Raw genomic sequence first — 57,671 nt, 5'->3', positions numbered from 1 at the left:
GTACAAAATCGGTGTCGTCTCAAATCCCAAAGCTTTCAGAATCCCGAAAACATCTGTGTGAGTTTCAGCGACTTGCTCTGGAGTGGCCACTTTTCCCGTACCAATCGCCCAGACCGGTTCATAAGCAACGACAACAGGTTTAGACTTATCCGCCTTTGCCAATCCCAAGTGAAGTTGTGTTTCCAAAATGCGGAAGGTGTGAAGCCCTTCACGCTCTTCCAACGTTTCACCGATGCACAACATCGGAATCAAACCGAGGCTTTGCGCGAAAGCCACTTTTTCAGCGATCGCAGCATCTGTCTCGCCAAAGATCTTACGACGTTCACTGTGCCCAATCAGAACATAACTGCCGCCCAGTTCTTTCACCACTTGCGCCGAGTTTTCACCGGTGAAGGCCCCCTGAGCCTGAGAATAACAATTTTGCGCGCCCCATTTGATGGCGGTTCCCGCAAGTGACGTACTGGTCGCTTCCAATGAGATTGCTGAAGGAAAAAAAACCAATTCGCCCGTGGCCTTGTGACTCACTTCTTTAAACTGCGTGAAAAACTCGCGGGTCTCTTTCGGTGTTTTAAAGAGTTTCCAGTTCGCGGCGAAGATTTTTTTCATGGTTGCTCCAGAGTAAGTATCTTGAATTCAGAAGAGGCTGTCTTTACAGCTGCTCTCGGAGGGCTGTTTTTCTTTCCGTCCTGAGAGGCCTTCCTGATGGCCGTCGTGGCCATCAGGGAATGTGTCTTGGGGTTTCCCCCAATACGCGATCTATCGTTTCGATCTTAGAATCTCCAGGCCGGGAAGTTTGTCCCCTTGAAGATACTCCAAAGAAGCGCCTCCGCCCGTGGAAATATGAGTCATCTTGTCGGCATAACCAGACACTTCAGCGGCTGCGGCAGAGTCCCCACCGCCGACGATTTTTGTAGCATCACTTTCCGCAATGGCTTTAGCCACTCCGAAAGTCCCTTTGGAGAATGCTTCTGTTTCAAAGATTCCCATCGGACCATTCCAGAAGATCGTACCAGCTTCGTGCAAGGCCGTTGCATAAGCGCGCGTTGTTTGTGGACCGATATCCACGCCCAACTCGTCTTCGCCGATCACAACGTCTTTTGTTGTTCTGGCACCGGCTGTATCCGTGATAGATTTTGTCACGACATGATCCACCGGAAGCAAGATCGTCTTGTCACGAGCTTCAATACGCTCGATCATTTCTTTAGCGTATTTCAACTTGTCATTTTCCACCAAGGACTTCCCAACAGGATGCCCCATCGCTTTTAAGAAAGTGTACGCCATCGCGCCACCGATGATGAAACCATCCACGATGTCCATCAGTCTTTCGATAACGGCGATTTTGTCGGATACTTTTGCCCCGCCCATCACGGCCAAATAAGGACGCTTGGGGTTTTGCAAAAGGGAATCCAGCATATTGATTTCTTTTTCAATCAAGAAACCAATGCCTTTGTCCTTCATCACAGAAGGCAAAGCATGAATCGTCGCATGGGCACGGTGGGAAGCACCGAACGCATCGTTGATGTAAATATCGCTATAATTTGCGATCTTTTGCGCGAACTCGACGGAATCTTTCGTTTCCCCTTCTTCAAAACGCACGTTCTCAAGAAGGATCAACTGATTCTTTTTCAAAGATTGAAGCAAGTGTTTAGGCGCATCAGAGTCTGGTTCTTCGACTAAAATCACTTCGGCATTCAGAAGTTCCTGCAGACGTTTGGCCACCGGCTCTAAAGAAAACTCTTTATCGTCCTTGCTCTTGGGGCGACCCAAGTGGGAGGCCATCACGATCTTTGCACCCTTTTCCATGCAGTACTGAATGGTCGGCAAAGAAGCCTTGATGCGATTTTCGTCTGTGATTTTTCCGTTCTCCATGGGAACATTCAAATCCAAACGCAAGAAAACCACTTTTCCCTCAAGTTCAAAATCACGAACTGTTTTAATGCCTTTAAGTCCGGTAGCCATTACAGACCTTTCTTCGCCATGTGAAGAGCCACGTCGACCATGCGGTTTGAGAAACCTGTTTCATTGTCGTACCAAGCAAGAACTTTCACCATGCGAGGTCCCACCACCATTGTTGAAGCCAAATCCACGATGGAAGAGTACGGGCTGCCGTTGAAGTCCACGCTGACAAGCTCTTTGCGCTCAACAGCCAAGACTCCCTTGAGTGAGCCTTCAGAAGCTGCGATCAAGGCTTCGTTAACAGCTTCCTTCGTAAGATCTTTCTTCGCTGTGAAAGTGAAATCCACCAAAGATACATTCGGAGTTGGAACACGGATAGAGATACCGTCAATGCGTCCTTTCAACTCAGGCAAAACAAGACCCACGTTTTTCGCAGCACCTGTTGTTGTCGGAATCATGCTCACCGCCGCCGCACGAGCGCGACGCAAATCTTTGTGAGGAGCATCCAAAATTTTCTGATCGTTCGTGTAAGAGTGAACAGTCATCATCGTGCCATGCTCAATGCCGAAAGTCTCATTGAGAACTTTTGCCAAAGGCGCCAAACAGTTGGTCGTGCAAGACGCATTTGAAACTACTTGATGCTTTGCTGGATCGTATGCCTCGTGATTGATTCCATACACCATCGTGATGTCGGCACCTTTTTCAGCGGGGCCAGAAACTAACACACGCTTTGCTCCACCGTTGAGGTGTTGAACAAAGTCAGCCTTGTCTTTGAAAGCACCTGTGCACTCAAGAACGATGTCCACGCCCCATTCTTTCCAAGGCACTTCCGCCGGATTGCGCGTTTTAGAAACATGAACCTTCTTGCCGTTCACAATAAGATCGTGACCTTCTGTCGAAACATCGGCATTAAAAATGCCATGGGCCGAATCATATTTAAGCAAATGAGCATCACCTTCGATACTGTCCAAAGAATTGATTCCGACGATGTCGAGTTTCTCAAAACCCGCACGGAAAAGTACACGACCAATACGACCAAAACCGTTGATACCAACGCGCAATTTAGACATGAGTGAGCTCCTTGTTTTAAACCCACCCAATATCGGCTTTTAGAGACTAAAAAGCCAGTCTAGACACTGGTTGTCATAGACTGGCTTTGAATGAAAAAACCTTAAATTTCAGGCTTAGTAACGAGTCACACTCAAAGAAGGGTATGTCTCGTTGGAAATCGCTCTCACAAGGACGTCGGCCACCCCGCCCATAGACTCGGCACGGATGTCGATCACCTGGATACGTTCGCCCAGATTCAAGCTTTCAGAAACCGCTGTATCCCCGGCATAGAACGTCGGAGTTCCCGTCAATTCACGGATTTGCACACGACGATTGGATTGAGTGTACAAAGAAGCCTCATGAATCTTCACACCCGCCGCCAAAGCACGCACTTCAAGGCGCTCCAAAGAAATCGGCGTTCTCAGTGTAATACGGAACCACTCACCACCCGTGCGACGAGTGATCTGAGTCAACTGAGTTGTCCCCTCAAAACGCGACTGAACTGGGGCCGGAGGAGGAGGAGCTGGGCGAGACGGAGTCTCTGGATAACGAGGAGGTCGAGAGGGCTCCTGACGACCAAAACCACCGCCAAAACGAACTTCAGTTTCGCGAACTTCATACCAAGATCCATCGGGACGAGAGCACGCCACTCCCCGAGTCTCTTCTGTACGATCGCGAAGATAAATCACACTTTGGTATTCACGGCAGTATTCGCCCGTACGCTGGTTGTAACCCTCACGAGTTGTCGTAAAGCTTCCACGAGCGCCCGTGCGAGAACCATAACTGCGACCATCCCAATCACGGCGGTCCCCCAAACGGTCATTCAGGGCACGGCGTTGGGCCTCTTCCAAAGCACGGCGATCGGCTTCATCCAGATCTTTACCCACTTTTCCACCGATCATCGTTCCCGCGATAGCACCGATAATGATCGCAGCCTTATTCCCATTTCCTTTTCCGATATTAGAGCCTACAGCCGCACCGATGATGCCGCCGATGATATTTCCGACGGTCTCTTTGTTCGCGAAGGCCGGACTTGTATATTGTACAAGAGAGGTAACAATTAAGGTTCCAACGACAAGATTCTTTTTCATTTAAACTCCCTAAATTAGTTCCGTATTAAATTCGCAAACCCATATTCCAAGTTCTGTGCCAGCGAAACAGGGCCAAAAAGGCCCTACCTCACATTGGTAACGATGTCCTTCATTGTCGTGTAGTGTTTATAGACAACAGATCCGTATGAAAAGCTATTGCGTCTTTGTTCAAAGTATCTGGCCAACTCAAATCTCTCGTTCGCCCCCATTCTGAAGACAATTTGACGAAGATTGTTTTCCGACAAAAGCGCCGCCTTCGTCACCAAATCACCAAAACCATTATAGGGAATCGAATTATATGAATGTTTACCCTGTTTTGAGGCGAAGGATTCCATATCGACGTCAATCTCGCGGAAAGATTTTCCTCTCAATAACACCTCCTGCTCAAAGAACTGGGGAGCTTTTGTGAAAATCTTCGCCGCCAAACCTCGGAAGGAATTATAAGGCACAGAGTTGTATGAATGATTATTCATTTTGGATATATAGGACTCACCCAACAGCGTAAGCTGTTCTGACGCTTGAACATCACACACAAAACTGTCATCCAAAGCGCGATCCATGGCTCCAAACATAGCTTTACCAATCTCTGAGTAGGCGTTGTACTGAGTGGAGTTGTAAGTGAAATTATTCATCTTACGGAAGTACTGAGTTCCCAGCTCCTCCAATTTAGCCAAAGAAGTGTCTTGAGCCTCTCTGGATTTGCCAATTTCCACCATGCGAGCCGCGACCGCCTTCAGCTCTCGTTCCGCCATATTGTATTCAGGAGAATTATAGTTTGAATTGTTTTTGCGACGAGACCATTGCTCCATATCCGCGTCTAAACGATTGAGTTCATAACTCACATCTCCACGACGACTGCACTCTCCGCCATTACCGGCATTATCCAAAAGAAGTAGTGGACGAGATTGATTTGAAAATGCGGAAACTCTGATATCAGCAAAGGCACCATAAGACTCTGCCCGAATATCCAATGCCACAATCGCTTCACGCAGATTCAAGTTTTCAGAAACAGCACGCGAACCGGCGCCAAAAACCGACGTATTCTGGAATTCGCGAATTTGAATTCGCTGTCTGCTGGTCGTGATCACGCTGGCTTCATGAATTTTCAACTGCGCCGCCAAAGCCGCAACCTCTACTCGTTCCAAGGTGACGGGCGTTTGTAAATTGATGCGATACCATTCCCCACCACCACGGCGAGAAATACCATTGATCTGCAAAGTCCCCTCCTGCAAAGACTGCACAGGCGGAGGCGGAGGAGGAAGTTGCGGATTCTCGGGATAACGAGGTGGACGAGACTCTGGAACTGAGTTGCCTCCACCAAAGCGCACTTCGGTTTCCCGAACTTCATACCAAGAACCATCACGACGAGAACAAGCGACACCGCGAGTTTCTTCAGTGCGGTTATTGACCGAAATCACGCTGGTGTATTCACGACAATATTCTCCAGTACGACTATTATAGCCTTCACGAATGGAGGTGAAGCTTCCACGAGCTCCGGTTCTTGAACCATAAGAACGCCCGTCCCAATCCGTACGACGTCCCAACTGATCTCGCAGAGCACGATCCTGAGCTTCGGCAAGTGCGCGGCGATCCGCCTCATCCATATCCCGACCTACTTTACCGCCAATCATCGTTCCGGCAATGGTTCCAAGTATAATCGCCGCCGTATTGCCGTTGCCCTTACCTATCTGCGAACCAATCACACCACCGACGATGCCACCAATGATGTTGCCGACACTTTCTTTATCTGCATAGGCTGGAGAAGCCGCCTGCATCACCGTTGTCGCCACAAGAGTTCCCAAGATCAGTTGCTTTTTCATAATAACTCCTTGAAATTTCACAAATGAAACATATCTAAATAAGGTTACGGGAGTTTCTTCAAATCTGAAACATCCAGAAACCCGTCATAGTAGCCACTTCTCACCACCAGAACTTTTCCATTGGCAAAAACCTCTTTCACCAGCCCCGGACTGTTGTAATAAGAGACTTTATCGCCCGCACAAATTTTATGCTTCGGCAAGCATTGAACGGATTTCGCGACATCCTCTAACGCGACAAAAGAGTCATGGTAGCCATCCCGTCGCAACAGCACTTGTTTATTCGCAAAAAGTCCGACGACGGTTCCGATTGATTGGTAGTAAAAAACACGGTTTCCAACGCAAACATCTCCCAGGCAGTTCACGGCCTTGGCCACCTCCGTCGCCTCGACAACGGAATCGTAATAGCCAGATCGCTGAATCACAACTTTGTCATTAGAATACATTCGCAGAACCACACCCGCAGAACTATAATAGACGATCTTGTCACCTTCACAGATGCGTCCCTTCGAATCGCACTTGGTTCTCTTAAAGAGATCTCCCACATCGACAACAGAGTCATAATACCCTTCGCGACCGATAATGACCTGGCGATTATCAAACAGACTCTTGATGGTTCCAGCGGTGTTGTAATAAATAACCTGATCGCCGGAACAGAGCGATTTCAAACAGCGAACCGCTTTACCTAAAGACCGTTCCTCCACAAAACTGTCATAATAACCATCTCGAGAAATAAGAATCATTCCATTGGCAAAAGCCTCTTTCACTTTGCCCAAGGCGGTTGCATAGATCACCTGATCATTCACGCAAAGACGCCCCGAACGCTCACACCGCACTGACTTTGCAAGATAGGATTTTTCTACGGCGACATCATAGTATCCGTCTCGAGCCAGAAGAACCTTATCATAAGGTAAAAAGGACTTTACGGTTCCGACCCAATTCGCATAATAGACTCGATCTCCAATGCGAAGCTCTTTTGACTCAACTTCACGACTTTCCGGGGCCCGTGGGACTTCTTCGCTCTGAGCAGAGGGGGGTACGGTGGAGGGCGTGTTCCCCGCAGACACGGCGTCGTCACTTTCCCAAGGATTGGGAAGATCCGTGATAATATTCGCATAGGCCAGATTCTGCACCAAAGACAGGCCCACCAAGACACTCGCGAGAATGGAACGTTTCATACTGACTCCACAATTTATAGATCCGCGAGATGAGATCCAAATTTCATACCGCAAGACACAGGCCTCAAATACATCTATTCCTATTTAAGGCTCCTCCTACTGTCTCAAGTTTAGACAGGGGGCCTCTTTGGGCACCCTTTAGAGAGTCCCTAAAACGCAAAAAGCCCACAGGGAGGTTCCTGTAGGCTTTCTTGAATAAGAGGCAGAAATTATTAACGGGAGCCGCGTTCGCGCAAACTTTCGCACACGATCAAGGTGTCGGTTTTCCAACCAAACATACGTCTGACCTGACCGATGACTCGAACCGCCTTAAGCGTATCTCCAGACATAATCAAATCGGCCTGCCCCCGAGTCGAAAGACCTCCGTTACTTTGATTATCACAAGAAAGAGTCAACATGCCATCGGCGTCAGTCTCGACGCCCGCATTCGCACAAAAGCTCACGATGTCTCCCGAAGAGCGATCATTCAAAAGCCCGACAACGGCCTTTTGCCCTTGTTTTTCAATATCCAAAGTAATTCCGTTACGTCTTTGTTCGACAGTGACGGTACAGCCCTCTGCGTTTTTGAAAATACGGGTACTGTTCGTCTGAGCCTGAGTTTGAATACCCACCATGACCAGGGCGGCGAAAATCAGATGCTTCATTTAAACTCCTTGTTGATTTGATTCGGATCCACTCAAAGCAACGATGATACCAAGACGAAAAGGGCTTTAATCGCCGGGGAGTTGTAATTAGTACAAGGGACGACGTAAAAGGGCAGCCACTCTCTCGAGTTTATTCTGTGCGGCGGTTTTTAAACTAGAGGGGATTGCTGTTTTGGCGGGGTTCAAATGCAAAAGCCGATCGTGATGACCGGCTTTCTTGTGTACGAGCCTACGAACCTACTGCTCAGTGACTTCACACTGGAAGTTGCCAAGAAGAACTTTTTCTCCCAAGCCCCACCAGAAAAGCTGAGCCGAATAATCGACCACGCTGACAACCAACTCATACTCTGTCGAGGCCTCAACCCAAAAGACGTATTCCACTTTTGTTTTAGAGACAGAGCCTGATTTCATCCACAAAGCCGGTCCTTGGGGATCGCGAGTATTCAGGTAAAGATCTCCCACCTGCAAAGACCAGTGCTTTAGACCCTGTCTGAAAATCACTTGAGGATTCTGCTGAAGATTCGCCCCTTCTGGAACTTCCAAACTGCGAGTTAAAGACGTCGCTGCACAATCAAACACGCGTTCTTCGGCAAATGAAATAGCAGAGAAAAACGTCATAAACGCAAAGATCATTGTTTTCATGAAATCCATCCTTTTAAGAAGGACCTCTTCCTATCCCCTCCGGATTAAAAAGTCGTATTTTTTTTCTGTGGGGATCGGAATTAATGAATTTTTTGCGCACGTCGGCTCCAAAGAGGAACCGGAAGGATTACCACCGAATCTTCGGAAACATTTTAAGGGCATTTTGGCGAGTCTGATCACAGAGCTGCTCTAAGGAAATCCCTTTGAGTTCCGCCACCAGTTTCGCGGTATGGACCACATAGGCCGGAGTGTTCTTCTTCCCCCGCATGGGAATCGGAGCCAGGAATGGAGCATCTGTTTCCACATGAATCCGATCCAATGGAATCATCTTCACGATGTTACGCAGGCTGTCCGCATTTTTAAACGTCACGACACCACTGATGGAAATATTAAAACCGAGATCCAATGACTGACGAGCCAACCACTCGGTCCCTGTAAAACAATGAATGACTCCCGTCACGCGGCCCTGGAATTCCTTTAAGATTTCAACAGTGTCTTCTTCGGCATCACGGGTGTGAATCTCAACAGGCATTCGCGAACGTGCGGCGATCTCCATCTGGGCACGGAAAGCCTCGCGCTGTTCCTCCCGTGGAGATTGATCGTAATAATAGTCCAATCCGATTTCGCCGACAGCGACCACACAGGGTTCACTCAAATGATCTTCGATGAACTTTCCCGCCGCCTCTGTATACACTTTGCCATCATGAGGATGCACACCAAGAGTGCAATATACGTCAGGATAATATTTGCGCGCGATCTCCAGCACCAAAGGATGATCCCCGGGCTCTGTACCGATGGTGATGATTTTCTTCACCCCCACGGCCTGAGCGTTGGCAATAGACGCCTCAACGCCTTCCTCGAGCATATTTAAATGTGCGTGAATATCAATCCATTCCATATAGTCTTAATGACTTGTCGGTTTACGCACTGCTGGCTCATCTTTTTCAAATTGCCAAGACAGAGATATGAGCTTTTGAGTCTGTGAGTTCATATTGATCACGAGTGGACTTTCACTGGAAGAGTACGTCGCAATACGCTCTCCCCAAGGAGATTCTTCTTCAACAGGAATATTTTGAAATAGCGTATTAGGAAACTTCGACCGAGCTTGCTGCAAAGTCCACTCATCAGAAGATCTTGTCGCATACCATTGTACACCGACAATCTGATTCGTCTTAATATCATAAACAACAATCAACTGAGGTTGCTTTTTATCCGCAGACAAATAAACCAGCGCTTCCTTGTCAGTTTTATAAAGTGCCCCGGTAGAATCAGGCTTACCAAGAGCTTTTTCAACTTCAAAACGGTTCATTTTCTTCCAGTTTACATCCTTAAATTCAGAAAACTTATTCGACACCCCAGGGGTCGCACATCCTAAAGTCAGAGACATCAGAAAAAAAATAACAATCTTTACCACATCCATTATTGGGACCCCTTTCTTAATTTAAATTTATCACCGAAATGCGTCTGTATCCATCTATAAGCATTAGGAGTTACTTTTTTCAACTCGCCAGGCTCAAATAAATAATACTCAATGTTATTGGCAAAATCTTCCTCAGGGCTTTCTCGACCATCGTCCTGAACGTACCCATCCATTCTGGAAATGTATTTGTTCTGAAAGCTAAACCAATTCATCGTAAACCCGTAGTCTTTTCTTTTCTCCTGGCTCAGATCCTTGTAAATCTGATGTGACAATTCATGCCCAAGAACTCTCGACAAGTTGAACTCTTTTTTAAAAGCATTATCGTAAAGAACGATAGTACCGTCCGCCGAAGTCGCAGGGTTTGGATGCTCTCGCGATTTGAAACTCCTATATATGCCTTTTACATTTTTGCTCCAAATTTCTTCAGGCAGTTCTTCCAAGGACTCTAGCACCCGCTCTCGTTCTTCCTCTGTCCACTTCTTAAAAACTTCTTTCTTATGGGGCCAATCTTTTGCCGGCTCATTTCTAAATTTTGAATTCCATATCTCATAGACCTTTGTATACGCCTTGCAATGAGATCGAACGTTAGTTGGCGACACATAGGTGCCGTCAGACCGAATGTAACCACTGCGAAAGTGTCCTCGAACTAAATACTGTCCATCAGGACATTTCACCTGTGCAAATACAAAATTTGAGAATAGAAAAAATGCCCCTATAAAGAACCACTTATACATGAAATGAGTTTCCTAAAAAGGACTATCTCAGTCAAATTCAAATATTAACGTGTTTATATAAGTCTGACTTTTCCTTAAGGGCGGTGATTAATAAAGAACTCTTCCATAACCAACTGTGGATCACGATTGGCGGCGAGAGCCTGCTCTACTTGCAATGACTTCCGAATAAGATCCAACAAAAACTCACGCTTGTATTCGGCTAGAGTCTTAAGCAAAGAAGCTTGGTCCAAATTAATAATCTGATTTTTAACGTCTTCTTGGAGATAGACCGCATCCTTCATAAAACTGCCCCAGTAAGAAAGTAGACGCTGTCCCTGAGCTCGGTCCTTAAATTCAGATCGCCAGGTTTCATTCAAAAGAAAATCTTTGTCTTTCAAAAACAGATTTAAAATCTCGATGGATTTTTGACGAAGCTCCTGCTCTGGCCCCTCTTGCAACTGTGCCAGCTTTTCAAAACTGCCTTGCGCGGATTTCAGCGCCCAAGCAGGGGCCTTCACCTTCTTGGCAAGATCTTCCATGGTTAAAGGCTTAAACTGCACGATGCGGGAACGCGAACGAATGGTCTGCATCAACCCCGCCACACTCGGCGCGATCAAAAAGAAGAAGGTCCCCGCTGGAGGCTCTTCTAAAGTTTTTAAAAGAGAGTTCGCGGCCTGAGGGTTTAAGCTCTGCGCCTGATCAATGATGATCACACGATTTCCGGACAAACTTTTTAGGCTTAAGAACTCAATGACCTCTTTGGCCTGTTCCATCTTAATTTGCGCCCCTGAAGGCTCAACGATCTTCAAACCCTCATGCGCCCCTTGAGATATGCGGAAACAAGAAGGACACTTGCCACAACCGCGCGGGCTTTGCGGGCACAACAAAGCTTGTGCTAATCCCAGGGCCGTCAATTTTTTGCCGATCCCCGCGGGTCCCACAAAAAGATAGGTCTGCCCGGGCTTTCCCTGCTCAAAAGAAGTCACCAATTTGCTGATGATATCTTGATGTCCTAAAACAAAATCCAACATTCGGGCCATGAACCAAGACCTACTTTAAAATATTTTTCTCTGTCAGAGCTTTTAAAAGTTGTTGAAACAAAACTTCCGGTGTCTCTTGGGCGTTAAGAACCAACCATGCACCAGCATCTTCACGGGCTTGCTTAAGAAAAGACTGACGAACTTTCTCATGAAAAGAGTCCGCTTCAGATTCAATGCGGTCTTCACTTTCGCCGCTGGCAGCGCCTCGCCCTTGACGACGCTTGCGAGACTCTTCCACGGAAAGATCCAACAAAATCGTCAGATCCGCCTTCAGTCCCCCCGTCGCAAACTCATTGAGCATCACCACATCGTTTTCAGAAATCTCACGTCCACCACTTTGAAAGGCCACTGAGCTTGCCGCAAAACGATCGCACAAAACCCAAACACCCGATGCCAGCGTTGGACGAATCACTTGTTCCACATGCTGGGCACGACTGGCTTCATACAAAAGCAGCTCGGCTCGCGCCAAGGGAGATGGCCCCTCAGTCCGAAGGATCATATTGCGAATCTCATCCCCCAATGGCGTACCCCCAGGTTCCCGAGTTCTTTTCACAGAAATCCCGCGCGCCTGAAGCTCCCGCTCCAAAGCCGCCATCAAAGAACTCTTCCCAGAGCCATCCAGCCCCTCAAACACCAAAAAACTCATAAATCCCTATCCAAAAACTCAAAGCCCATCTAATCCAACTGGCCGCGTAAAGCCCTTTTGCGAAGCCCTCATCTGTGACGGCGAGTTCCGCAGCAGCCTCTCCCAAAGGGAGGGCGTCCGCGAGGACTGTCCGAGCCGCCACAGATGAGGGCTTCGCAAAAGGGCGTCCCGAGGGCTTTTAATTAAAAACGGGTCCGCATGAACGGCGGCCTGTTATAAGGACTTTGTCAGATATAGCACGGTAGACGTCAACAAATCGCATCGCAACAAGGCGCGCCGCGCCCTGGAGATTGCCGATTTCCAGCCTCACGAAGCCCTTAACCAGCGGAGACACCGTCACCCGAATCAAGGCATTGCGTTCAAACTGGTTCGTGAACGTCAGAAGATCCGCCAACGGAGGCGGTGGAAGTCCCAAGCTAGAGCTTAAACCTGCCGAAAAGAACTCTGCCGAAGACGTGCTATAGCCTGGCACCGCAGGCGGATAAAACGAGCTTCCTTTAAGAGTCGCAGCTCCCTCTCGACGCCCCAAGGTTAACCCCGCTTTACCAACCAACCCGATCACCGAAATGGCCGCCTTGGTATTGTCAAAATTTTCTGAGTTATGAAAAATCTCAAAAACAAAAGCGCGGGAGGTTTTATTAAAGGCCAAGCTGATACCCACTTCCTCAGCCCCTCCGCCCCCTTTGCGCAAAATGCCGGTTTCAGCCAACAGACCGGCAGAGACGCTGACGCCAAACTCATTCGAATCAATCACCAGCGGAGCTTGAGACCATAACTTATAATCAATACCTTTTAAAACCTCTTGCACCGCCTGATGGCTGCGCTGATTGAAAGTCCGTTGAGTCGCCGACGTCGCCTCAACTTTTTTACCAAACACTTGCAGAGTTTTGATTTTCACAAAACTCAACGCATCTCCCACAAGGCTCCCGGCACCAAAAACAAATTTAGTCGAATTCAAAATGCGCGCGGCATTGGTTAAAAACATCAAGCGCATCTCTTGAAATTTTTGTTTTCTCTCCGCAGGTAAACTTTCATACGGCGAAAGAGGATCGACTTCTTCAATCGAACCACCGCGTGCCAAAATCTGCTCTTTGACTTTTTCAGGAAGTTTGAGTCCCAGGGCCTCTTTCATCTGCTCCCGCTCTGGGATGCGATCCAATTCAAAAACTCGACCATCCGAAAGACGAATTTCGGTGCGTTCTTGCTGAGCGACCTGGGCTTTATCCAGAATGCGCTCTTCAACCTCTGTTTCAACAATAGAATCCTCGGCCCAGGACATACTCCCAGAGCCAAGCAAAAACAGACTTAGAATCAAAAGACGAACAGCATTTTTCATAAAGTCATTTTCTAACAAAAATTAGTATTCCATTTTGCAAGTCATCTCGATCGCACTTTGAGTTTTCATATCCTCAAGAGCCAACGCCCCACCACCGCTTTCAGCGATGCTATCCAGAGGAAGAGCTGCTCGAGTAAAATTGCCTTTATTAAGAATCATCATACTGATCAGACGACCATATATGACTTGAATGGTGGCCTCTAACTGGCCGGCAGATTGTTCAATGCGCATATTTTCTTGATCGATCTTGATTTCCTGGCGCACGCGTTGGCCCGCATGGCTTTTCACCAGAACACATTTTGAGGAAGCTTGAGCGCCCCAAGAAGCAAAAAGAACAGCGGTCGCAACCAAGACTTTAACCATAGACCCTCCAAGATCAATAAAATACCTTTCCCGGAGGAATACGAAAAATATGCCGTGGTCATCTTTGATTAATTGCCAAAAGGACATACTCAGGGTGTCTAAAAACTAGACACCCTGACTGAAATTGCGGGTCCCGAAGGGCTGATTACTGAGCTTGCAGAAAGCCTTTTACGAAGGCCTTGCCTTGCTCATTTGTGGAGTAGTTGTGAATCACGTATCCTTGAGCCAACAAAGATTTATAGATAGAAACGAACTGATCCTTCTTTAGGAAATCACGATAATATCGTACGTCGGTGTAGGCCAAAATTCTGAGATCTTTTCCATCTTGCTCAAAAACAAAGATAGAAAACTTGGCAGTCTTGGGATTATAGAGAGTCACCCAAGGAACTTCGCCCCAATAGTCCTCGCCGACGCCGTTTTTAAGAGCTTTATCATAGTCCTTGCCAAGGTCAGGCTGGGGCCCCTGCTTTTGAGCCACGCAAAGAGACTTGGTTTGCGGCACAACATCGCAATACATCTGAACGCTGGAAACATGGACCGTGTCACCGTGGCATCTCGCGCAAGGTTGATTGCGAAGACCTGCGACAAAACTGAAATAGTAAGTGCTTTCCGTTTTTTGTTTAAGGAATGCATCGTCGATCATACGGATATTGCTCTCGGTCTCTTCATCGCCTCGAACGAGGGCGTTTTCACCTTTACCGCAAAGATGAATATCTTCTCCAACGACCGACAAGGTGTATTGTTCCTTATCATAAGTCGTGCAACGAAGATTCAGAACACCCGCTTCCTTGGAAGAGGCAAAGGTAAGAGAGGCATATAGAAACAGAATCGATGATAAGATCGTTTTCTTCATAATAACTCCTATGCCCCACCTTATAACACACGCCCCCAAAAGTTATAAAGTATAACTTTTCTGTCGTGGAGGAATTACAAAAATAACGAAAACATGTAAACAAGAATGACGTGTCTTTTAGACGAATCCCTTAAGAATGCCCACACCTTATCGGGAGTGGGCACTGACTGCGATCATTTGTTAGAAAGAGCGGATTGATAGGTGCCGGCCAGAGCCGAATTCGACTTCTTTAAAGCTGTCTCAACGTCGACCTGATGGATGATAGGTCTGTCATGCGACTTATTTAAAATGTCATAAATCTCAAGCGTGCGTGGGTGCAGATCCGAGTTCTCGACTTGGGCCAAAAGATAAAAGACTGAAACCGGGGTTCGAGACAACTCGGGAACATGATTTAATTCATTGGTCGGAAATCCTAATTGCACCAGATTTCTTAGGAACTCCATCTTCCGAGAAAGCCTCTGGTCATCAGAGCGCAAGACATCTTGAATGACCCTCCACATGTAGGAGATGCCCTCTTCACTCAAATCACTATATTTGAACTCCAGATCAGACATATAGATAGCAACAGGGGCACAGCTCGCAGCCATGGCACTTTGATAAAGATGACGAATCTCTTTGAGCTTCGCATTGGACCTCATAACATAGGCAAAGGTGATATGTTGAAGTTCCTCTTTATCACAAACAACAATGCTTCTCTCCACAATCTCCATCATCGACAAATCCAAAAGTCCCTGGCGGCGCAAACTGAGGATGATAGGATTGGAGTACTGGTACTTATCGTCAATATATCCCACGATGGGCATCATCTCATGCAGCACCAGATTGTACTTTGCCGAAGTACTTAGAGACGTCCAACGGGACAAAGAAATTTCAATCAAAGGGATCGGGCGATAGGGATAATTGATCGCATCCACCTGGGACCCGTGAAGGAAAAGCCGCTCTTTGGCCGCCAACTCTGCGATCTTCCACTTCAGCTTGAACTTTTCAACAAAGTCCCGCGATGGAAAGCTGTTGGGATCAACATAGCTAAAGATCCTCTGCAGATCCGTCGCGATAAGACGGAATTCTGCCATCGCCCCATTCCCTCCATAGCTCTCTTGTCCCTCCGTCTGCGTCCCCTCGGCCCAGGCAAGGGATTGAAATAACAAACTGGTTAAGAAAAAAAAGATCCATCTTTTCATGATTACTCCACGGGAGTGAGGGGAAAGAAAGACAAGGCTAAACAATACACTTCATCAGAAGACTTGCTCTTTTTAGTTATAAACTTATTCATATCCCGGCGAAAGGCATGAATCTTTTCAACAAACTCAGGCAACTTGGATTTCTCAATCGAGATCACCAATGAAGAATGACTGCGCAATTCAAAGGGCACGTTGTCGAGGGCCTGCTGAGAACACTTCAGCAACTCTCGCTGCTGAGTCTTCATCGCCTCCGTTGTGTACTTAGGCCCCAAAGAAGACGTATTGATCTTTTCGGACTGCACGATCCCCGAAGAATCTACCTGCAAGATCCCCAAGCTGCTCAACCGCTCGACCGCTTCACTGATGACCACCGGGGCCATCCCCAACTTGCGAGCTAAAAACTCTTGAGTCCCATCAAAGTCCTTCAAAACTAAGGCTTCCAAAACAGCTTGGTGAACCCAGTTTGAAATCACCTCATACTGTTCCAAGGGAATGCTCACGAATTGTTGATTCTTGTCAGCCTGCAAAAGACGCAATCGTTTGAGATAGGCCTTGTTCTGATCCAAAAAGGTCTGCGCTTGCTCTGGCGAGTGCCCTAGGAACTGCGATACTTTGCGAATCATCTTGCCGCTGACGCTTCTTTTGCCTCGCAGTATTTTGCTTAACACAGAGGGGTCGACATCCAAGTCCCGAGAAAAGGCCCGCATCGAATAACGCGGATTGCGTAATGCTCGATCCTCGAAGGCCCTCTTAAGTTCAGTAACAAAAGGATTTTCCATGACTCGATCCTAAAATGGGAACAAAAAGAAATTCAACTATTTGAATTCAGTAATGATGCGAGAATGTGGGCAAGTCAACTTCCATATTGTTTGCCCACAACACATCTATCTTTATTTCATTCAACAAAGCGCTTTCCCAGTCCTGGAGCGGCAATGAGAGCAGAGGTATCCTGAAAACATCAGGAGGTCTCAATGAAACCGACAAGCGTTCAATCCCTGTCATTGCAAAAGCCCCTCATTCTCAAACAAAACAGCACCCTAAAACAAGCGGCTCTCGCCATGAAAAGCCGCCATGTCGGCAGTGTCCTCGTCTCAGATGGCCAGGGCTTCCTGCAGGGGCTCTTCACGGATCGCGATCTGGCTCTGGCTCTCGCCGTGGATGATCTCCCCGCCTCATCATCCTTGGGGACCGCCACGGCCCATCGACTTATTTATGTTCCTGAAGAAGCTACGGTTTCCGATGTGATTGAAACAATGAAGAAGTATGGAATCCGCAGAGTCCCCGTCATCAAAGAGCTCCATAACGGTCGACAAAGATGCCTGGGGGTCCTCTCTTTGGATGATCTCATTCGAAAAAATCTGATCTCAGCTTCCGAGGAGGCGGCCATTCTTCGCACTCAACTAAAAACACCCAAAACGCGACAGGAAAAATTTAAAATAAAAAATATCTTTCACTCTCAGGATCATCGCGAACAATCCTACTATGGATTCATTAAGAATATTGAGACCCGCACAGGCCTAAACTCAAGCCAAGCCAAGAGTCTGACTCAACAGGTCCTTGCAGCCCTCATGAGACGCGTTCCCGCCAAAGCCGGCAAAAATCTTTTATCGCAACTTCCCTATCAACTGCAAATGCCCTTGATAGGCGAGGTCTCCCCTGCTGATCGCAGCGTCACGGCAAAGTTTCTTTTGAGTCAAATCCAAAAGCACTACACTGTGAAAGAGGATAAAGCCCGAAAGCTTTTGCAAGGCTTCTGGAAGGGTCTCGGCGACAGCATCTCTCCCGGAGAAATGCAAAATCTGACCCGCCAACTTCCCCGAGATATGCAGCAAATGTTTGTGAAAACCAAAAGAGTGATGATGTAGTCAAAAGACGGGGCCGAAGCGTTAAAGCTCTCGGCCCACGATATGCATGGAGGTGACCTGGGGGCCCTTTTCGCCCATCTCTTCGGAAAAGCGCACGTGCGCCCCGACCTCTAGTTTTTCGAATCCTCCATTTAAAACCGCGTTACGATGGAAGTAGAGTTCGCGCCCGTCTTGATCTTCGATGAAACCATAATCATCATCGAGAAATAGCCGACTGACCACCGCATCCGGTTGTGAAGAGAGCGTCTTTACAACACGATGCTGAAGTCTTGTGTAATCTTCCAGTTTTCTTTCTAAAGCAGCAAAGGCATCTCCCACGACAATATGCATGTCTTGATGGGACTCGTCCTTTTCTGGATCGCGATCGACCACCAACGTTTTTCCCGGAACTTTAAGACGAAGATGAACATGAGGAATCCGTCCTCGAATGCGATGCTTATGAGGCAAAGAAACAACCACCTCACAGGAAATGATGTTGTTATTCAGGCGCTCCAGCCTTTCAATTCTCTCTTGAACTAGGCTCGACACCGATTCAGATGGGGACATATCTCGGAAGGAAATATTGAAATAGACCATGACTCCACGTCCTTTCTCCTGCACCTACTCAAATTTTGAGCTTAGAGAAAGAAGGGGTCAACGAAGAGGGGTCTTATAAGATTAAATACAAAGAGGCTTCTTGCTCTCTCGCAGAAAGCTATTGCGCGACCCAGCCCTCGGCTCCCTTGGAAAACTTATACACCGTCAAAGGCTGTTTGGAGGGTTTGTTTTTTTCCGGAGACTGCGCGGCCACGAGCCCCAAAGCCTCTCCAAAACTAAAACGACGGGTTTTACTCACATCAACTGCTCCCGCGACTTTTAAAAGGGTGCGACGAAAGCGATAAGGATAAGTCACAACCACGACTGAGACGACAGCGAGGTTGTCCCCCTGAAACTTGATCTCTTCGACTTCCACTTCCGAATTTTTATCGATCAACTCGACATAGGACTGACGCAACCATTCAGAGTCCGGTAAAAACTCCGCCGCTTCCTGACGAATCACCTCGCTGAACTTTTTTTGTCCCATCTCCAATGCCATTTTTTTAAGCTTTCCCTCTTCCGAGGAGCAGGCAGAAAAACATAACGACAAGCAAGCCAAGGCAATCAATAGAGTTTTTTTCATATATCCCTAGTTATAAACTTCTTGCTTTTAGGATACCACTACTCAACAAAGCGCGTCAAATGGAGGGATTTAGGGCACTTTGGGGTGGACGAAGCCCCTGGTTTATCCCTATATTCAGGGGTCTTTGGGAGATACTAGAAAATGACTACTTTCATCGGAATTTTGCATATCGTCGTTGCTTTGGTTTTGATCGTGCTTGTGTTGATCCAGGACTCTAAAAGCAATGGCGCTTTGGGTATGGGCGGATCTAGCGGTTCTAACTCTTTGTTGGGTGCAACGGGTGCGCAAACTTTGGCTAGTAAAATGACTGTTTGGGCAGCCATCATCTTTGCTGTGACTTGCCTGACTTTGTCTGTTTTGACTTCGACTAAAACAAAATCTGTTGTGGACTCATTGCCACTTCCGACGGCTCCTGTTTCTGCACCGGCTCCAACAGCTGATGCAAATGCGGCGGCTGCGACGGCAGTTCCTGCAACTCCTGAAGCCACTCCGGCGGCTTCTCCTGCTGCAACCGCAGCTCCTGCTCAAAAGTAATTTTAGTACATCTTCATAAGGTTCTTCGCTATAGTTTCATTATGGCGAAGAACAACTGGCTGATTCCATCTTTGATTGTCGTGGGCATTTTTAGTGTAGCCCTTTCTCTCTTTATTGCTTCACAAACTGAAAAACAAAAGCCCGGGGCTCGTCCTCTTGCCCGTCTCGAACTGAACTTAGGTAAAGTCTTTGTTTTGCGCAAGAATATGACTCAAAAAGAAGTTCTCACTCGCAAGGCGACCTTGTTTGCCTTGGACTCCATTGAGACCGGTGTCGATGGTGATGCGACCATGGAGTTTGATTCTGCCTACCGCATTCGCATTCAAGAAAACTCCCTTATCACACTGGATGAAGAAGGAGACCGCATCGTGCTTATTATCAAGCGAGGTGATGTGCAGGTGGAAAACTACGGTCGCGAAGGGTCCGTCTTTGTCTCTAAGGATGGCGTGCGCTGGAATGCGACTGAATACGAAATGAATTACAAGAAACAAGCTCCGACAGAAACTCTGCCGGAATTAGCCCCCGCAGAGACCTCTCAAGTACCGACGGCGAACATAAATGACGGGCTGACTTCCGAGTTTATTCAAGACACTTTGAAAACTCACAGAGGAGCTTTCTTTAAATGCTACACTCAACTTTTGCAAAAAAATCCCGGCGTGGTGGGGCAAGCCTCCATTAGCTTCACGATCGAAAAAACCGGGAAGGTGTCTTCCGCCGAGATTGCTTCTTCGAGTTTAAGTGATGCGGCTTTCAAAAAATGTTTACTTGAGGCGATCCGCCGCGTGGAATTTAAGTCGTTTAATGGAGATCCTATTTCAACGGTGTTTCCGTTGCGATTTGAATAGTCCCAGATCCGACGACGTCCTTACCGATAATCATGAAGATAATCAATGCGCTCCGGAATCCATGGCTCATGGACTCCTTCCATTTCAAAGACCCGCCCATCCTCCACAGTCTTTTCTTTCAGCGGCATCACCGAAGGCTCATAGGAGGGATGTAAAAGACCTTTTTCAATGAAGAAGGGGCGAACCTCTTGGAACGCCCGTTCACCTAAAACTCCGCGACGAATGAATTCGTCAAAACTTTTCATCAGTTCTTCTGGCGTATAACCATAGTTGTAGATCATGTCCTGAAGAACTGAGTACACGCCATCAAGCCCCAGACGGCGATCCTGATATAAATCCAAAGAAACTTGAAATGTGTTGTAGGTCGCCAAAGTTCTTCGACCAAACTTTAAGTAGTAATCAGGGTCTGTATCGGTGGCCAGATTGATATAGATCTTTTCCACGGGATCGTTTTCGGGAATATTCGCTTGCAGTTCTAAGATGGTATTGACCTGTTCCCCGCTCACGTTGAGCTTCTCCAGTGTCGTGCGAATTTCATGCGCGCCAAGACGGCGTGAACAAATATCTGAATACAGATTGTAAATGATCGCATCCGTTTCGCTGTCGTCTCCCCAGCAGATCTGGCGCACATTTTCGGACAATCGCGTGCGCAACTGCATCAGGGCTTGAAGCTTATAGCCCACTTGTTTGGTTAAGCGCCAAAAACGTCCCGGCCGCAGATTCGCCAGATTGTCTTTATAAAAGCAACCAAAGGGACGGATGTTATCTAAAGAGAACTTTTCCGAAATTCTTTCTTCCATTTGCGGCGGGGACGCCGTGATGAAATAAATCGGAAAATACATATAACCCTTTTGTTGCTTTCGATAAGCCGACAGGGCCTGCATTAACGAGTTGGTACCGGGAACATTTTTTTTATTTAGGGCGCGCTCAAGAATGGTCGTCATCAGCCCCGACAACGAATCAATGGTGGTATCTAAATAGGTTTTATCAAGGTCCCAAATAAAGACCTCGTCATGACTTTTTTCCATTCCTTCCGACACATATCGAAAGAAAACCACGTCCCCATTCATTTCGCTGCGATCACGCCAATCCGCCATAAAATTAGTTTCTCAGTCTTAGGGGCTTTCGTCAAAAACATCCCGAGCCCGGGGCTGGCTCTGCCATTTGGCGGCAACGAACCTGAGCGCTGGAACATTTCACTCGTAAATGAAAGTGATTGTGATGATCCGTGTCTGCAATCAGACGGCGAAGCGTTTCGTATGCTAGACCTTCATTTTTTCCTTTTTGCAGTTCGCCGTTTTGAATTGCAACACCACATAGGGCCTTTTTAAGAGTCCGATGGATAAAAATCCTGTCAATAAGTTGGGTATTTACAACATGCTTAAAGAGCTTCCATTGTTCCTGTATCATCCAGTTAGCGTGGGGCTTGTCCACGGCCACCGCTGACGCGAAATAGTTCTGAAAACTTTTGTTGTTAAAATAGAAGGCCACATCTGCATCAAGTCCGTTTTGATGGGATTTATGAGTTCCGAGCCGTCCTCCCGCCTCCCGAGACAGATCACCGACCGCTAATACATAACCAGACACTTCTTGTTTCGTCATCTGTCCCATCTGCGCGATGATATAAGCCAACTCATTGGTGGCAAAATAAGTTTTCCTTTCGGGACGAAGGATACGAAAACCCGCCGGAGTATGGTTTTGCTCATATTTTAAAAGATTCGTGGCGTTTTCCAAACGCCCCGCATTCACCGGGCCAATCGCCTGACTGACGCTGGACTTGGGCTTTGCGGGTGCATCTTTCTTAGGCTCTTCTTTTTTTGGTTCCTCTTTTTTTGCTGGAATTTGGGGCTTTACCTGAAGGATGTTTTCGATATCCTCCTGAATAGTACCCACGTATTGGCCCGGCTCCCCGTCCACTTCATCGGCCCCACCTTCCGGGGTCAAGTCCTCGGGATCCTGTTCCTCTTTTTTTGCTTCCGGCTTTTCTTCGACTTTCACTTCTTGATGGGACTCGATCTGATGATGATAAACCACGCCCTCGGTATAAATGTAGATATCGATGAAAGAAGAGTGACAGGTCCCGGACTCACTTAAACACGTGGCTTTGGCCGCGACCAGAGGAGCCCCTTTGGGGGTAGACTCTGAACTATGATTTTTTAGGGCTATAAATCCATCTGAATCAAGGGTTCCCGTCAAATCCACCGAGACATTTTCAAGAGACTGCCCCTTCATCGAAAGATACTCCATCTTCCCGCGCAGGCGCATGGACTTGGTGGTGGAATCAAAATTCACCGACATGTCTTGAATACGAGTTGCCCCGCGGGCGATGCGATACCCCGCTTCTTCGACCACCGTGGGACGCGCAGGCTCTGCCGTCGTTGTGGCCTTGGAGCCCTCATCACGAGAGTCCGGAGCACAAGCGCCTAAAATTGTGAAAGAAATAATAATACTGAGGGTTCGCAAAACGTGCTTCATCCTGCCGATCGCCTTGCAGGATTCATGCTTTCTGAAATGCAATAAAACTGTCTTCGTCAGTGGGCCGCTGTCGAAGTTTTAGATAGGTAGGACAGAAATTGTTCCCGCAGTTCTCCGTTGCGGATTTCATAGAGATCCCCATGATGTCCCCCTGGCACAACCCATATCTCTTTAGGTTCTTTGGCCTCTGCGAACATCTTTTCGGTATTTTTTAGTTCCACCGCGTGATCTTCATTTCCATGTATAAACAAAAGGGGCACGGGTGCAACCGACTCTAAGGATTTTGGCGCGTACTCGTCGCTTAAGACCAAATAGGTGATCGGTTGGAACGGCCAGGTCCACCAACGACGCCCCAAAACATTTCTCCCCATCTGCTGATAAGAAGAAAAGCTGGCCTCAATGACAACGTTACGAAGAGGAATGGCCCCTTTGATCTCTTCCACCGTCCTCAAAGCGACAATGCCTCCCAGACTATGGCCATATATTATGAGCGGTCGAGAATCCTTCCGCAAATGAAGCCACTGAGCTGCGGCCATTCCTGCCTCGACGGTACTTTCCGGAGTTGGTTTTCCGGTCGACAAACCATAGCCAGGATAATCAAAAATAAAATAGTTATATCCCTTGGAGGGAAGCCAATGAAACATCAGAAAATGAGAAGTGAGATTTTCAGCATTCCCGTGGAAGAACAAGAGAGTCCCTTTGCTTTCCTGCGGATTCGTGGCTTGAAAGTACCAACCATGGATGGTGTTCCCGACTTGAGTTTTCAAAAACACATCTTCCGGCTGCATTTTTATTTTTGCCGGATCAAAGAGTTTCTCTTTCAAAGGGAAATAAAAGACGGACTGACACCCTGCCAGCATCAGCAGGACGGTGATCTTGAGAAAAATGTGCCCGAGGGTCCAGTACCATTTCGTCATAAAGGAATCATGAAACGGTTTGAACGTCCCTGGCAAGACTTTAAAACAGTCCATATTTGTCGGATAAACTTGGGCTCCCGAAAATTGTTAGCTATCCTTATTTCTATGAAAATCACTATTATTTTTATGACTGTACTTAGCCTTGTTTGCCCGGCTTGGGCGCAAGAAGAAAATCCTTTTAAAAACCTGGACTATCCCGAGTTGCAAGTGGCCCCACGGGCCTCAGAGCGTCTGGCACAAATGGCGCAACTGGAAGAGGAACAGAAATTTATCAATCAATGGCCCATGTTAGTTTCAGGTGCCATGACCCTCATGGCCGGGTTGCAAAATCAGGGTAAATACAAAGATGCCGAGCCCTCTGACTCTCAGAAACGAGACAGTGACATGGCCTACAACACGGCTCTCGGTGTGGGCAGTGCCTGGGTGATTATCGGAAGCTATTTGAGTTTTAAAAAACCGATTTCTTCGGATTTAGGAGACGTCAAAAAGATTTCCTCGAAAGATCGCCGAGGAGATCTAAGCAAAGAGCGCGCGGCCGAGGAGCTTCTGGAAAGAACGGCACGCACCCAATCGACGCTAAGCAATTTGGCCGTCTGGACGAATCTGGGAGCTTCCATCTATGTCACCAGCAAGGCCGATGAAAACAACCGCGTTTATGGAATTCTTGCGGCCACGGCCTCGTTGTTGCCATGGGTTTTTCCTTCGATGTATGAATTCAACTACAACAAACATCTGGAATACAAAAGAAAGATCTATGCCCCTCTGGTGTGGATGAATTTTGATCCTCATCAGGCCAGCCCTCAAGTCCATCTTAGCTGGAGTTTCTAACATGAAGCTCTGGCACTGGCTTTTGACTCTTCTTCTTTCTGTGAGTCCAAGACTGGGCCTGGCTGCGGCTCAACAAGAGTCCCCGAAAATTCCCGACAACTACGTCGCCTGTAAAAGTGCCGACGAGTTTGAGCAAAGTGTTGAGTACTTTCGCTCTGAAAAAACCCTCGAGCTCAATGACAGCCAGGTGGTGAAGTGGTCCTTGACGATTTCGCGAGGTTGCACGGGAGCATTAAAAAGATTTAAACAGATTTATGAATTGCTTAATAAGTCCGGAGTCGATCTTAGAAAATGCGTCGAAATGGCGGCCTCCTTCTCAAAAAAGTCGGACGAACAAACTAAAAGTTTTGCCGGACTTTTTAAAACCTTTTTCCTGGAAAACTATTTCGATCTGGATTTCATGACGGCCTTTGAGGTCTCTGAAAAATTATCCCAAAACCCTGCCAAATCTGAATACGCCCGCAAAGATTTCGAAAAGCTTTACAAGTTCTGCACCGATCAAAATAAATTGGGGCTTCCGTTTAAAAACTGCGCCCAATATTCTTTGGGACTGCTTAAACACTATGATCTTTTTCCCGAAGGCATCTATCCCGCATTTGAATTGACTTATTTTTTCCTGACCAATCAAGCCGGCGCCGTCCTCAGTGTCAAAGAGGCTTTGGAAACCACCTCGGAGGTTTTGGCCGCCGGCCCCTTAGCGCCGGAAAACTTCAAACGTGCTTTCAACTATTCTGTTTCGAAAAAAGGCCTGGACACGTCCATGAAACAAAGTATGAGAATTGCCCTGGAAGTGGCTAAAGCGTCGCTCAAAGAAAAAACACCGTGATGACACTTTGGGGTTTTTTGTTTTTAGCTTTCATTGTCGGAGCCGCACCTCCCCCCAAACCTTCTCAGCAAGTGAAGGTTGAGCTGGAATGGGAAGAAATCGTCGGCTCCACATTCTACGAAGTCGAAGTCTTAAGGAAGAATAAGACCCTGGTCACTACTTTGAAATCTCCGACTCCGGTCATGAGTGTCCATCTGGAACCTGGCTATTACTTGGTCCGTGGCCGTGTACGGGATCACTTCAATACTCAAGGAGAATGGTCTCGCCCTAAAGAGTTCTTAGTGCCTCCTAAAAAAATTCAAGCCATTGCCGGACAAAGTAGTCAGATGCAAGTCGATCCGACGACCTTCATGGCTCCTTTAAAACTTCACTGGGATCCTCCCACAGGAGCTCATCACTATCGAATTGTCCTTTTTAATCAAGACGGAAAAGAAATCGCGAAACACGAAAGTTCTCAGCCGCAGTTTTCCCTTTCGTTACGTCCGGGCGTTTACTCTTACAAAGTCACGCCGCTAACCCAAGATGGCGTCGAAGGTGAGACCTTTGAAAGTCCCAGCATGGTGGTGAAATCCCGTCCCATTCCCGAAGTGGACGATGTCATCATGGAAGGGGAAAATCAAAAGGCACTTTTACAATGGAAAAAAAAGACAACTCTCCCGACCTCGGTACGCCTGGAATATCAAAAACATTTCAGCACCCGTTGGACGCGGCTTCACCAGTCTGAGATCATTGAAAGCCAGTGGTCTGTTCCTCCCGATCTCAAACCGGGTAAATACCGGGTTCTGCTGTGGAACAGAAATCGTTTTGGAGACGTCTCTTCGATTAAAACACTGGAGTTTGTCATTAAACCCCAGGAAAGCGTCTTGTAGAATTTAAAAAGCTTGTCATACTCAATTTATGAAGCGCTTTGAACACCACTGGAAAGATTATAGATGGATTGACTGCGAGGCCCCTTCCCAGGAAGACCTCATGCAACTTGCTGAAGAATTCCCGATCCCGTTGCAAGCCCTCACCACCTGCCTTGATCCCGAACATCTTCCAAAATGTGAATTCTTTGAAAAGTCCTTATTCTTCATCCTGCGCCATCACGATGTTCAGGCCAAACCCAAAGCCGCGACCATGCAAGAGCTGACAACCAAACTGGTGTTTTTTATTGGTAAAGATTTTGTCCTGACAATTCACCGTTCGCCCATCCCCTGCATTTCGGAGAAAAAAGACAAAGTCCCATTTGAGCAAATCAGTCTGGTGTCCCTCGTGAAGTTTCTTTGTCTGCAGACGATCAAAAGTTTCGATGCTCCCTTGGACGAATTGGATTCAAAAACAGACACCATTGAAGAGCGTGTGTTCTCGCTAAAACGTCGAAATATTTTACGCGAAGGTTATATGATAAAAAGAAAAGTTTCTTCTTATCGTAAAATATTTAAATTCACGACGGACATCTTTAACAAGATCCCGACAGAAGTGGAGCTGTCTTTGCGCGATCTTGCGCATATCCGCGAGCCCTTAGAAAAACACACTTTTTATGCCGATGACATCCATGAAGAAATATCGGGACTTTTAAGTCTGCATCTGTCTTTGATGTCACAAAAAACCAACGAAGCTTCCTATCGCACTAACGAAGTCATGCGAGTTCTGACTGTGTTTTCAATCTTCTTTTTACCCCTCAATTTTATTGCTGGGGTTTATGGAATGAATTTTGAGAATATGCCCGAATTGAAATCACCCTATGGCTATTTTTTCACCTTGGGCTTGATGGCTCTGGTGGTGACGGGAATCACCGTGTGGATTTATCGCAAGGGCTGGCTTAAGAAAGACGAAATTTAGGTGCGCGCCCGCGCCTGCACGAAAGAATAAAAGAAGACCGCGTTGGGATCATTGGCGACCTTGGCCATTTCTTCTTTCATTCCTTGCACGATGTCTTCAGAAACGTACTGGGCGGCCACAAGTTGCTCGCTGGCGCTTAGCAAAAGCTCCGTCCAATACTCGATACAGTCTTTACGTGCCTGAGGATAGCGGTTGTCTAAGAACCATGTTTTGATTTCAGTTTGAATGTCTCGGTATCCAAGCTGCATAAGGAAATTTCCAAGCTTGGCCCCGACAAAAGGATCGCCCTTTTGCTCCAGTTGATACTCATTAAAGGCCATCCAATACTTCCATACATTGGGGGAATAAGGATCCAAGAAGAACGAGGCGTTCATCACTTCGGTGATATAAACTATCGAACCGGAGCGCAGCACCCGACGCACCTCCGAGAGCACGCGAATGGGATCAGGAACATGTTCTAAAATCCAACATAAAAACGCGCCATCAAAAGAGTTCGCGGAAAAACTCATGGCCTTCGCGTCCATCTCTTTCAACTCAAAGCGCTCTTGAGCATAAGACACTTGACTTAGATGTTGCCGAGCCGCCCCCAGTTGTTTGGGACTGCGATCAATACCGGTCAATTGAATATCTGGAAAACGCCGCAGAAGAATTTCACTTTGGGCCCCAACCCCACAACCCACTTCCAGCAAATCTTTGACACCGGAGAAGTTGATATTCTGATAAACCGTGTATTCGCCAAAACGCGCCTGCTTACGCAAACGCTCTTGTTCGTCTTTAGAAAAACCATGCAGGTATGGGAAGTCCGTCGTTTCAGGCATAAAAGGCCCCTTGCCTCTGAGTTTTTATCAGTAGTAATTAAACAACTGCAGTCCGGCTTCCTCAAGAAATCTCTGATTACGATACAAGGCCCGAAGCCCCCAGGTTTTTGAAAAACTCCATTGAGTTTCCACTTGAGTGCGCACGTAGTCTTGCCGATCCCAAGTAGAATCACGGCGATAATGCGCACTGGCTTGCCACTGCCACCAAGAACTCACCGAGTAATGAAGCTCAAGCAGTGGTCCTGCCCCCGCCCATAATTTGTTTTCAGACAACGTGGGACCATAGTGAGCCTCCCCTTGCAGTTGCGCGCTCAGATCCCAAACTCCTTGCCCCCATGTCCAACCGTACCCCAAGCGCACCACTCCCTCATGAGTCGGCAGGAAGTTTTCATTGCGAGTGCGTTCGACACCAAGTTTAAAGCTCCATGATTTTTCGGGAAACAGGGAACTCCAAGGACTGGCTGAAATCAATTCAAAAGCGGCAAAGTTTTCCAACTCAAGTTTTTTGGTTTCTAAGTCCGCATAGGAGGAACCATAGGAAAATCCCAGATCAAAAAAAGTAATCTGCGAATAAGACGGATAACCCCATGCAGGATCCAAGCGGTCATGCAAAGCAAAACGATGTGTGAGCGTTGCCAGATCCCCCGCCATCGAGTCGTGCAAATAGCCCACGCCCCAACGCCCCGAGGGATGCGCCAGATGAGGACGCTCTTCAGGCCGTGGATCAATGGACACAATCATCGGCCCCTCTGGCATCTCACTGCGTTTTCCCAGAACTTGCATCTTGAGTTGAAATTCACGTCCCGCCTCTTGAACTTCCTTGGAGTAACGGAAGTCAATGTAGTCAATAAAGACATCCAACACCTTGGCTTGCGACTGTCCAGAAATTTCATCCTGAGTTTGAATCTGATGAACCAAGGTGTGAAGCTCGTTTTGTTCTGCTTCAGTCAGGGACTTACTTCTTGCAAAGAAAACCTGACGCACGGAAGGTCGATACTTATAATCTTTTATCAGATCCGTCTTCGTCCACAAGACCCGCACGGTGTCTGCGGGAATCACATACTGATCTAACTTAGAAAGAATATCGACAGAAGAATCCGCCGCTTCCAAAATGGACAGCATATGGTAAGAGCAATTTTCCGTCAGATACCAATAATCAATCTGCGACGGTCCCAATTCCCAAACATGGGCAATCAACATCTCAACGGCCGAAGGCCCCAAACGCAATTCGTACTCCCATAAATCTCGAGATTCGGCGTTGTTATACTCTCGAACCTTATAATAATAGGGAATAGAACGGAACTGACCGGGAAACATTCCAAAGAGACCTTTAAAGCCATACAAAAAAGCGTTGTTCGTATTGGCTTCCGCGGCGTAGTTCAAACCGTAGTCTAAAAGCTCGTGGCGTTGTCCGTCTTTTACCGATGGAGCTTTGTTGATTCTCAGAAAGGTGTGCCCAAAGGCGGAGGACGGGTTGTTCAAGTAGTAACTTGAAAATACCAAAGAGACAGACTCTCCCTTCATGGCCTGGGCAAAAGCTTCAAATCTTTCACAGCGAATATCGGGCCAGTTCACTTTCACATTGTGAAGCTGGGCCTTAAGCCACTTATAGCGCGCGGGAAAACGGCATTGCGCATGGGTGAAGGTATCCTCCCCGACTTCTTGAAAAAAAGCCGTGATCGTCGCCTGAAGCTCAGCTTGAGGATTCTTTTTACCTTGTGCAGAGAAAAAAAAAGTAGGACTGTCGATCTGACTTTCGCGAACTTGGAAAAAGTCTTTTTCATAATGCAACAGTTTGAGCCACTGGCGGTTCTGATCCAACTTCTGCTCTTGAGCGTATTTAAGAACTTCATCCAGAGTTTCTTGGGAAGACTTCCCATGAGAAAGGGACGTCACAGCTAATAATGAAACGAACAGAATCCAACGCATAAATAGATCTTTGTGAGTCAGGTGCAATTTGGCAAGGAATTCTCTTCGATTTAAAAATAAAAAACGCAGTGGTTTCGCCACTGCGTTTTAGGTCTTCACAGGGAAGATCTAGCTACTAAGCACCACAAACGTTGTTTTGAGAAACAACTTGGTTGATGTTTGCTTCGATAGCTGCAGGTTGCATATTTGTTTCAACAAAGATTTTGTTGTAGTTCTTTTTCAAAGTTGCACCCATAACTTGTGAGTTACAACCCATCAAGTTCGCAAGACCCGCCAAAGTTTCACCTTGTCCACGAGCCGCGTCGTTAGCCAAAGCCACTTTGTTCACTTCGATGAATGCAGGAACTTCTTTACCAGATTTGAAGATGCCATCTTGTTGGCAGTTCAAAGTACCCGTTGAGATACCGAAAGTTTGGTTTCCAGAAGTGCCGTTGGTAGTTGCAGCAAGAACTTGGTTGCCATCAGAACCCATTACGATAGAACCCAATCCGCAACCAGCAGATCCGTAACCTTGTCCTGAAGCTTGAGCCAAAAGACCTTTCTTTTGAGCATGAGCTACACCAGATACCAACAAAGCTACTACTACGATTTTCGCCAATTTCACATAAACCTCCGTGTGTGAGTTTTGGTTAACCATGGAAAATTGTGAATTGTCTTCCCATCGTAGGCAAACAAAAATCTATTGCTGAGCCCGGCCAGTCGAGCCCGCCCTTAGTCGGGCTTTTGCTGGTGAATATTTACTCTAGAATCCATCCCACTTGATCGAAGTCTTAGGGAACTCAATCCAATCTTCATTCGCCGGAAACCCTTCAGGACGGCTTTCGGTCTGGCCTTTAAATTTTAAGAACGCGGTCAATGCGCAGATAAAGGCCTCAAAGGCATGATTGTTTTCAATCATCAATTTAACATCTTGATCATACACGAAGGCCACATTGTGAGTGCTTAACGCCTGCAACACTTCTCGCCGACTTTCGTCTCCTCCAATGGAATGTTTATGAAGGCGCAAATGGCTTTTCATCACATTCAATGAGCGACCGACCCGCCAGACAGAAAGTTTAGGAAAGATCTCTAGACAAGGAATGTCCAGACGTCTTTTTATAAACATCGCGCGGGCCAAAAGAGGAGCTGTATTGGCCCCCATGGCGTGCTGTAAAATAAAAGGCTCTTCGAGTTCAGAGGAAAGGTACATCTCCACGCACCGCTGAGTGTAGGGAGTGAATAACTTGCGAGGCTTCTTCTTTTTATGAAGCTTTCGTGTATAGTCCCACATCCACTGGACATGGGGCTCTTTACAGGACTCAATACCCGGGCAACCTTTTTTACAGTTCAGGCAGTTAGGAACATTCAAAGGCACATCAAAAGCGATGGCTTCAATATCATGATGATACTGTTCAATAATTTCGTGAATTTTAAAATCCGCCGAATGAACCTCATCACTTTTGATTTTTTCAACAAGACGAGAAAGAAAAACTTTTTTATGTTTGGGGTAGTATTCCAGAACCGCCACGCAGGCTTTATCGGACTTCCCGCCCCCCAAAGAGATGCCCAAAAAACGATGCACGTCCCCAGCATGAGACGTCGAGGCCTCAGCTTTTTTTGTTGCTGCGACCTTTTTCGTTTTCTTCTTTACAGTGGATCGACGGGTTTTGCGTCCATCACCTGAAAGCCGGCTTTTTGGCATGCGTTGGCCACTCCCTCACGTTTACTAGGAGGACACCAGACCAAGACACACCCACCGCCTCCAGCTCCACAAATCTTAACAGCCTCTGCGCCATTCTGCAAAGAGACTTCCGCAAGCTTGGCAATCTCAGGACTGGAAAACTCAGGCGCCAAACGTACACGAGCCTCAAATTCTCTTTTAAAAAGTGGGCCCAGCTCATTCCAGTTTCCAGAGCGAATGGCGTGCTCCGTTTCAATGGCGATCACTTTCAAATCCCGCAGTGCTTGCAATGTGGTCGGATCTTTGGTTACAGAGTCCTTCATCACTTCGAAGTTATTCAAACCCGAATGATGAGCTTTTCCCGTATAAACCAGCATAAACTTTTCCGCCAAAGGCGTTTGACTCACGGGAAGCACGTCCTGCTCAATCCCATCATAACCGTAACGAAGAATATTCATGCCTCCCGAGGCCGCCGGATAATAATCCTGCGTTCCCGTCGGTGTGTTTAAAATCTCAGCCTCAATATTATGCGCCACATGGACCATCTTATGAACATCAGAAAAGGGGCGTCCGCAAAACTGAGAAAATGCCTTCATTAAACTGATCGTCAGACTGGAACTTCCACCAAGGCCCCCCCCCACCGGACTGTCTGAAGAGGTGCTCAGAGTAAATCCTTTTTGTGGTCTCCAATACCGAAGCTGAGTTTGCAATAAAATCATTTTGGGATCGGTATCGGAAAGTGCTTCGATCAGGTTTCCGTAGGTCTTCTTTATTTTTAAATCCGTCGATTCCAACACAATGGTGGAATCTGCGTGTGGAGTGATCTCGGCGGTTGTGTAAATATCAATCGCCACATTGACTGTCGAGGCTCCATGAATAAACAAATAAAGGGGCCACAAATCCAATGTGCCCCCGGCCAAGTCCACACGTGTGGGAGATTTAACTACGATCTTTTGCATTATTTCTGATCTTTCTTCTCTGCCGTCATGGCTTGCGTTTCTTCTTCTTTCATCTTGGGAGGCTGCTCTTTTAGGTCCTCCAACGTCATTTTTATAAACTTATCCAAAGCGCCGGCTTCCATCTTAAGTTGGAAGGCAGGTTCTGACACTTTTGCATAAATCAAAAGATCTGAAGCTTGCCCCACTTCTGCCGTCCACTTTTTGTCTGAGATCATAAGTTCCAAAGTGAAAAGATTCTTCAAGTTAGGAAGTTTGGCTTTGCTATCAAAAATCTCAGCCGCTTTCGCATCGGAAATAGCTGTCAGAATCTCCCGGACTTTATTCTGATCTAATTTAAATTCTTTTTTCCCAACCACCGTCCACTGACCATCGATCCGCTTCAGGTCCCACGCACCTTTGGCGTTCTTGAGCTTTAATTCGTCAACGCTGGCAATTTTATGGCGTAAAAAACGACGATCTCGAAAATCCAACGCTGTCTTGTTCACGCGATTTTGCCAAACAGAGTTTAATACCAGCACCTTCGCCTCTTGATCTCTTCTGGCAAAAACATTGTCTTCAAAGTTCTTCTTCTCAGAAATCTCAAAAACATTTTGCGCGCCCGCTGTGGTCTTAAAGGTGATCGTCCCAAGGGGTTTATCAAGTCCATAAACAGCCCAGTCTATGCCTTCCCCTTCTTTCGCCACCTCAATCACACGCTCCGGGACCACATTTTTGACAAAGTCTTCGGCCACTGAGTTGTCGGCCAGATCCTGAAGGGGTTCAACCAATTCCCAACCGTCAACGGTTCTTTTAAGTCGCGTCTTTTGATTCCCCTTTTGAATCTCAAAGCTATCGACCTGTTCAAAATTCACGGTCAGCAGGCGAGCCTGCTCCATATTCTTTTCTTCTTTCTTCTGATCCTGAAAATAGTCATAAATAGCGTAACCGCCAAAAAGAAGAAGACATAAAACAAGTATGCCACGACCCTTTATTTTCATTAGGCATTTCTCCTTCTTAACCACAGACCAATGCTCGTTCCCAACAGCAGGATAGGAAGAGGAATGATGAAAGCAAACAAGAAAACGCCAAACTTGGTTTCTGTCATTAACATCTGAGTCGCCTGAGCCTCTTTCGGCGTAATGCTGATCAAACTTTCTTCCTTGGCCAAGGCCGCTACTGAGTTTAACACCAAGTCACGATTCAGATTTTGGTAAAGCATCTGGTTCGTTAAAAAATCAACATCCCCCGCGACAATAAGGGAAAACTCTTTGGCCTTCTCATCACTTCCTGGCCAGCGTCCCGTCACCTCGTCCACCAAGGCATAGGAGCCCTCAGGACCTTCTCCGCGAATTTGCAGACTGTCAAACGCCATAGCATCCGGAGTCGTCTTAACAATCTCATCCACCACAATACCCGCAGGCACCGACACTTTTTTCAGCGCCTGAGGGAAGCGAAACAATGTGACCTCGCTGCGTCCAAAGCTTTTGGTGATCTTGTTGGATTCAGAGAACACCGGCCCGACTGTCGGCCCCTGATTCACTCCTCTACCCATCACCGTGTCCACGATATTTAGGATGTAGTTATTTGCAAACTGAACTCCCAACTTTCCAACCAACTTCTCAAGTCCGGCAGTGTTTTGAGATTCCACCGCCAAGAAAAGACTTCCGCCTTCTTTAAGAAAATTCTCAAGAGCGGTAATTTCAAAATCTTGAAACCCATGAATAGGTCCGGCGATCACAATGACATCTGCGTCTGCGGGAATCTTTGGATTTTGAATCAAAGGCAACTCACGAACAGTGTAGCGATTATTTTCAAGCATCACTTTCAAAGAGCCCAGTCCCAGACCTTCTTTCTTGTCATTCAGGTCTTTTTCACCGTGCCCCACCGTGAAATAGATGGTCTTATTCTTTTCACGAGTCACCTTCACCAACGCACTGGTGAATTCCTGCTCATCGATTTTTTCAATACGATTGCGGCGTCCCTTATAATCTAAGAACACCACGCCACTGCCTTTATCCACGCCATAGTCTTTGGCTAAATCCGGGCGTTCGTTCACCTCGACAAAGTTAAGTTGAATCTTTGCGCTCTCATCTTGATACTTTTTAATCAGTTCGCGGAACATACGACGATTTTCCTCGTTGCCCTCGACACCTTTTTTGTAAAAGAAAAGAACCTTCAAATCCGAATCGAGATTCTTGACCAACTTGACAGACTGTTCTGACAACGTGTTCGTGCGACCACTTGAAAAATCCCAGGTCTTATAGTGTTTCACACCCAGGTAGTTCACGATGATCAAGACCGCAAGCATAAGGACAATCAAAACCCCCATGCTCATGCCTTCTTTAGTTGTTTTCATGGTGAAAAATTCTTTAAAGAAAGCCCGATCCTTCACCAAACCGACGGTCAAAAACAGAACGGCCAGCCCCAAAGCCAACCAACAAAAAGGCACCCAAGCCCCTAAAAGGTAACGGGTGATGGACATAGACACGAGGGAAACACCGGCAAATAGAAATGAAATTTTACCTAATTTACTCATACTTATCTCCAACGTGAGGATTCAACCACACGCTCCGCCAAGAAACAGAATAAAACAATGATGCTGAAGAAAAAGATCAATCCGTTCGACCGAACCGCCCCTTCAACAAGACCCGAAAGATGACTGTTCAAAGAGACATGCTCAAAAATCTTACGACCTCGCTCACTGTCCACGACCTCAGCTCCGATGCCGATAAACCAAATCGAAACATTGAACATCACCGAGGTGACATAGGCGGCAATACTATTTTCGGTCAACGACGACGAAAAAAGATCCATGGCCGCATAAACCGCTCCGACTAAAAAGATCCCAAAAAACGCGATCAACAACGGAGCCCAGTTGATAGTGGCCATTGTCGCTGTCGCCAAAGGATAAAGAAGAGCAAGAAATACAATCCCCGCAACGGCGCCCAAAGCCGCAAAGTACTTCCCTAAGACAATCTGCAAAGAAGTCACCGGAGAGGTCAGAAGAAGATCAAAAGTGCGAAGCTTCTTTTCTTCCGCAAAAAGTTTCATGGTCAAAGCCGGTACCACAAAGATCAAAAGAAGATTCAGATAGGAAAGCTGTCTTAGAAACACGCCATAGTGAATATTCAATTGATTTTGAGGAACCCCTTGTTGCATCACGTAGTTCATCAAAAGTTGAGAAAACAAATTCAACTGAATCGGATACACCCAACTAAAGATCACGCTGATTAAAAAGCAAATCACCCAAAAGGTCGGATTCAGATAAAAACCTTTCAGTTCTTTTTTGAAAATCGTCAAAGTTCCACTCATAGTCCACCTCCCTGCTGTTTTCCATAGGTGAGCTTCAAGAAGACATCTTCCAAATCTACTTTGGAAGGGCTGAGCTCCAGCAAACCATATCCCTTGGTGACCAGGCGAGATGAAATGGCATCCACCACCTCGTCGCCTCCCTGCACATCCACGTTCCATTCTTTATGGGAAGTTCCCAAATGCACCGACAACACCTGCTGTATATCGCCCAAGAGTGACTTCATATCCTCCACCTCTTTACGAACTCGGATGTGCAAACGGCTTTGCCCTTTTTCCATCGTGGCTAGATTATGAATGCTGTCTTCAGCCACGATCTCGCCTTTATTGATGATGATGACTTTTTCGCAAGTCGCTTCCACCTCGGGCAAGATATGAGTTGAAAGAATGATCGTGTGCTGTCCCTTCAGGGACTTGATCAAATCACGAATCTCCGCGACCTGTTTAGGATCCAGTCCCACGGTCGGTTCATCCAAAATTAAAACCTCGGGATCTGAAACAATCGCCTGAGCAATCCCCACGCGCTGCTTAAAGCCCTTCGAGAGATGCTGAATCAAACGTTTTTGTACTTCTCCCAAATTGGTTTTTTCAATGGCCATGTCGACTGATTTTTCGATCTTGTCTTTAGGGACTTGCTTCAAAGCAGCGACATAGCGCAAATAATCACGCACGTACATGTCACCGTACACCGGCGGCGTTTCAGGTAGGTAACCAATACGCTTTTTGACCTCAAGAGGGCTTTCGAAAACATCAAATCCGGCCACAGAGGCCGAGCCCTGACTGGGGGCCATGAAGCCCGTGATGATTTTCATGGTCGTGGATTTCCCCGCTCCATTGGGACCGAGAAAACCCACCACATCCCCTTTTGAAATAGAGAAATTAAGTTTGTTAATGGCACGTCTGGAACCATAGTCTTTGGTGAGATCTCTGACTTGAATCATGGTGAATCTCCTCTCAGTTGATCACAAAATTTTAGACTCGCACCCATTCCAGTCAAGGCTAAATTCTATGACGCTGAATTGAAGAGGACGGGCTTCGGATTCCCCTTCGCATGGGGAAATCTCAAAGAACTGAAGAATGACGGATGATTTGTGCAAAAAAAGAAAGCGGCCATCAAAAGCCGCTTTCTTATGGATGAGAATCCCCTTTTCAACAGAAAGGAGATTCTTATGATTGGAACTACACAACCGTGTGGTACTTATCGTCAGTTTAAGAAATTTCTAAAGCTGCTGGTTTTGATTCTGCTTTTGCTTATCACTTCCTGCGGCTAAAAAGAATTCATCTCAAAATGATCCATAAGGGCTTAAGACTTCATTTTCGATAAGTTTTGGCTTGTGGGCAAAGTCAGGCTTAAAACCTGGGTGCTTTTTCATGGATGAGGCGGTTTTTGGTGGCCGCTAACGCAAGGTAAAACTCAAACTCTTTTCCGAATGATATGTGACGCGACCCAGCTTATCCCCTTTGATGGGACGAACAAACCGACACTCCACAATCACCACCGCCACTTTTTGGCCGACCATCAAAGATTTCGAGGACAAGGACTCTTTGGCCACCCAGGCTGCGACCTCTTGAATCTCTTCATTGGAAATCAGTTGATCGCGCTGACGGTGAATAATGGCATGAGCCCCAGGATAGTCGCGCAGATGCAACCAATAATCCCAAGCTTTGGCTTGCCTTAAAAGAGCCAGATTATCAGCGGCGGATCTCCCACAATAGACCAAGGCCCCCGAATCTAAATGCAATTTCCGACCACGCGCCTCCGCCTTACTCATCAAATCAACCAAAGCAGGCTTACTTTGCTTCTCAGAATAGCGGCTCTTCTCAAGTTTTTCGATCTCCTTGAGAAGTTCCGCCAAGCGTTCTCGCGCGCCCTCTTTTTTGGCTTGAAGCTGCTTGGCTTTAGCAAAACAATTCTCAATATTCCAACTCAATGACTCTTTGACACTCACACAAGGCAGCAAGTGCTCAGGAACTTGCAGATGCCCCTGGGCTTTCAAGAACTGCCCGGCCTCAGCCCATAGCACGGCCTTGTCGCTCTCAATCTGCTTTTGAATCTCAGTCAAAGCCCTTCTTTTCTTTTCCAAATCCTTGGCTTTCTGCTTTTCCCACTGTGCCACCGGATCCAAAGAACTTTTCTGTGACGAACTTTGCGCCGCCAACCACTCTTCGTGAATCTCTTCCAAGGTCCGCGGTGCCGGAGGATTTTCCACCGGCGGAGCCGCGCTTAACTCCAGCGGTTTTTCCCATGCAATTTGTTTCCCTTGCGCTTTCACAAGAACATTACACTGCTTGGGTATCAGACGGATTTCTAACTCACACTCGGTTTGAGAATTCTTCAGCACCATCCGCACGACACGTCCGTACTCCTCCAACACCTTAAGCTCCGTCAGATATAAATTCTTTCCGTGGGAATTTAAAAACAGACTTAAAGGTTTGGACTTGGGCCCCTTCTTGAAGGGGCATTGATCTTCAAAAAGCAACATCATCGGGGTGTTCGGAATAAGGTCCAGGAGGACCCAATAGCGTCGCTCCCCTTGAAAGCCCAAAGCCAGACCTCGGTCATTGGCCAAAATTTCTTGCAACTGAGCACCGTCTAAAACTGGCGCAAAGTAGGAAACAAAATGCTGAAGTTCTTGCTGAGTCAGGGCTTTCATAGGTCCTATTCTGTCATCCTTTGGGCCAAATTTCTATGGGTGATGCTTAGGTTCGTAAACAGAACTCCGATAGTTAAAATGTATGAACACAGATATTTTAATCAAAATCGTCGAGTCCCAGCTGCAAGAGACCTCCAACATGAGAGAAAAAACCCCGGAGTTTATTCGCAAGGTGGTCCATCTTTATACCCTCCAGTTGATGAAGCTGGGCAATATCCCTCTCGATTTTATGGAAGACGTGATCTCCGATATCGAAGCCGAAACCGTTGAGATCTATCGCAAGAAAACCTACGGTTTTTTGACATTGGAAGAATACCGCCGCCACAAGTTCCGTCAAAAAGACGACAACTAAGACTTTTCAATCACGGCAAAGTATAACGGCCCAAAACCGCAATGATCCGGCAAGTAGGCCACGCCAAATTCCGTTCTTTCCCCGTCGACCCCCAAGGGCGCCTCTAAAAGCTTCACCGCATCCTTCTTCTTTTTTAAAAGCTTGCGTACCACTTCATCATTTTCTGCAGGGCTGATGGAGCAGGTCGAATAAACAATTCGTCCCCCAGAACGCACCGCCAAAAGCGCCGCACTTAAAAGAGAATACTGTCGAGCTGCGAGATGTTCGGTGCGCCGAGGACTCCATTCCTCTTGGGCTGCCTTGTTCTCAAGAATATGGCGTTCACCCGAACAAGGGGCATCCAACAAAACTCGGTCGAAACTTCCGGGCTCTTTCAAACCAAATTGCACGCCGTCTTTTCCCGTCACCCACACGCGATCTCGAATCGAACGCGGTACGTACTGTTGAATCACTTTTTTAAGTCTTTCTCGTCGTTCGGGAGACAAATCATTACAGAAGATCTCACCCTCTTCTTTCAGTGCTTCGATCATCACCAAACTTTTTCCCCCGGGGGCGGCACACATATCTAAAACGCGATCCCCGGCCTGAACATCCAAGGCTCTGGCCACCATGACACTGGCCGGATCCATAATATAAACATCCAACAACTCGTCGGGGTTGCGCTCGGGCTGACAGGTTTCTCCTGTGGGAATCCAAAAACACCCCGGCAACTCCGCCTTCTGAGGAAATACGGTCCATTTTTTTGTTTGAAGATCACCTATCGGACTTAAACTGTTCTGGCGAGCCACCTGCTGTTCCGACTTCATCAACGCCGCAAAGAGGTTGGACCACCGAGCCCCATAGATTTTTTCAAAATGTGTGTAAAAGGGGTGAGACGCTGAAAACTCCATGAGGGTATTTTGAACTGAGCCCCTTCGAGAGTCACGACGAATGAGCGACGCACTTAGGCGGGACTGAGAATGGAAATCCTTGGAGCTTCTTTAAAAAAATCACGCCAGGGATCCGTCTTGCGCTGTTTTAAATGTTTATAAGTTTTAGCCACCGTGTACTGATCGCCCCGTTTGGTTTTGCCAAGGTCCCGCCAAGACAAAGGAAGAGCCACACTGCTCAGCTCACGGGCTCGCAAAGAGTAGGGCGCTACGAACGTGGCTCCTCGCTCATTACGAAAATAGTCTAAGAAGATCTTCCCCTCGCGTGCGGCTTTGGACATAGAAAGGGTGTAACGTTCAGGATGACGACTTTTCATTTCGTAAGCCAAAGTCCGAGCAAAACTTTTTATCTGCTTCCAACTGTATACCGGGGCAATCGGCACGTGCACATGCACTCCCTTTCCACCGGAAAGCTTCACAAAACTTTTTAATCCCAAATGCGATAAAATTTGTCGAAACTCTTCCGCCGCCTCGATGATTCGTTTCCAAGGAACACCCGGCCCTGGGTCAAAATCCATCACCACCTGATCCGGATGCTCGACACTGTCAGCACAAGAACCCCACGCATGAAACTCAAGAACTCTCATCTGCGACAAAGACCCCAGCCCCTCTTTCGAAGCGACGGTCAGATAGGTCTCAACTTTTCCTTTTTCTTTAATCCGAATCGGCAAAACAGCTTCAGGCACTTTGCCCGAAAGATGCTTCTGAAAAAAACATTTCTTCGCCCCCTCAGGACAACGCAAAAGACTTAAAGGACGATTGGTAATATGGGGCAAAATCCAAGACGCCACGTCCTGATAATAGCGCGCGACCTGAAGTTTGGTCAGCCCTTCCTGGGCATAAACTAAATCGGTCGGATTGGTAATCCTCAAAAGCGGAGAGCCGAGCTCTTCACGCTGAACTTCTCGAGAGGACTTATCTTCACGAAGGCCGTGAAACACAGCCATTCTTAAAAGATGATCAGCGGTCCAGTTTGCGAAAGTGACCTCCGCAACAAGATCTGGCTTCACCCAATGAAGCCCCTTTTCGCGAGGTGATTTCAATTGAAAAGGTGAACTTCTTCGCTCTCGCCTTTTGAGCTGTCCCAGCAACTCTTTAAGAGTCTGCTCACTGTAACCAGTCCCCACCTTGCCGACATAACGAAGTTGTTCATCCTCATAAACGCCCACCAATAAGGCCCCAAAATCACTTCGAGCCCCTGGCGAATAACCTCCAATGACAAATTCTTGGCGCAGATGACATTTGCACTTCAACCATTGAGAACTTCGTCCTGAATGATAGGAGGAGTTTATTTCTTTCGAGACAATCCCCTCCAGTCCGTAGGCGCAAGCCGATCTGAATAAGGCTTTCCCCTGCCCCCGGATGTGATCACTGTAACGAACTCTCCCCTTCGGCAGAGAATTCAGAGTTTTTTTCAGCCACTCTTTTCGCTCTTGCAAAGGCTGATCTCGGAGATCCCTTCCCTCCAAGAACGGAAGATCAAAAAGGTAATAATAAAGATGTTGCGATTCTCCCTTATGCAAAGCCTCCTGTAATTTATGAAAGTGACTACGCCCTTCGTGGTCCAACCAAACCACTTCTCCGTCCAAAATAGCATTGTGCACAGAAAGGCCCTTCAATTCCTTCACTAACAGAGGAAATTTCGCTGACCAATCCAGTCCCCCTCGACTGAACAGACGAATCTTCTTATTTTCGATATGAGCCTGAATGCGATAGCCATCCCACTTCACTTCATGAGCCCACTCTGAACCCGTGGGTGGGGCTTTGACCAGTTCCGCCAGAGCGGGCTCGATAAAGCGAGGAGGTTTTTTGAAATGTTTAGGCGGATTTAGATATTTCGTGGGGCCTGGCATACTCGTCGGACTTTTTGATTAACAGCCACTGAGATTTTTTTCCCGCCGCTCGTTGTGTCTTAATCAGCACCCAACTACCAAAAAGCTTTTTTCCGCGAAGTTTAAACTCAAGATGCCCCTTCTTCAAACCCTGACGTGCACTCCCCACAGGTTCCCACGTCCCCGTATCCCAGATGCGCACAGTGCCGGCCCCATACTGGCCTTGAGGAATGACCCCTTCAAAATGGCCGTAAGATAAAGGATGATCCTCCACCTCCACCGCCAGGCGTTTCACCTTTGGGTCCAAGGAAATCCCTTTGGGAATGGCCCAGCTTTTTAGGACTCCGTTTAGCTCCAAACGAAAGTCATAATGTAAATGAGACGCGTGATGTTCTTGAACCACAAACATCAACGGCGAGGTCTTCTTGGGGGATTTAGACTTCTTTTTATGTAAAGGCTCTGGAGAAACCTTCAGATCTCGTTTCTTAATATACTCATGAAGAGGCATCTAAGCCCTCCTTCTGCCGGTTGAGCTTTTTGGGGCCGCAGAGGTCTTCTTCGTGTGACGAGACTCTAAACTTCTTCTTAAGAGTGGCAAAAGGTCCACCACATTGGAGGACTCCTCGGCCATTTCAGGTTTTTCAGGTTCCTCGACAAACTGCCCCTTGCCTTGTTTTACTTTGGCTTTGATACGTTTCATGATGTCATCGTAATAAGTGTCTTTATATTTTTCGGGTTTCCACTTCGAGGTCATTCCCTTAATCAAGTCTTCCGCCATCTTAAGCTCACGCGGATTAAAGGTGATGCGTTTGTTCACTTCATGAAGGTAATCCACCTCGTTCACTTCTTTCACCTCATGAGCAAAGCGAAGAAGTTCCAGAATCAGATAGTCCCCGCGGGGCATGATCATGGCCAAATGTTGTTTGGTCCGGATGACGATCTTACCCACGGCCACTTTTCGGGTGTCCTTCAAAGCCTCCCGCAATAGAAAGTAACCCTTTTCAGCCCCTTTTTGCGGAGCCAGATAATAGGGCTTTTCAAATAGCATCGTGTCGATTTCTTCAAGCAGCACGAAATCTTCGATATCAATTGTTTTGCTGGCTTTGATGTTGGCCTTTTCAAAATCGACATCATTCATAATCACAAACTGACCGGATTTATACTCAAAACCTTTCACAATTCTTTTGTAGGGAACTTCTTTTCCCGTCTTGGCGTTGATTTTTTGGTATTTGATATGCGCCAAATCTTTTTCATCCAAAAGGGAAAAGTGCAGCTCCTTATCCTCTTGAGCACTTTGTAACGTCACGGGAATATTCAGAAGACCGAAGCTGATCGTGCCTTTCCATATATTAGACCTCATAGAGCCTCCCATTCTTTTCAAGTTTAAAAGAGTTTGCAGACAAGACCAAACGAACGCGGGATCTCTGGCAAATCGCAGAGAATCCTCATGCCGCAAATCAAAAACTCAACTTGAGCCGCATGGAACGAAAATTGATCCTTCAAATTTGAATCGGAGGCTTTATGTCTTGGAAGCGAACCTGTTTTATTTCTCTGTCGACCATTTTGTCAGCAATGGTGCCTTTTTACGCAATAGCGACGCCCGTAGCTCAAAATGAGACGCCCTCCGTGAGCCTCCATGGACTTGAATCCATTGGTATCGACACCTGGACACAACTGCTGCAAAAGGGTCGAGAAGCCGGCTTGCCTGTTTCAGAACTACGTCCGCTCCTCCACGAGACTGTGATCACCGCAAAAAATGAACAACAGACCTTCAAAAAAATTCGCGAGATACTGAAGACGGCACGTCTGCACTCGGTCGACGACTATCGGGATCTGGGACTGATGCTTCTTGAACTACGCCAAGAAATGCGTCAGCGTTCGGACTTGCCCCTTAAGTCTCTGCAAGACTCTTTATATCTTTTGCAGCTGATGGCCGAAGAAAGTCTTTATATCGGCTCCAAAAAATTTACCAACTTCCCTCCCGAGATCAGCTTCAGCGATAAAGTCAGTACCTTTACAAAAACGGGTTCTCTGCGACAGTTCTCGGTGCAAACTGGAGATGTGGTCTTGTCGAAGTCGACTGGTTTTGGCTCTTCTAGTTTTATTGCATTAACCATGGATCATCCTCATATCTACTCCCACTCAACACCGGTTTATATCGACGCCAAGGGAGAAGTTTTATCCCCCGAAGCGGAGATTGAAGATGGCGTCAAACTGCGAAATATGCGCAAGGACTATGTGGAAGGTTCAAAAACACGCATGTACATCTATCGTTTCCAGGGAACTGAACCGGGTGTCCCTGAAAAAGTTGTCGCAGGAATGGAAAATCTGGTCGCGGAAATGTTTCAACGTAGCGGTGGTGACCCTTACAATAAGGCCGCCTTCCTCTATGATTTTTCAATGACTCCGGGTGAGGCCTCTACACGGGGACTTTTTTGTTCGTCCGTCGCCTATGAAGCCTACTCTCGCGCCGGTCTGAATAATTCCGCCAATCCCTATGAAAAATCCTTGTGGAGTCCCATCAACAAGGGCCGAGAAGTTCTTTTGCGCTCTTTAAATATGAACACATACCGAGTCCCCGCCCCCGGAGACATGGAGTTGAACAAGAACTTCCGCCTGGTCGGAGCCCGCGTGGATGTAACAAAACTGCATCAGGATCGTATTGAGATGGCCATCATTGATACGTTCTTGGCGGAGCTTGATACCAATAAAGAGGCCATGGCACGACTGTCGGCGGCTTTGGAGGGCGTGGCCTCCAAAAGTGTCGACAAAGAAGGTTTGCTGAAGATGGCCAACTCGGGTCTTCTCCCGAAAGAATTTGCAGACAAAGCGGCTTTAATTCAAAAAATTCCTGACTCGATCAATCTAAAACAGATGGCTTTCTTCGCGCTACTCAATGAAGTCATGACACCAAAGTTGCGTAGCATTTTGCTGAATGAAGTCAGTTCCCTTGAAAAACAAGGACGCCTCGTTGGCCCCATGGAACTTCGTCAAATGGTTCGCGCGCAAAAACAAACGATAGAGACAGAATTGACCGCCTTTGAACAAAAACTCACGGCGATAACCGGTGTCGGCCTGTGCGGAAAGGTCCTCTTATAAGGAGTTTCGCTTAAATGCGATTCGACTATTCAAAGATCTTTTCGCGCACGCTCCAATAATGTTTTTGTTTGCGAGCAATCACAAACATCGGAAGCCTCATTTGAGAGTGCAGAGCCAATGCTTGATCCAGGTTCTGCACCATGATTTTTCTTTCCGGCAAACGACTGTGCATACGAATGAAGTTAAAATAGAACGCGCGACAGCTTTCGGGAGTGTCGAAATAAAAATACTCTTTCAACACCTGCGCATCAGCGTCGTAATAGTGCACCTCAAGGCGAGGTTTTCCCTTTTTGTCCTGCGTTTTATGAAAACTCATACTTTCAACCCGCATGACATGGGCATCTTTAAGAAGCATCGCCTCTTTCAATTTTTTATCATTATCAACCAACACTTGGGAGCAACTAGCACAGGCTCTGGCGGCAATGTCATTTTCTTCCCCACATTGATCACATTTTTTGAAACGAAAACGGAATTTACATTTTTCAATTTCATGGGTGTGTGGATCTTCGAAGGCCCCTTGGCATTTACGCCCATAGTGCTCTAACAAAGTTCCTTCCTCATCGACAAGACCCCAAAAGCTGTTCGTCACGCCACACTGAGGACAGATTACTTCGACAGGCACGGCTTTCTCTGACGGTTTGTCTTCGTCAATTTCGGGGGAATAAATATCATGCCCCTGACCGGTGTAGTCCAAGATCAAGCAGTCCGTTTTTCCGGGACTTAAGCGAAGACCCCGTCCAATGATTTGCTGGTACAAACTCACGGACTCTGTGGGTCTCAAAATAGCAATGACATCCACATGGGGCGCATCAAACCCCGTGGTTAAAACAGAGACATTCACCAGGAACTTCAATTTTTGCTCTTTGAAGGCCGCGATGATCTCATCACGCTCTTGATCCGGAGTATCCCCGACCACCAAAGCCGCCACATAGGGAGGAAGATTCTGCATGATCTCAACAGCATGAGTGATGGCACTTGTAAAGATCATGACACCTTTACGATCAGCCGCCATATCCACAATATTTTTCACGATCAAAGGTGTGATGCGCTTTTGATCTTTCAACAACTCTTCAACCTGAGACATCACAAAGCGTCCGTGTTGTAACTTCAAGCTGGAAAAATCATAACAGGCTACCGGGGAATCAATCTTAATCGGCGGCGTTAGAAATTGATTCTTAATCAAATGCCGAATCGATAATTCATAAATACATTTTTTGAAAAAACGATCTTCGTCGGTGTGTTGAATCTTTTTAGAGGCGTGATATTGATAGATCCACCCCAACCCCAAACGATAGGGGGTCGCGGTCAGACCCAAGATACACAGAGAGGGATTGAATTCCTGCAGCTTTGAAATCACTTGCAGATACTGAGTCTCACCATCCACCGAAACCCGATGGCACTCGTCGATCACCAACAACGAAAAATTCTTAAAAAACTCTTCCGGGGCCCTGGCGATCGACTGAATACTGCCAAAGATGACCTTTTGATCCATCTCTTTGCGATTCAAACCTGCCGAATAGATGCCAGCCTCTAAGTCGAAGGAAAGATATTTTGCATGGTTTTGTTCGACCAGCTCGCGCACATGGGCCATAACCAAAACTCGCCCCTTTGCCAAACGAGCCAGTTCTGCGATCACCAAACTTTTTCCAGCCCCTGTGGGCAAAACGACAACGGCGGGAGTTTTCTCCTGACGAAAATGCCGGAGCGTCGCCTGAACAGCCTCGTGTTGGTAGGGACGAAGTTGATACATATTTTTTAAAACCGTCTTTAAGGATTTTTCACCGGAAAAGTACAAATAAACTCGCAGCCTTTGTCGGGAGCACTCTTCACCGCCACAGAACCCCCGTGGCTTTGCATGATGTGTTTCACGATGGCCAGGCCCAACCCGGTCCCACCCGCATCTCGCGTGCGGCCCTTATCAACACGATAGAATCTTTCAAAAAGGCGATCGAGATGTTCTTCAGGAATTCCTGGTCCATCGTCAATCACGCGCAAGATCACGGAGCCTTTGCTGTCACCTTCCCAGCGAATTTGAACCGATTTTCCCTGAGGAATGAACTTGATCGCATTAGAAACAAGATTGCGTAGAACTTGTTCCACCTTATGCGCATCGGCCATAAATGGAGGCACTTCACCAATCACACGGATGGAGATATTCTTTTCAGCCGCCAAAACCGTCAGCTCCGAAACAATCTGTTCAGAGATTTGTAACGGATGAATCAACTCAAGCTTAATTTCAGACTGAGATTCCAAGGTACTTAAACTAAGAAGATCATTCACAAGATCCATCAAGCGATCAATATTTCTGGAAACCACATCCAAGAACTTCCCCGCCTGATCATAATGACCCGTCTTCACGTCCTCTTTCAAAGTGTCCACGTAACCCTTGATTGAGGTCAGAGGTGTGCGCAGCTCGTGAGAAGCGTTGCCGACGAAATCAATACGGATTTGTTCGACCTTTTTAAGTTCTGTGATGTCATGGAAAATACCGACGACACCATAGATCTCTTTGGTCTTCTCATTGCGGATGGGGTTCACTGACACCGCAAAATAGCGAGGCGTGTTGTCTACCAAAGTAGGAAGCTTCACGGTAAAACGCTGAACCTTCCCTGCTTGCAATGCTCTTTCAAACCCTTCCAGAACATCGGAAGAGCGAATCGCGTCACTCAGACGCAAAACCGGCGCATTCACCTGGTCTGTCGATAGGAACTGAGCGGCAAACTGAGAGTTAAAATAAAGAATCTTTTCGTCAAGACTGATGCTGACCAGCCCTTCGGCGACGGCACTCATAAAAGCCTGGGACTCTTCTTGGGCTTGAAGATACTGCGCTTTGCGCTTCTTCATTTTGCGATGAATGTGATCCAGCGCCACGTCCAACTCAGAGACCGAATCCATCTCGTCATCAAGTAAATCCTCATCCTGGGGATCGACTAGATCGCCATAAGTTCTTTTGCTGGAAATGCGCAAAGCCTTTAAAATAAGACGATGAATAGGACGTGCAAAACGATACGACGTGATCGCCGCGACGATCACACTGAATAAGAAGAAATTCAAAAGGGCTTCATTATAAACAAAGGGTCGAACGCGATAACGGACATCAATGACTGAAATCACCGCGACAAACAGAATGTTGAAGGCCAACACCTGATAGAAAAAATACTTCCAATAAACTCGCCAAGGGAATCTTACAAATCGCTTCATGCGATTTCTACTTTAACCCGATATCCGACCCCGCGGATAGTCTCAATGCGATCTCCCCACTCCCCTAACTTCTTGCGTAATCCGAAAACGTGGGTGTCTATGGTGCGTCCAACCACATTAATGCCCTCACCCTGGATGTTTTCAATCAACTGTTCCCGAGTCAGAACACAGCCGTGGTTTTGAACCAGTGCCCCTAAGAGCTTAAATTCAGAAGGAGTCAGATGCAGGACCTCCCCATTATAAGAAATTTCGTAGGATTTAAAGTTCATTCGCAAACCCGCCAACTGATACTCCCCCTCTGCGGAGGTCGCAGGGGATCCCCCTTGAGCACGACGCAAAAGAGCCTTCACGCGAGCAATAAAAACGGACGGGTTAAAGGGTTTCGTCATATAATCGTCAGCACCCCTTTCAAGCCCTGCGACGATATCCTGGGGTTCTGCCTTAGCCGTCACCATCAAAACAGAGGCTTGAGGATTTTTGGCCTTCACTTTATCAACGATATCAACCCCACTGAGGCCCGGAAGCATCCAGTCCAGAACAAAAAGCTGGTAGTTGCCGTTACGATTCAGTTCGTTCAAAGCTTCTTCGGCGGAAGCGCTTTCCGTCACACGATATCCTTGACGGAGAAGATGCAAGGCCATGAGTTCCCGGATCTCCTGTTCATCTTCCACCACTAAAACTTGAATCGAACTGTCAGCCAAACTTGCCTCCGTGTCGAATGTCTTTCCCAGTAAACGCAAAGATCACATCTTCGGCGATATTGGTGGCGTGATCCCCCAAACGCTCCAGATTTCTTGCAATAAGAATCAAATCCAGGCCGGCATCCACATCGTCAGAGTGGGCCTTCATATGAGCAACGGAATCTTTGAAAACTTTATTTTTTAAACCGTCGATCTCGTCATCCATCAAAAGAATCTTTTTTGCCTGTTCGACATCACCTCGAACAAAACAGTCTAATGAACCCTTCACCATACGACCGGCGATTTCAGACATCTTCTGAATATCATTCAGTTGCGATTGAATCGGCTTACGACCTAGATAGTCCTTGCCAGAATAAGAGATATTAACAGCCTGATCACCCATGCGTTCAAGATCATTGTTGATTTTAATCACCGAAAGAATCAGGCGCAGGTCTTTAGCCACAGGCCCCTGTTTCGCAAGAACGTTCATGCATGCATTGTCGACTTTGATGTGATCTTCATTGATCAATTTTTCAATCACATGAACTTCTTCAAAAAGACTTTGATCACGAGACAGTAACGCGAGTGTTGCTTGCGCCAAAGATTTCTCCACGTGACCACCCATCAGAAGAATCATCTTTTTTAAGTCTTCAATTTGAGTGTCGATCGCTCTTTCCATGATTTACCCTCAGCGCTTGGCTTTCTTTATAATTATTTATGAAATAAAAACACCGCTTAACACGGCATCCATAAGGATTCTAACAGAATCTTAACACACTTTAAAAGAGAACTTGGGCCGCCAGTTCCACTTTAGAGCGATCTCTCGCTCCGGCAGCGAAATTATCGCCGTAACGGGTATGATCCACCGCCATCGCGGCGCGAATGTCGTCCGTCACCTGATATGCCAGTGAAGCGATCACTGTTTGCAGCTCCTTGCCATCCTCCCCCACAACCGGGTTCAGATAGTCATAACGAAGTAAAACCTCGGATTTGGGGCCGGTACTGAAAACCACATAAAGACTTCCCCCCTGACCGCTCACGGCCTCCCCCGAAAGAGCCGTCACGTCCAGCCCCTCCACCATGTTCAAATCCCGGATCGCATCGGCGGGATCCTTTGTCCCTAAATACTCAAGACCCATTTGCCACTCTTCTTGAATCTGATAGGTCACGAGGGCCTGGATGCGCTCTTTCAAACCCACCTCTTCCCCATACAAATCGTAATTACCTCGCACATAGTTCACAGAGAACGCCCAGGGAGACCACGGAGTGACTCGCACAAACAGTGAGCCCTCTTTGTGGGGACCCGCTTCCTTCTTTTCCGCCCCTTCACCGTTAGCCAAAGTAAAAGCCCACTCGCCCAGGTCTTCAGGAAGCTCTGACATAAATGAAAATCCCAAATCTGAATAATCCAAGTACTTCCACTTTTCCGTCATCGCCCAAGTCTCTTTTCCCAAGAAGCGATAGGACCATGTTTCATATTGAGCTTGCTGCCAGACCTGAGGGATCAACCCAACGCGCAGGGCGTGCATCCCTTGAAAAAGGCTCACAACATCCAAATGAGCCTCACGGACTTTGACGTCAAAACGTTCCGTGGACGAGGTCTTTTCTTCCGAGCCCTCAAAGCTGACCACCATCAGATTGTCTTCCTTAAGAGGAGCCTTTAAATCCACGAAGAAGGAGGGAATGCCAAAGGCTGAATTTCCACGCTCTCCTGTGGGAAGACTCCACACGGAGGCATTCACGTCCAACTCCCCTGAAATCTCAACTTCAGACAGCGCCTTGGCCTGACCCCAGACTAAAACGAAAAATAAAATACAAAAGATGTTTTTTTTCATGCCTCTCATGCTGCCATTTTTATATACTAATGCCAAGAAAGGAGAACTTTATCGTGTCATGTCGTGTATCCGCTATTGATATTGGCTCCAACGCCATTCGCATGATGGTCGCCGACATTGATGATCGTTCTCCGACCCTCCACGTTGTGAAAAGATTCCGAGCGGCTGTACGCTTAGGACACGACGTTTTTACCACAGGAATCATCACCCCGACCTCTCTGGAGTTTGCCAAAGCCACCTTTCATCGTTATGCGGAAACCAATCGAGAGCTCAACGTCCTTCATTGCCGGGCCGTTGCCACCAGTGCGTGCCGGGAAGCTAAAAACCGCGATCACTTCGTCGAAGAGATTCTTAAAAGTTCCGGCATCAAAATTGAGGTCATCGACGGGACCGAGGAAGGACGCCTCATCCACCTGGCCGTTCGCAAAGAATTGGATCTGGATAATAAGAAAACCATGCTGATCGATGTCGGCGGTGGAAGTGTGGAGGTCACCTTCTCAAAAGGTGATAAGATGCTAGCCACCCGCTCTTTCCCGATGGGCACAGTGCGTGTCCTTGAGAACCTGACCAAAAGAAATCTGAATGAAAGCCACCTCAACATTATTATGGGCGAATTCATAACCAGTCTTGGTGAACACATCTACAAAAACTGCGATCACGATCCGATCGATTTTGCCATTGGGACTGGCGGAAATCTGGAGTGTTTGGGAAAACTCAAAGTGCAGCTTCTAAAACGAACCCCTCATACATTTTTGACTCTTCAAGAACTTGGAATGATTATTGAACGCCTGCGCCCCCTTAAATTTAAAGAGCGCATTGAGAAACTGGGGCTGCGCCCCGACCGGGCTGACGTGATTATTCCGGCTGCGATGTTAGTACAAACAATCATGCGACAAGCTGAGACAGAAAAGATCTTAATCCCCAGCGTGGGATTGCGCGATGGACTGGTCTGGTCTATGAGCGCGCCTCGTCCTTAACAAACGACACCTGCAAACCACCCTGGGGTGGTGATCTTAAAATCATCTTTAAATGGTGCAATTCGGCGATCTTCTCAACAATCGAAAGGCCCAAGCCCGAACCCGCTTCCTTCTGTCCCTCCGGCCGATAAAATCTTTCTCGCACCCGCTCAAGAATCTCCGCAGGCAATCCAGGACCGTTATCAGAAATTGAAAACTCCTGCGAGTTCATCTTAAAGGAGATCTCAACGCCCGGGGGTGAGTACTTTAGACTGTTTTCAATTAAGTTCTTAAACATCACACCCAACAATAACTCATCACCCTCCAAAACAAAGGGTTCTTGCACGTCCAGGCGGACCTGCGCCCGCTGTCGTTCAATCAGATGTTTGAGTTCGTCTTGTTGTTTAGTAAAGACATCCGGCAACTGAATTGGCATATACCTTTGAGATTTCTGTTCATCCAATCGCGACAAAGTCAAAAGCTGCTCAATCAGATGATTGGTTCGATCCACACCGAGCATGATTTTGTCGGCTTGTTTTTTTAAATGCCCCTCATCCACTTCCATCGCTAAAATCTCTGCTTGAACTCGAATTGCTGTCAGTGGCGTTTTCAGCTCATGGGCTGCATCGGCGGTAAAACGTCGCTCCTTGTCCATCTGAGTGCGAATTTTCTCAATCAGACGATTCAACTCCGCCTTCAGGTTTCTCAATTCAAAGGGAACTTCCGTCGAAAACTTCTCTAAGTGATTGGGGTCTCGCTGCTGGATCTCTTGTTGCAGGCGAGTGAGAGGACGAAAGCCCCACCACAAACTTAAATAGGTCACAAGTCCTAAAGCCAGCAACCCGATCAGCCAGGGCGCCCAGAACTTCTCAACAACCTCTTTAAGAATTTTAGTTCTCACCGACGTGGGATAACCCGCCGAGGCAGAAAGCCCCGTCAGGGAATTGTGATGGGTATAAACCCGGTACTCTTCACCGCCACTATAAATTCTATAAAAACCGTCTTGATCAAACGAGCTCGGCAGAACATTCCCCCGTTTATCGGCGAAAAGAACGTTTTCTTCCTTATTCCAAACAACGAAGTGAATCTTGTACTCGTCATCATCGTCGTCTTTTTCAGAGAAACGCAGTTCTGGCAAATTCTGATAATCCATGGGCACAGTCAGCATCTGAGCGGTTTGAGTCATCTGCTGATCCAAAACTTCGTACAGCTCTTTGTAGCTGGCTCGTCCCAAAACAAAAATCAAAAGAATCCAACAAAAACTAAGAGCAAAAAAAAGTGGAAGAAGAATCCGTAAAAATAAGGACTGTCGCATTTACTCTTCCCCCAACTGATAACCCGAACCACGCACGGTTTTGATTATCTCTTTCCCCAGTTTCTTTCGTAAGCTATGCACATGCACTTCCACAGAGTTGCTTTCAATCCCCTCGTTCCAACCGTAAAGAGAGCTTTCCAGCTCTTCCCTAGAATAAATATTATGGGGATGCTCCATCAGGAACAAAAGCAATCTGAGCTCTTTTCCACGAACGTCGATTTCAGATTCTTTCAGCATGACTTTTTGAGAATCGGGAAACACCGTCAGATCCCGCCATTTCAAGGTCGCAACAGCGCGCCCCTGACTGCGTCTTTGCAAAGCGCGCAGGCGAGCGGCGACTTCTCCCAGGGAAAAGGGCTTCGGCAAATAATCATCGGCCCCCGAATCCAAACCTTGAATACGATCTTCCACAGAGCTTTTGGCTGTTAAAAGTAAAACCGGAATCTTGTTGTTCGCTGCACGCAATTTTTTTAGAAACTCAAGACCGGACACTCGAGGAAGACCTATGTCCAACACAATCACGTCAAACTGGTCTGTCTTCAGAGCGGACTGAGCACTTTCCACGTTTTGCACCCAATCCACGGTAAACCCTTGCTTGGTCAGACCAAGCTGGATTCCATCGCCCACAAGATGATCATCCTCAATCAATAAGATTCGCATACGTCATCTTCTTTTATATCTGTTTATCGCAGAGAATACCAAGGTTTCATCATGACAGCGTCCGTCGAGGACGGAGGCCACAGCAATGGTGCTGGGCCTCGGACTGACTCGCACAAATGTTTAATCTTCAATTTCAGATTTAACAATCGAGCCGTCTACGGGATTAAAATAGATTTCAACTTTCTGGCCTTCTTTATTGGTTCCATAGATCTCATAACATGTTCCAGGAGTTTTGAATTTTCTAATCTTATATCCGTCTGCTTCGGCTTTCTTTTTAAAGTCCGCCTCGCTCATCCATTTTTCTTTAGGCTCATCCGTGCAGTTCTTCTTTGCAAACGCCACGGAACCCGCCAAAAGTGCCACAGTCACAATCAATAGCTTTTTCATTTCTCTTCTCCTTAAAAAGATCCAGGATCATTCCTGTCTCATGGGTCTAGAGTGAGCCTGAATTCTTAAGCCAATCTTAAAACGAATAAAAAAACCAGCTCCCGACAACTTCTTGACAGAACACATAGTAAAACGTCACCCCTCCCACAATGAGACACTTATCTCCTGTGGACCTCGAACCATCTGCAATATAACCCCATCCCCCACCGCCCCCGCTGGCACCGCTCTTGCCTTTATTCAGGTTGAGACAAAACTCGAGGTGGTTATGAATTTCAATAAAACGTCCCTGAATGTCCTGGTTGCGACGGCTCTAGCTGGTGCTTTGACGGTGGGCGCGCCCTGCCCCGCGAAAGCTCTTCAACTACCTTGGAAGACGGCGTCCGCAGCCCCTCAAACTCAATCCTCTCAAACAATAGTCCTGGCCGTTGATGGCCTTAGCTACACCGCTTTCTTGGCTGCACAAAAACAGGGGATGTTTAAAGACTTCACGAATGTCGGCGCCCACGTCGCCCCTTTTCCTTCAATGACAGATCTTTCCTGGGCCACCTTCACTCACACCTCTCAACTCTTCGGCCCCGCAGGTCGCATTAAATCCGTCGAAGCCACTTATTTTGATGAATCGACACAATCTATTCAAGGGGACCCTCGCGATTACTATCGCCGTTTGGCTTTCCCTAAATATTACATGGGAGCATTTGACGCCTTCTTCAATCCTTACGTTGAAGCCCTCATGTACTTCCCAACTCAAGAAGTTCCGAAGTTAGAAATGAAAACCGTCGTGGACGATCTTCTCGCTGCCAAACCCAAAAAAGTTCATACGGGTTACATTGGAGCGATTGATTCCACTGCCCATACTCAGAAAGATCGTCTTTTCCCTGTCATCAAAGCCCTTGATACGGAAATCACCCGCCTTATTAAATCTAATAAAGAAAAAGGCCAAGACGTTGAGATCGTTCTTGTCTCGGATCATGGCAATATCGGCCGCTTCCAAGAAGGACAACCCGAACAAGAATTGATCGGAGTTGATATCGCCAAGATCATTGAGCGCGCAGGCTTTAACAACGTTCAACAACTCAAAGAACAAAAAGACGTCGCCGTCCCCCTTATGGCGTTGGGAACTTGGGGACCTGTGTACATGAAAGACCGCAAAATGATGAAAAATCTGATCCAAGAGTTCCGCAAGGAAACTTGGTTTGATATGGCGGTTTACGTGAATAGAAATACGGCTCAAGAAACCTTGATGACCGTCATCAGCTCCACGGGAGAAGCCAAGGTTCAGTTCGATAAGAAGAACAACCTTTATTACTACTTTGCCGAGGCCGGAAATCCTCTGCAAATCCCTCAGGAATTTCTTTCGACCCCAACAGCTCCTAAAGCCATCAAGGCAGCTGAGGTCTTTAACATCACAGCCAAATCCAACTACCCTGATTCTTTGTTCCGCCTTGTTGAGTCGGCTTCAGAAAGAAACTTTGATTTCCCTGACTTCATCCTGACTTTAAAAGATGGTTACTACATTCAGTCCTCCTTGGGAGCGTTCACAAAAATGTACCGCACCCATGGTTCCTTAACCGCAGCGTCCTCTTACGGACTTTTGGCTTCCACCAAAAGAAAAGTCCCCGGTCAAATTCGTTCCAAAGACATTCTGCCCTTCCTCGGAGTCGAGGCAAAAGATCTTTTCGGAAACACCGCGAAGAAGGATTCCTTGTCAGGAAAGGAATCCCTGCAAGAAGTTCTTGCTAACTATAAACAGGGCGTAGAAACACAAGCCAAAGACCTTTCACAAAAACGCATCTTCCAACATATCTCGCGCTTTGTCTCAGACACTCGCCCTTACTTCTTGGTCTCTGAGATGAAAAGCTTTATGGATGCCTTTAAGTTTGATCCGTTCAAACAACCAGGTGCCCAGTCCTTGTCACCCATGAATTTCGATATTTCAAAGTTCGACGTGAACAGCATGATCAGCCCCGAAGATATCGGCGCAGTGACTGACGCGGTTTTGACTTCGGGCTCTATTGAAAACCTCATGAACGATCCCCGTATTGAAAAGGTCAAAGAAAAGGTCGGCCTGCTTAAAGGAGCAAAGACTGCGACCCTGGATTTAAAACACCAAGACCTGACTGCCGACAATAGCTTCATCAAAAGCATCACCACTTTTGTGCTTCCCGCTAAACGCGCTGTCATGAAGATGTATCAAATGCCTTACTTACTTGAAAAGTCCATCGTCGTTCAGGAAAAACCCTTCTTGCCAGACCCTCGTGGCATCGCCTTTGCGCGCGAGTGGACTTCTTTAAAAGACAAATACGCACAAAGCCACAAAAGCCTCAACTCCAAGTTTATGGGGACCGCGATGGTGCAACAGCTTCTTCAAGAAACCATCAAAGAAGCTGATCTTGAAGACCGCATCTATCCAACACCTTTGACAAAGATCTATAACCAGAAGTTGGAAGATCTGACGATTGTCTACGTGCCTGGAATTTACAACAGCATCTTCGATAAAGAGATCTTCAGTCTGGGACTCAATGCTTTGAGTGATGAGCTGGGTTTGCGCGTGATTCAACCGCCTGTAGAAAGCACCTGCGCCAGCGATCTGAACGCTGACATCATTCTCAACTATCTTCGCGAAGACTTCAAAACACGCACGCAGCGTGGACATGCGACGCCTAAATATCTGATCTTGGGTTATTCAAAAGGTGCTGTGGATGCTCTTCATGCCTTCACAAAAAACCCGAGCTTTATCTCAAGTTATGTTAAAGGATTCGTGGCGATTGCCGCTCCTTTGCATGGTTCCAGCATCCTGAATACGACCGATGTTCCCTTCGCGCTGGTATCCGCTTTGTCTGAAAAACAAGGCCCTGCCGTTTGTCAGACCGACAAGACCGCGGCGAAGTCGATCACTCCCACCGCTATGGATGCTTTCTGGAGAAAGAACGAAAGATCTTTGATTGGTTTGACTCGCTATTTCTCAGTCACTTTCGAAAGTGATCCTGAAGATTCTCACATCTTCATGAAGGCGACAAAAATCATCGCTCAATTTGATGAAAACAATGACGGTGTCGTCACAGTGTCTTCTTCCAAGTTCCCGCAAAAATTGATGGCGGTGGATATGGGAACCGTCAAGGCCGATCATCTTGCCGGAATTCTTTCTTCTCGCTTCAATCAAAAAGCCTTCATGAAAGGTCTTGTGAACTCGTTGTCTGAATTAAAAATCAATGACGACAAGGCCAACTTAGCTTGGAACTCCCGCGTGATCCTAAGTGCTGCTAATACCTCGCCTATTAAAACTCAGACTTACTATCGCCTCAGTCAGGAGCATATGGCCAAGGTTTACTCTTTGAAAGGCGAGCATTTGGTGGACTTCCTGCCCTTCTCAAATACGTGGGAATTGAATCACCAGCTTCTGCCTAAAGTTGACGATCCTGCCGACAGCTACGAAGTTCAAACCAAACTTCCTCAGTCCCAACTTCGTTTTGAACCCTACTCTGTCCTGGACGTGCAAAAGCTTCCTGACATCATGGCTGGCATTCGCGTTAATCCCGTAACGACCGGAAATATGCCGCAAGGAATTCATATCAACTACAACCACAAGAACATGGTTCATTTCCGCATGGATCATCAGTTCAACTATGAATCCCGTTCTCCGGGAGGACTGGATGACAACAAGGACTTTGGTTACGTGACTGGGAAATTTGAGGGCGAAGATAATTGGGCCCTGATGAAGAGTAAAAACAACTCGATCCGCATGACAACCTTAGCTTATCGTTTTTCCCCTATCGACTTCGCAAAAATGAAGTTGAAGCTGGCCGTCACCAAAGGGGTGCAGGGTGCAGATCCCGTAAAAGGTAAAACCGGCAAAGACGATTCGGCTTTCCAAGTCTGGTTCACAGTTCGTCACGGCAAAGCCAACAACGATCGCACTCTAGTGGATCCTAAAAACGATAAGGTCTTCCTTTTCGGATACTACTGGGGTGATGCCG

General features: G+C 47.0%; 56 protein-coding genes (2 of these 56 only partly in view). 11 read left to right on the top strand and 45 right to left on the bottom strand.

The window, feature by feature from the left end:
- The 18 genes from tpiA to ACM64D_RS08570 all read right to left on the bottom strand — a co-directional run.
- Positions 1–606, bottom strand: partial view of a triose-phosphate isomerase gene (tpiA, locus tag ACM64D_RS08655; RefSeq protein ID WP_415062804.1) — the 5' portion only. 120 nt of this gene lie to the left of the window's left edge; 606 of the gene's 726 nt are visible here — the first part of the coding sequence; the start codon lies at positions 604–606; the stop codon falls past the left edge of the window.
- 150 nt (positions 607–756) lie between these two features.
- The gene (locus ACM64D_RS08650; protein ID WP_415062803.1) at positions 757–1,959 is read right to left on the bottom strand and encodes a phosphoglycerate kinase; all 1,203 of its coding nucleotides are present in this window, start codon (positions 1,957–1,959) and stop codon (positions 757–759) included.
- Positions 1,959–2,966, bottom strand: a complete 1,008-nt coding sequence (gap, locus tag ACM64D_RS08645; RefSeq protein ID WP_415062802.1) for a type I glyceraldehyde-3-phosphate dehydrogenase — start codon at positions 2,964–2,966, stop codon at positions 1,959–1,961. Before gap ends, ACM64D_RS08650 begins: the two co-directional genes overlap by 1 nt.
- 114 nt (positions 2,967–3,080) lie before the next feature.
- Complete coding sequence (locus ACM64D_RS08640) at positions 3,081–4,037, bottom strand: beta-sandwich domain-containing protein (protein WP_415062801.1); 957 nt, start codon at positions 4,035–4,037, stop codon at positions 3,081–3,083.
- 83 nt (positions 4,038–4,120) lie between these two features.
- Positions 4,121–5,857 carry a beta-sandwich domain-containing protein gene (locus tag ACM64D_RS08635; protein WP_415062800.1) on the bottom strand — a complete coding sequence of 579 codons (1,737 nt, stop codon included), beginning with the start codon at positions 5,855–5,857 and terminating at the stop codon, positions 4,121–4,123.
- A gap of 44 nt (positions 5,858–5,901) precedes the next feature.
- Positions 5,902–7,032, bottom strand: a complete 1,131-nt coding sequence (locus ACM64D_RS08630) for a hypothetical protein (RefSeq protein ID WP_415062799.1) — start codon at positions 7,030–7,032, stop codon at positions 5,902–5,904.
- A gap of 212 nt (positions 7,033–7,244) precedes the next feature.
- Positions 7,245–7,676 carry a hypothetical protein gene (locus ACM64D_RS08625; RefSeq protein WP_415062798.1) on the bottom strand — a complete coding sequence of 144 codons (432 nt, stop codon included), beginning with the start codon at positions 7,674–7,676 and terminating at the stop codon, positions 7,245–7,247.
- A gap of 237 nt (positions 7,677–7,913) precedes the next feature.
- Complete coding sequence (locus ACM64D_RS08620) at positions 7,914–8,318, bottom strand: hypothetical protein (RefSeq protein WP_415062797.1); 405 nt, start codon at positions 8,316–8,318, stop codon at positions 7,914–7,916.
- Between the two features lie 127 nt (positions 8,319–8,445).
- Complete coding sequence (locus ACM64D_RS08615) at positions 8,446–9,216, bottom strand: TatD family hydrolase (RefSeq protein ID WP_415062796.1); 771 nt, start codon at positions 9,214–9,216, stop codon at positions 8,446–8,448.
- Positions 9,217–9,222: 6 nt separating this feature from the next.
- Positions 9,223–9,738 carry a hypothetical protein gene (locus ACM64D_RS08610; protein WP_415062795.1) on the bottom strand — a complete coding sequence of 172 codons (516 nt, stop codon included), beginning with the start codon at positions 9,736–9,738 and terminating at the stop codon, positions 9,223–9,225.
- Positions 9,738–10,472 carry a hypothetical protein gene (locus tag ACM64D_RS08605; RefSeq protein WP_415062794.1) on the bottom strand — a complete coding sequence of 245 codons (735 nt, stop codon included), beginning with the start codon at positions 10,470–10,472 and terminating at the stop codon, positions 9,738–9,740. Before ACM64D_RS08605 ends, ACM64D_RS08610 begins: the two co-directional genes overlap by 1 nt.
- Positions 10,473–10,546: 74 nt before the next feature.
- Positions 10,547–11,491 carry a DNA polymerase III subunit gene (locus ACM64D_RS08600; protein WP_415062793.1) on the bottom strand — a complete coding sequence of 315 codons (945 nt, stop codon included), beginning with the start codon at positions 11,489–11,491 and terminating at the stop codon, positions 10,547–10,549.
- 10 nt (positions 11,492–11,501) lie between these two features.
- Positions 11,502–12,137: a dTMP kinase gene (gene tmk, locus ACM64D_RS08595; protein ID WP_415062792.1), complete on the bottom strand. Its 636-nt coding sequence runs from the start codon at positions 12,135–12,137 to the stop codon at positions 11,502–11,504.
- Positions 12,138–12,315: 178 nt separating this feature from the next.
- Positions 12,316–13,473 carry a hypothetical protein gene (locus ACM64D_RS08590; RefSeq protein WP_415062791.1) on the bottom strand — a complete coding sequence of 386 codons (1,158 nt, stop codon included), beginning with the start codon at positions 13,471–13,473 and terminating at the stop codon, positions 12,316–12,318.
- Positions 13,474–13,494: 21 nt separating this feature from the next.
- Positions 13,495–13,836 carry a hypothetical protein gene (locus ACM64D_RS08585; protein ID WP_415062790.1) on the bottom strand — a complete coding sequence of 114 codons (342 nt, stop codon included), beginning with the start codon at positions 13,834–13,836 and terminating at the stop codon, positions 13,495–13,497.
- Between the two features lie 145 nt (positions 13,837–13,981).
- Entirely contained in the window at positions 13,982–14,689 is a 708-nt protein-coding gene (locus ACM64D_RS08580) for a hypothetical protein (protein WP_415062789.1), read from the bottom strand.
- Between the two features lie 173 nt (positions 14,690–14,862).
- Positions 14,863–15,870 carry a hypothetical protein gene (locus tag ACM64D_RS08575; RefSeq protein WP_415062788.1) on the bottom strand — a complete coding sequence of 336 codons (1,008 nt, stop codon included), beginning with the start codon at positions 15,868–15,870 and terminating at the stop codon, positions 14,863–14,865.
- 2 nt (positions 15,871–15,872) lie between these two features.
- Complete coding sequence (locus ACM64D_RS08570) at positions 15,873–16,649, bottom strand: TIGR02147 family protein (RefSeq protein WP_415062787.1); 777 nt, start codon at positions 16,647–16,649, stop codon at positions 15,873–15,875.
- 192 nt (positions 16,650–16,841) lie between these two features.
- On the opposite strand from ACM64D_RS08570, the gene ACM64D_RS08565 reads away from it, so the two are divergent.
- A complete protein-coding gene (locus ACM64D_RS08565; protein WP_415062786.1) occupies positions 16,842–17,735 on the top strand; it encodes a CBS domain-containing protein in 894 nt (297 codons plus the stop codon).
- A gap of 21 nt (positions 17,736–17,756) precedes the next feature.
- On the opposite strand, the gene ACM64D_RS08560 is transcribed toward ACM64D_RS08565, so the two are convergent.
- Positions 17,757–18,311 carry an HPF/RaiA family ribosome-associated protein gene (locus ACM64D_RS08560; protein ID WP_415062785.1) on the bottom strand — a complete coding sequence of 185 codons (555 nt, stop codon included), beginning with the start codon at positions 18,309–18,311 and terminating at the stop codon, positions 17,757–17,759.
- 118 nt (positions 18,312–18,429) lie between these two features.
- Positions 18,430–18,894 (bottom strand): hypothetical protein, encoded by a 465-nt coding sequence (locus ACM64D_RS08555; protein ID WP_415062784.1) that lies wholly within the window; start codon positions 18,892–18,894, stop codon positions 18,430–18,432.
- Between the two features lie 141 nt (positions 18,895–19,035).
- On the opposite strand from ACM64D_RS08555, the gene secG reads away from it, so the two are divergent.
- Positions 19,036–19,428 carry a preprotein translocase subunit SecG gene (secG, locus tag ACM64D_RS08550; RefSeq protein ID WP_415062783.1) on the top strand — a complete coding sequence of 131 codons (393 nt, stop codon included), beginning with the start codon at positions 19,036–19,038 and terminating at the stop codon, positions 19,426–19,428.
- 41 nt (positions 19,429–19,469) lie between these two features.
- Positions 19,470–20,273: a TonB family protein gene (locus tag ACM64D_RS08545; protein ID WP_415062782.1), complete on the top strand. Its 804-nt coding sequence runs from the start codon at positions 19,470–19,472 to the stop codon at positions 20,271–20,273.
- Positions 20,274–20,293: 20 nt separating this feature from the next.
- Here the strand turns inward: ACM64D_RS08545 and ACM64D_RS08540 are convergent, their stop codons facing one another.
- The 3 genes from ACM64D_RS08540 to ACM64D_RS08530 are packed head-to-tail and all read right to left on the bottom strand — an operon-like array spanning position 20,294 to position 23,665.
- Positions 20,294–21,370, bottom strand: coding sequence for a phosphatase domain-containing protein (locus ACM64D_RS08540; protein WP_415062781.1), 1,077 nt, complete (start codon positions 21,368–21,370; stop codon positions 20,294–20,296).
- Between the two features lie 31 nt (positions 21,371–21,401).
- Positions 21,402–22,748, bottom strand: coding sequence for a penicillin-insensitive murein endopeptidase (locus tag ACM64D_RS08535; protein WP_415062780.1), 1,347 nt, complete (start codon positions 22,746–22,748; stop codon positions 21,402–21,404).
- Positions 22,749–22,804: 56 nt separating this feature from the next.
- Entirely contained in the window at positions 22,805–23,665 is an 861-nt protein-coding gene (locus ACM64D_RS08530; protein WP_415062779.1) for an alpha/beta hydrolase, read from the bottom strand.
- 105 nt (positions 23,666–23,770) lie between these two features.
- Between ACM64D_RS08530 and ACM64D_RS08525 the strand changes: the two genes are divergently transcribed.
- The 4 genes from ACM64D_RS08525 to ACM64D_RS08510 are packed head-to-tail and all read left to right on the top strand — an operon-like array spanning position 23,771 to position 27,143.
- Positions 23,771–24,493 carry a hypothetical protein gene (locus ACM64D_RS08525; protein WP_415062778.1) on the top strand — a complete coding sequence of 241 codons (723 nt, stop codon included), beginning with the start codon at positions 23,771–23,773 and terminating at the stop codon, positions 24,491–24,493.
- 1 nt (position 24,494) lies between these two features.
- On the top strand, positions 24,495–25,319 hold the full coding sequence (locus ACM64D_RS08520; RefSeq protein ID WP_415062777.1) for a hypothetical protein: 825 nt from the start codon (positions 24,495–24,497) through the stop codon (positions 25,317–25,319).
- Entirely contained in the window at positions 25,316–26,188 is an 873-nt protein-coding gene (locus tag ACM64D_RS08515) for a hypothetical protein (protein ID WP_415062776.1), read from the top strand. Before ACM64D_RS08520 ends, ACM64D_RS08515 begins: the two co-directional genes overlap by 4 nt.
- Positions 26,189–26,216: 28 nt before the next feature.
- Positions 26,217–27,143, top strand: a complete 927-nt coding sequence (locus tag ACM64D_RS08510; protein WP_415062775.1) for a CorA family divalent cation transporter — start codon at positions 26,217–26,219, stop codon at positions 27,141–27,143.
- Here the strand turns inward: ACM64D_RS08510 and ACM64D_RS08505 are convergent.
- The 10 genes from ACM64D_RS08505 to ACM64D_RS08460 all read right to left on the bottom strand — a co-directional run bounded on the left by ACM64D_RS08505 (position 27,140) and on the right by ACM64D_RS08460 (position 38,451).
- Complete coding sequence (locus ACM64D_RS08505) at positions 27,140–27,961, bottom strand: class I SAM-dependent methyltransferase (protein ID WP_415062774.1); 822 nt, start codon at positions 27,959–27,961, stop codon at positions 27,140–27,142. The genes ACM64D_RS08510 and ACM64D_RS08505 overlap by 4 nt on opposite strands.
- A 27-nt stretch (positions 27,962–27,988) precedes the next feature.
- Complete coding sequence (locus tag ACM64D_RS08500) at positions 27,989–29,890, bottom strand: DUF4105 domain-containing protein (protein WP_415062773.1); 1,902 nt, start codon at positions 29,888–29,890, stop codon at positions 27,989–27,991.
- A 115-nt stretch (positions 29,891–30,005) separates the two neighbouring features.
- Positions 30,006–30,494, bottom strand: coding sequence for a DUF3015 family protein (locus ACM64D_RS08495; RefSeq protein WP_415062772.1), 489 nt, complete (start codon positions 30,492–30,494; stop codon positions 30,006–30,008).
- Between the two features lie 138 nt (positions 30,495–30,632).
- Positions 30,633–31,571, bottom strand: a complete 939-nt coding sequence (locus ACM64D_RS08490; protein WP_415062771.1) for a DUF429 domain-containing protein — start codon at positions 31,569–31,571, stop codon at positions 30,633–30,635.
- The gene (locus tag ACM64D_RS08485) at positions 31,517–32,509 is read right to left on the bottom strand and encodes a galactokinase (protein ID WP_415062770.1); all 993 of its coding nucleotides are present in this window, start codon (positions 32,507–32,509) and stop codon (positions 31,517–31,519) included. Before ACM64D_RS08485 ends, ACM64D_RS08490 begins: the two co-directional genes overlap by 55 nt.
- A complete protein-coding gene (locus ACM64D_RS08480; RefSeq protein ID WP_415062769.1) occupies positions 32,509–33,486 on the bottom strand; it encodes a DUF4340 domain-containing protein in 978 nt (325 codons plus the stop codon). Before ACM64D_RS08480 ends, ACM64D_RS08485 begins: the two co-directional genes overlap by 1 nt.
- On the bottom strand, positions 33,486–35,024 hold the full coding sequence (locus ACM64D_RS08475; protein WP_415062768.1) for a GldG family protein: 1,539 nt from the start codon (positions 35,022–35,024) through the stop codon (positions 33,486–33,488). Before ACM64D_RS08475 ends, ACM64D_RS08480 begins: the two co-directional genes overlap by 1 nt.
- Positions 35,025–35,026: 2 nt before the next feature.
- Entirely contained in the window at positions 35,027–35,800 is a 774-nt protein-coding gene (locus ACM64D_RS08470) for an ABC transporter permease (protein ID WP_415062767.1), read from the bottom strand.
- Positions 35,797–36,738, bottom strand: a complete 942-nt coding sequence (locus ACM64D_RS08465) for an ABC transporter ATP-binding protein (RefSeq protein WP_415062766.1) — start codon at positions 36,736–36,738, stop codon at positions 35,797–35,799. Before ACM64D_RS08465 ends, ACM64D_RS08470 begins: the two co-directional genes overlap by 4 nt.
- A 456-nt stretch (positions 36,739–37,194) precedes the next feature.
- A complete protein-coding gene (locus ACM64D_RS08460) occupies positions 37,195–38,451 on the bottom strand; it encodes a DUF814 domain-containing protein (protein ID WP_415062765.1) in 1,257 nt (418 codons plus the stop codon).
- An 82-nt stretch (positions 38,452–38,533) separates the two neighbouring features.
- On the opposite strand from ACM64D_RS08460, the gene ACM64D_RS08455 reads away from it, so the two are divergent.
- Positions 38,534–38,803 (top strand): DNA-dependent DNA polymerase, encoded by a 270-nt coding sequence (locus tag ACM64D_RS08455; protein ID WP_415062764.1) that lies wholly within the window; start codon positions 38,534–38,536, stop codon positions 38,801–38,803.
- Here ACM64D_RS08455 and ACM64D_RS08450 read toward each other — a convergent pair.
- Genes ACM64D_RS08450 through ACM64D_RS08435 form a run of 4 tightly spaced genes read right to left on the bottom strand, consistent with a single transcriptional unit; the run spans position 38,800 to position 42,924 of the window.
- A complete protein-coding gene (locus ACM64D_RS08450; RefSeq protein WP_415062763.1) occupies positions 38,800–39,693 on the bottom strand; it encodes an RsmB/NOP family class I SAM-dependent RNA methyltransferase in 894 nt (297 codons plus the stop codon). The genes ACM64D_RS08455 and ACM64D_RS08450 overlap by 4 nt on opposite strands.
- Before the next feature lie 53 nt (positions 39,694–39,746).
- Positions 39,747–41,585, bottom strand: coding sequence for a DNA ligase D (ligD, locus tag ACM64D_RS08445; RefSeq protein ID WP_415062762.1), 1,839 nt, complete (start codon positions 41,583–41,585; stop codon positions 39,747–39,749).
- The gene (locus ACM64D_RS08440; RefSeq protein ID WP_415062761.1) at positions 41,551–42,072 is read right to left on the bottom strand and encodes a DNA polymerase ligase N-terminal domain-containing protein; all 522 of its coding nucleotides are present in this window, start codon (positions 42,070–42,072) and stop codon (positions 41,551–41,553) included. Before ACM64D_RS08440 ends, ligD begins: the two co-directional genes overlap by 35 nt.
- Positions 42,073–42,924 (bottom strand): Ku protein, encoded by an 852-nt coding sequence (locus ACM64D_RS08435; protein ID WP_415062760.1) that lies wholly within the window; start codon positions 42,922–42,924, stop codon positions 42,073–42,075. It lies immediately after the preceding gene.
- Between the two features lie 161 nt (positions 42,925–43,085).
- Between ACM64D_RS08435 and ACM64D_RS08430 the strand changes: the two genes are divergently transcribed.
- Positions 43,086–44,663, top strand: coding sequence for a hypothetical protein (locus ACM64D_RS08430; RefSeq protein ID WP_415062759.1), 1,578 nt, complete (start codon positions 43,086–43,088; stop codon positions 44,661–44,663).
- 25 nt (positions 44,664–44,688) lie between these two features.
- Here the strand turns inward: ACM64D_RS08430 and ACM64D_RS08425 are convergent, their stop codons facing one another.
- From ACM64D_RS08425 to ACM64D_RS08405, 5 genes are all read right to left on the bottom strand, one after another.
- Positions 44,689–46,413, bottom strand: coding sequence for a DEAD/DEAH box helicase family protein (locus ACM64D_RS08425; protein ID WP_415062981.1), 1,725 nt, complete (start codon positions 46,411–46,413; stop codon positions 44,689–44,691).
- 17 nt (positions 46,414–46,430) lie between these two features.
- Positions 46,431–47,864 (bottom strand): sensor histidine kinase, encoded by a 1,434-nt coding sequence (locus ACM64D_RS08420; protein WP_415062758.1) that lies wholly within the window; start codon positions 47,862–47,864, stop codon positions 46,431–46,433.
- Positions 47,861–48,565 carry a response regulator transcription factor gene (locus tag ACM64D_RS08415; RefSeq protein ID WP_415062757.1) on the bottom strand — a complete coding sequence of 235 codons (705 nt, stop codon included), beginning with the start codon at positions 48,563–48,565 and terminating at the stop codon, positions 47,861–47,863. Before ACM64D_RS08415 ends, ACM64D_RS08420 begins: the two co-directional genes overlap by 4 nt.
- The gene (phoU, locus tag ACM64D_RS08410) at positions 48,558–49,223 is read right to left on the bottom strand and encodes a phosphate signaling complex protein PhoU (RefSeq protein WP_415062756.1); all 666 of its coding nucleotides are present in this window, start codon (positions 49,221–49,223) and stop codon (positions 48,558–48,560) included. Before phoU ends, ACM64D_RS08415 begins: the two co-directional genes overlap by 8 nt.
- Positions 49,224–49,323: 100 nt before the next feature.
- Positions 49,324–50,379 (bottom strand): hypothetical protein, encoded by a 1,056-nt coding sequence (locus tag ACM64D_RS08405; RefSeq protein ID WP_415062755.1) that lies wholly within the window; start codon positions 50,377–50,379, stop codon positions 49,324–49,326.
- 53 nt (positions 50,380–50,432) lie between these two features.
- On the opposite strand from ACM64D_RS08405, the gene ACM64D_RS08400 reads away from it, so the two are divergent.
- Entirely contained in the window at positions 50,433–51,356 is a 924-nt protein-coding gene (locus ACM64D_RS08400) for a hypothetical protein (protein WP_415062754.1), read from the top strand.
- Here ACM64D_RS08400 and ACM64D_RS08395 read toward each other — a convergent pair.
- The 3 genes from ACM64D_RS08395 to ACM64D_RS08385 all read right to left on the bottom strand — a co-directional run bounded on the left by ACM64D_RS08395 (position 51,334) and on the right by ACM64D_RS08385 (position 53,697).
- Entirely contained in the window at positions 51,334–52,650 is a 1,317-nt protein-coding gene (locus ACM64D_RS08395; protein ID WP_415062753.1) for an ATP-binding protein, read from the bottom strand. The two genes, ACM64D_RS08400 and ACM64D_RS08395, sit on opposite strands and share 23 nt — an antisense overlap.
- A complete protein-coding gene (locus ACM64D_RS08390; RefSeq protein ID WP_415062752.1) occupies positions 52,651–53,310 on the bottom strand; it encodes a response regulator transcription factor in 660 nt (219 codons plus the stop codon). It lies immediately after the preceding gene.
- A 120-nt stretch (positions 53,311–53,430) separates the two neighbouring features.
- On the bottom strand, positions 53,431–53,697 hold the full coding sequence (locus ACM64D_RS08385; protein ID WP_415062751.1) for a PepSY domain-containing protein: 267 nt from the start codon (positions 53,695–53,697) through the stop codon (positions 53,431–53,433).
- Between the two features lie 265 nt (positions 53,698–53,962).
- On the opposite strand from ACM64D_RS08385, the gene ACM64D_RS08380 reads away from it, so the two are divergent.
- Positions 53,963–57,671, top strand: the 5' portion of a protein-coding gene (locus tag ACM64D_RS08380) for a hypothetical protein (RefSeq protein ID WP_415062750.1). Its footprint extends 287 nt past the window's final position; the window shows 3,709 of its 3,996 coding nt (coding positions 1–3,709); the start codon lies at positions 53,963–53,965; the stop codon falls past the right edge of the window.

Origin of the sequence: Bdellovibrio sp. (assembly GCF_047637665.1) — a bacterium.
In the GTDB taxonomy this organism is placed as follows: domain Bacteria; phylum Bdellovibrionota; class Bdellovibrionia; order Bdellovibrionales; family Bdellovibrionaceae; genus Bdellovibrio.
Note: the sequence above shows the minus strand (reverse complement) of the source record. Positions and strands in the feature narration are given on the sequence as shown.

Bases quoted from the DNA above. Each gene is read 5' to 3' on its own strand.
- phoU (WP_415062756.1), bottom strand. From the start codon at position 49,223: ATGGAAAGAGCGATCGACACTCAAATTGAAGACTTAAAAAAGATGATT.
- ACM64D_RS08575 (WP_415062788.1), bottom strand. From the start codon at position 15,870: ATGAAAAGATGGATCTTTTTTTTCTTAACCAGTTTGTTATTTCAATCC.
- ACM64D_RS08630 (WP_415062799.1), bottom strand. From the start codon at position 7,032: ATGAAACGTTCCATTCTCGCGAGTGTCTTGGTGGGCCTGTCTTTGGTG.
- ACM64D_RS08570 (WP_415062787.1), bottom strand. From the start codon at position 16,649: ATGGAAAATCCTTTTGTTACTGAACTTAAGAGGGCCTTCGAGGATCGA.
- ACM64D_RS08590 (WP_415062791.1), bottom strand. From the start codon at position 13,473: ATGAAAAATGCTGTTCGTCTTTTGATTCTAAGTCTGTTTTTGCTTGGC.
- ACM64D_RS08440 (WP_415062761.1), bottom strand. From the start codon at position 42,072: ATGCCTCTTCATGAGTATATTAAGAAACGAGATCTGAAGGTTTCTCCA.
- ACM64D_RS08500 (WP_415062773.1), bottom strand. From the start codon at position 29,890: ATGCGTTGGATTCTGTTCGTTTCATTATTAGCTGTGACGTCCCTTTCT.
- ACM64D_RS08620 (WP_415062797.1), bottom strand. From the start codon at position 8,318: ATGAAAACAATGATCTTTGCGTTTATGACGTTTTTCTCTGCTATTTCA.
- gap (WP_415062802.1), bottom strand. From the start codon at position 2,966: ATGTCTAAATTGCGCGTTGGTATCAACGGTTTTGGTCGTATTGGTCGT.
- ACM64D_RS08420 (WP_415062758.1), bottom strand. From the start codon at position 47,864: ATGAAGCGATTTGTAAGATTCCCTTGGCGAGTTTATTGGAAGTATTTT.
- ACM64D_RS08475 (WP_415062768.1), bottom strand. From the start codon at position 35,024: ATGAGTAAATTAGGTAAAATTTCATTTCTATTTGCCGGTGTTTCCCTC.
- ACM64D_RS08625 (WP_415062798.1), bottom strand. From the start codon at position 7,676: ATGAAGCATCTGATTTTCGCCGCCCTGGTCATGGTGGGTATTCAAACT.
- ACM64D_RS08435 (WP_415062760.1), bottom strand. From the start codon at position 42,924: ATGAGGTCTAATATATGGAAAGGCACGATCAGCTTCGGTCTTCTGAAT.
- ACM64D_RS08450 (WP_415062763.1), bottom strand. From the start codon at position 39,693: ATGGAGTTTTCAGCGTCTCACCCCTTTTACACACATTTTGAAAAAATC.
- ACM64D_RS08395 (WP_415062753.1), bottom strand. From the start codon at position 52,650: ATGCGACAGTCCTTATTTTTACGGATTCTTCTTCCACTTTTTTTTGCT.
- ACM64D_RS08650 (WP_415062803.1), bottom strand. From the start codon at position 1,959: ATGGCTACCGGACTTAAAGGCATTAAAACAGTTCGTGATTTTGAACTT.
- ACM64D_RS08460 (WP_415062765.1), bottom strand. From the start codon at position 38,451: ATGAAAGCCCTGACTCAGCAAGAACTTCAGCATTTTGTTTCCTACTTT.
- ACM64D_RS08430 (WP_415062759.1), top strand. From the start codon at position 43,086: ATGTCTTGGAAGCGAACCTGTTTTATTTCTCTGTCGACCATTTTGTCA.
- ACM64D_RS08610 (WP_415062795.1), bottom strand. From the start codon at position 9,738: ATGGATGTGGTAAAGATTGTTATTTTTTTTCTGATGTCTCTGACTTTA.
- ACM64D_RS08525 (WP_415062778.1), top strand. From the start codon at position 23,771: ATGAAAATCACTATTATTTTTATGACTGTACTTAGCCTTGTTTGCCCG.
- ACM64D_RS08560 (WP_415062785.1), bottom strand. From the start codon at position 18,311: ATGGTCTATTTCAATATTTCCTTCCGAGATATGTCCCCATCTGAATCG.
- ACM64D_RS08605 (WP_415062794.1), bottom strand. From the start codon at position 10,472: ATGTATAAGTGGTTCTTTATAGGGGCATTTTTTCTATTCTCAAATTTT.
- ACM64D_RS08555 (WP_415062784.1), bottom strand. From the start codon at position 18,894: ATGAAAAAAACTCTATTGATTGCCTTGGCTTGCTTGTCGTTATGTTTT.
- ACM64D_RS08640 (WP_415062801.1), bottom strand. From the start codon at position 4,037: ATGAAAAAGAATCTTGTCGTTGGAACCTTAATTGTTACCTCTCTTGTA.
- ACM64D_RS08390 (WP_415062752.1), bottom strand. From the start codon at position 53,310: ATGCGAATCTTATTGATTGAGGATGATCATCTTGTGGGCGATGGAATC.
- ACM64D_RS08565 (WP_415062786.1), top strand. From the start codon at position 16,842: ATGAAACCGACAAGCGTTCAATCCCTGTCATTGCAAAAGCCCCTCATT.
- ligD (WP_415062762.1), bottom strand. From the start codon at position 41,585: ATGCCAGGCCCCACGAAATATCTAAATCCGCCTAAACATTTCAAAAAA.
- secG (WP_415062783.1), top strand. From the start codon at position 19,036: ATGACTACTTTCATCGGAATTTTGCATATCGTCGTTGCTTTGGTTTTG.
- ACM64D_RS08600 (WP_415062793.1), bottom strand. From the start codon at position 11,491: ATGGCCCGAATGTTGGATTTTGTTTTAGGACATCAAGATATCATCAGC.
- ACM64D_RS08545 (WP_415062782.1), top strand. From the start codon at position 19,470: ATGGCGAAGAACAACTGGCTGATTCCATCTTTGATTGTCGTGGGCATT.
- ACM64D_RS08580 (WP_415062789.1), bottom strand. From the start codon at position 14,689: ATGAAGAAAACGATCTTATCATCGATTCTGTTTCTATATGCCTCTCTT.
- ACM64D_RS08585 (WP_415062790.1), bottom strand. From the start codon at position 13,836: ATGGTTAAAGTCTTGGTTGCGACCGCTGTTCTTTTTGCTTCTTGGGGC.
- ACM64D_RS08530 (WP_415062779.1), bottom strand. From the start codon at position 23,665: ATGACGAAATGGTACTGGACCCTCGGGCACATTTTTCTCAAGATCACC.
- ACM64D_RS08510 (WP_415062775.1), top strand. From the start codon at position 26,217: ATGAAGCGCTTTGAACACCACTGGAAAGATTATAGATGGATTGACTGC.
- ACM64D_RS08425 (WP_415062981.1), bottom strand. From the start codon at position 46,413: ATGTATCAACTTCGTCCCTACCAACACGAGGCTGTTCAGGCGACGCTC.
- ACM64D_RS08615 (WP_415062796.1), bottom strand. From the start codon at position 9,216: ATGGAATGGATTGATATTCACGCACATTTAAATATGCTCGAGGAAGGC.
- ACM64D_RS08485 (WP_415062770.1), bottom strand. From the start codon at position 32,509: ATGCAAAAGATCGTAGTTAAATCTCCCACACGTGTGGACTTGGCCGGG.
- ACM64D_RS08635 (WP_415062800.1), bottom strand. From the start codon at position 5,857: ATGAAAAAGCAACTGATCTTGGGAACTCTTGTGGCGACAACGGTGATG.
- ACM64D_RS08535 (WP_415062780.1), bottom strand. From the start codon at position 22,748: ATGAAGCACGTTTTGCGAACCCTCAGTATTATTATTTCTTTCACAATT.
- ACM64D_RS08490 (WP_415062771.1), bottom strand. From the start codon at position 31,571: ATGCCAAAAAGCCGGCTTTCAGGTGATGGACGCAAAACCCGTCGATCC.
- ACM64D_RS08505 (WP_415062774.1), bottom strand. From the start codon at position 27,961: ATGCCTGAAACGACGGACTTCCCATACCTGCATGGTTTTTCTAAAGAC.
- ACM64D_RS08385 (WP_415062751.1), bottom strand. From the start codon at position 53,697: ATGAAAAAGCTATTGATTGTGACTGTGGCACTTTTGGCGGGTTCCGTG.
- ACM64D_RS08455 (WP_415062764.1), top strand. From the start codon at position 38,534: ATGAACACAGATATTTTAATCAAAATCGTCGAGTCCCAGCTGCAAGAG.
- ACM64D_RS08480 (WP_415062769.1), bottom strand. From the start codon at position 33,486: ATGAAAATAAAGGGTCGTGGCATACTTGTTTTATGTCTTCTTCTTTTT.
- ACM64D_RS08540 (WP_415062781.1), bottom strand. From the start codon at position 21,370: ATGGCGGATTGGCGTGATCGCAGCGAAATGAATGGGGACGTGGTTTTC.
- tmk (WP_415062792.1), bottom strand. From the start codon at position 12,137: ATGAGTTTTTTGGTGTTTGAGGGGCTGGATGGCTCTGGGAAGAGTTCT.
- ACM64D_RS08405 (WP_415062755.1), bottom strand. From the start codon at position 50,379: ATGAAAAAAAACATCTTTTGTATTTTATTTTTCGTTTTAGTCTGGGGT.
- ACM64D_RS08465 (WP_415062766.1), bottom strand. From the start codon at position 36,738: ATGATTCAAGTCAGAGATCTCACCAAAGACTATGGTTCCAGACGTGCC.
- ACM64D_RS08520 (WP_415062777.1), top strand. From the start codon at position 24,495: ATGAAGCTCTGGCACTGGCTTTTGACTCTTCTTCTTTCTGTGAGTCCA.
- ACM64D_RS08470 (WP_415062767.1), bottom strand. From the start codon at position 35,800: ATGAGTGGAACTTTGACGATTTTCAAAAAAGAACTGAAAGGTTTTTAT.